The sequence below is a fragment of the Dysgonomonas hofstadii genome, assembly GCF_014196915.1.
Lineage (GTDB): Bacteria > Bacteroidota > Bacteroidia > Bacteroidales > Dysgonomonadaceae > Dysgonomonas > Dysgonomonas hofstadii.
The window spans coordinates 173015-213507 of record NZ_JACIEP010000009.1 but is presented as its reverse complement, the minus strand read 5'-3'; the positions used below and the strand labels follow the sequence as shown (position 1 = coordinate 213507).

Sequence of the window (40493 nt, the reverse complement as noted above, 5' to 3'; positions counted from 1 at the left end):
TTACCGCCGTTTTTTAAGAAAGTGAAGTCCGCATACTAAAATATGCGGACTTTCTTGTTTTTTAGGCTAATAGTTAATAACTCTTCTACACCTTTGGTTATGTCGAAATCATTTAAAGTATCACCTCTTTATTATTCTTATTGTTGAAGACATAAGTATCCTGTACACCTTTTGCAAATTTAATAATATCACTGGCTGTATATCCTGCATTAGGGTTATTCAGAATATATTGTACATAAAATCCCCGTATATAACCGTGCTTAAGCTCCTTGTACCCACTCGGTGGCGATTCCTTGATATCTAACTTCACTATATCTGTTTGCTCCTGATTGATATATAATTTGTATCCGAGTTCCAGATCTGTCAGTCTTCTGCACCATCTTACGTTAAGCATATGATATGATAGGTTTTCGTGTGTATCTACCAAATCGTGTATAGTGACAGTACCTATATATGCATTCTCAGTCTCTTTTACTACCGCCAGTCGTGCACTATAAAATAAATGGTATATGTCGCCTTTCTTTCCGTCGGTATAGCAACCGTTGCTTGGCCCCAGCCCATTACACCATTGGCCATCTCCGTTAAGTCTTGCACCTCCAGGCATCAGGTTGAATTTGTACATATTGGTATTATTGTCAAACCAATATGTTTTATATGTTCCACTACCTATATTGTAGGCCATCGCATTTTCTCCATTTTTTGCACTGAGAGCAAAACGTACATCGCGTTCATTCAGATCGGTGTGAGGTGAGTCGTATGTCGTATTGAACGGGCTCATGGCGAATAGCTGCCGGTAGTCTTCGCTGTAAGGTAATCGCCAACCGTCTAATGCCTCATCATCTTCATTTCGCATTTGCCCGTATTTATTCATCGATAAGATGCTTGGATAACTGTAATACCGTCCGTAGTATTTTTCAAAGTTGTTTATATTCTCCAGTTTGAATAGATCCGGATCTATAAGGATACGTTCCACATACTTGTCCAGTAATACTTGGGTTATGGGATAGCTGTTTTCGTAATCGCTTCCCCATGGAACTATATGTGTGAAATTTTGATCTATCCAGTAATATTCACCAATTCTTACAGCATTATATTCGCGCATTAGCTCGTTAGTGTCTGTCCTGTAGAATTTGAGTTTCAATGATTGAGGAATAGCCCTTGTCCTTTCATTTATATAATGAAATACTATATTTTCGCAATTGGAGGATGATAATTGCAATTCTTTTTGCGTTTTATCAGTAACATATCCTTTAGGAGGTGTTATTTCCTTGATCGTATATATACCTTCCTGAAAATCACTAATATTTATTTCCCCTGTTTCCAGTATATATATTCCCATACTTTTACCGTCAGGGTTTAGTATTTCGTATTTACCTCCATTTATTAATGAATTATCTGCAATATTCTTTGCAGAAATGGAGAAGCATCCTTCGGTAATATTGTCATTATTTGTATCATTGCGGCATCCATACCAAATAATGAATGTTGTTATTAATAATATGTTCTTTTTCATTTTTTTACGGGATTTGATAGCTAAAGCAACTTTAGCCTTTTGGTGGAAAAACGGTATTTACCGAACATACCAACAATTCAAAAATTGCAGGTTTATCTCAATTCTTGAAGCCTAGTCTTTAATAATAATTGCTTGATTTTGATTCCCTTTAAAGGATTGAATTATTTAGCTGCCGGGTATTACATAATACTGTTGTATAAATGGGAAAATATCAGCTTGTCTACCCTTCGCATTTTAATTTAGAACGACTTAGCTTTTAGCATTATAACAAAGCTACAAATAGAATGTTCATTGTTATGAAAAAGCCAACACCCTCTTATTCCTTTGCATGAATGATGGATTCATAATAGATTTTATATGTGGATAAATATTATCTTTGTATTTCAAAAAAAGAGCATATGCCGAAGATTTCAGTAATCACACCGACTTATAATTCAGAAACAACACTGCATGGGACTATAGAAGCCCTTTTAAGACAATCTTTTTCAGATTTTGAATATATTGTTATAGATGGGGTATCTAAAGACAATACTCTAAAGAAAATAGAAAGCTATATACCTCGCTTTGCAGATAAAGGGGTTACTGTGCGCATTGTGAGCGAGCCAGACAAGGGTGTTTATGATGCAATGAATAAAGGAATAGCTATGGCACGGGGCGAGTTGGTTGGTATTACCAATTCGGATGACTGGTACGAAGATAACGCTCTCGAAGTGATGTGGGATAAATTTACCAATGGAAAGGTCGATAGAGCGAACTCGATGATATATGGCATAGAGCGTGTATGGAAAGATGATAAGATCTTTAATTTGCAGCGACGTGGGGCTTCATTTATAGCTGAGAGTGTTCTGCCTCATTCTACGTTTTTTGTTGCTAACGAAGTGTATAAAAAGCATGGAGCATTCGACTTGTCGGTGAAGGTTTTGGCCGATTATGATTTTATTTGCCGGTGTGTGAGCCAAGGGGTAGACCTGGAAGAAGTAGATGTAGTAATATCTAATTTCTGTCTGGGAGGTATATCATCTTCTTACTTCGATTTTTATTCGGATTTTTATAAAATAAAGCATAAATATGGCTTTATCAGCGACAAGAAATATAAAGAATTGAAGAATGTACTGAAGCTGAAAAAACTTATTAATAAGGTTATAAAAAGATGGTAGAACACCATCTTTTTTTACTTGTTTTTCTCAGTAAAAATTAGTATATTTGTTAGATTTTTGATAGCAAACTAACAGGCTTTGAAAGGCCTATAAAACAGCGAAATATAAAATTATGACTGACAAACAAAAAATGGCGAGCGAGTCTTATTCGGCGCAGAATATTCAAGTGCTCGAAGGATTGGAAGCTGTAAGGAAAAGACCTGCGATGTATATCGGGGATATCAGCGAAAAGGGACTGCATCACCTTGTTTATGAAGTTGTAGACAACTCCATCGATGAAGCGCTTGCCGGATATTGTGATGATATCAAAGTATTTATACATGAAGATAATTCGATTTCAGTAAGAGATAATGGCCGTGGTATCCCTGTTGATATCATGCCAAAAGAGAATAAATCAGCATTGGAGGTTGTATTGACAGTTCTTCATGCCGGAGGTAAATTTGATAAAGGGACTTATAAAGTCTCGGGAGGACTTCACGGAGTAGGGGTTTCTTGTGTGAATGCTTTGTCTGTACACTTGAAAGCCGAAGTTCATAAAAACGGAAGTGTTTACGTTCAGGAATATTCGTGCGGTAAACCTTTGACCGGGGTAGAAAAAATTGGTGATGTTGCTGATACTGGTACTATTATTACTTTTAAGCCGGATGACACTATCTTTACTGTTACCGAATATAAATATGATACACTGGCTTCGCGCTTGCGTGAGTTGGCTTTCCTGAATGCAGGAGTGCGTCTTTCATTGACTGACGAAAGACAGAAAAAAGAAGATGGCACATTCCGTTCAGATCTGTTTTATTCAGAAAAAGGACTTGAAGAATTTGTTCGTTATATAGACGAATCAAAAGAGCCGTTAGTAGAAGATGTAATTCATATTGTTACTGAAAAGCAGGGCGTTCCTGTCGAAGTAGCAATGACCTACAATACTTCTTATAATGAGAATGTATATTCTTATGTAAATAATATACATACTATAGAAGGAGGTACACACTTAACCGGTTTTCGTCGCGGATTATCCCGTACTCTGAAAAAGTATGCCGATGATTCTAAAATGCTTGAAAAAGTAAAAGTGGAAATCAGTGGTGACGACTTCCGTGAAGGTCTTACAGCTGTAGTGTCTATTAAAGTTGCCGAACCGCAATTTGAAGGGCAGACAAAGACAAAACTGGGTAACAATGAAGTGATGGGGGCAGTGGACCAGGCTGTCGGTGAAGCTTTGAATATTTATCTTGAAGAGCATCCTAAAGAAGCAAGGATTATCGTGGAAAAAGTGATCCTTGCAGCTACAGCACGTGCTGCTGCACGTAAAGCCCGTGAAATGGTACAGCGCAAATCCCCGCTTACAGGAGGGGGGCTTCCCGGAAAACTAGCGGACTGTTCGAGCAAAGACGCTTCCAATTGTGAGATATTCCTTGTCGAAGGAGATTCTGCGGGTGGTACGGCTAAACAAGGACGTGACCGTATGTTCCAGGCTATTCTTCCATTAAGAGGGAAAATCCTCAATGTGGAAAAAGCGATGCCGCATAAAGTACTTGAAAGTGATGAAATAAAGAATATTTATACTGCGCTCGGTGTAACTATCGGTACAGAGGAAGATTCAAAGGAATTGAACCTTGAAAAGCTTCGTTACCACAAAGTGGTGATCATGACCGATGCCGATGTGGACGGTAGCCACATTGCAACACTAATCCTGACTTTCTTTTTCCGTCATATGAAAGCATTATTGGAAAAAGGATATGTATATATCGCCACACCTCCGCTTTATTTGTGTAAGAAAGGTAAGGTCGAAGAATATTGCTGGGACGATCGTCAGCGTCGTGCATTTATTGATAAATATGCCGATGGAGACGAAAATGCGATTCATACACAACGTTATAAAGGTCTGGGAGAGATGAACGCCGAACAGCTTTGGGATACAACCATGAATCCTGAACATCGTACACTTCGCCAGGTAACGATAGACAATGCTGCAGAAGCCGACCATATCTTCTCTATGTTGATGGGTGAAGAAGTGGCTCCACGTCGTGAGTTTATCGAAGAAAATGCAACCTATGCGAATATAGATGCATAAATGAAAATATTTAATTATAACTATAAAAGCCGTAAGTCATCTGATTTGCGGCTTTTATCTTTTATAGATTAATTTATCTATAGAATGAAAGGTAGTTGGAAAAAGTGATCTTTGAATTATTGAAAGTAAGATTGACGCGAAGTATAAATCGCCGGAGCCAAAATTTTTCTTTGCTGTTTAGTTTCTTTGTTAGAAAAATGTCATCTTTGTCAGTTTTTAGTTAATTAATACCTGTTGGCTGATTACCCTAGAAATCAACATCTAAACTATAAGTTCGCACTAAAATACTTATCATTGGCTCTGCGTATTTTCGACAAGAACAAGATTAAATACAAACTGGAATCAGAGATCGATACAGGTACAACGATAACTGTATATTTTGTGTAATAAGGTCAGAAAAACGAGAAAATGTGGAATTATAAAAACTCCACATTTTCCATTAGTAGTATAAGTATAATAGTTTGGATGAAGATTCCTTCTATTTCAGTCCCGACTCATTATCTATTCTCTTTCACAGTAAACACCAAACTCAGCAATAGATGGTGTTCCGTTGGATTTTAAAATAGTCATGCGTACGGCATCTCCCCATACTTTGTTAAAACGGTGGATTTTCACTCTTAATGATGTCGGAGCTTTTCCTTCATAAAGTGTTTTCCATTCATTATTCACACGATGTTCGAGACGGTATTCCTGTAACCTGTCATTGTTCCTGTCAGTAATAACAATCATATTAAATGGCTGTTCTCTCTCAAAAGAAACTGAATACCATGGTATTTTCACCTCAGGGTTTGAATTCCAGCAAGAACCAAAATTATCATCATTGGCAAAATCCATTATAGCATAATCGCTGCTCCAGGTTCCTTCTGCCGGCCTGTTTTTAGCTATATTAGATGATATTATTGGCTTCTCTACTTCGGGGATTTTAACTACCTGTCCATCATTCTTCCATAGTTTCCCGATTTCTTTCAATGCCGCTAATGCATTCGCATCAATAAGCCCCTCTCTGTTAGGAGATACATTTAGCATAAAGTTGCAATAGGCTTTTCCCATCGGAACGATATTGTCATTCACCATTTTTTCGGGAGCTTTTACGGGTGTAGTAGGGAAGCTTTCTTTCCAGAACCAGTTAGCTTGTAAGGGCAGACATGACATCGCAGGCAGGCGGTTCGATTCTTTTGAAATATGTTGCCCTGCACCTTGCTCATATGATTTAATGTCAGTATAGAATAGGGCCTCAGACGGATATTTAGCTGCATTCAGTTCCATCACTAAGCAATTAGGCTGGATAGACTTAACCAGGCGATAGATATCCTCAAATGGTATTTCATCATATGAAATACGTGACCACGGGGCATCCCATCCATCAATAATCAGGGCATCTATCTGTCCATAATTGGTCATTAATTCACGTAACTGTCCCTTAATCATTTCAATGTGTTCAGGGGTGATGCAGTGAGGACGCAGCCGGGCATGTGTATCCAGAATTGAATAATATAGCATCACTTTCAGGCCTTCGGCACGAAAGGCATCAGCGTATTCTTTTACTACGTCTCGTTTGAAGGGACCACTCATCACACTGTAATCGGTAGTTTTAGTATCCCAGATACAAAAACCGCTGTGGTGCTTTGTTGTCAGGCAACCATAGGTCATATTCGCCGATTTGGCAGCTTTTGCCCACTGCTTACAATCCATCTTAACCGGATTGAATAGTGTTGGAGAAGCATCGGGATCGGGCCAGTCTTCGTTGAAAAATGTAGGCATGTTAAAATGGATGAACATACCAAAACGTAGATCAACAAAATCTTGTTGTAACTGATGAAGGGATTTGTTTTGAGAGTTTACACATTGTATAGCTACAATGCTAAGGAACAAGAATAAAAATAGTTTTTTCATTACTTAGTTAAGTGTTTGTAAATTAGTTAATTGTATTATATCGTATTAAAGTATCAGAGGCTGAGCTCTGCTTGATTAGCTATTTTGCATCTTCATCCACATACCGGATGTAGGACTCAATAAATAAATATAGCCTTGCAGTTCAGCTACATATAATCCATCGCTATCGAACCAGAAACCTAATAAATTAGTGAATTTTGCATTGATGGCGACGATTTCTTCTGACGGAAAACTACCCCAGCCCGAAATTCCGGTAGAAGACATTTTAGTAAAGGCAATCCTGTCACTCTCCTCGTTCATCATAATACTGCCGCCTGGTGTACTTCCCGGAAAAGCAAGAGTTGAATAACCGGCAGCATTCATTATCCAGAAAACAAGAGGTCGTGATATTTTCATATTATCATCACCATAGCTGGCAAATACTTCGATAGATGCCAATGAGGCAGTTGTCACCCCTTCTATTTTAGAGGCTGTTTCATTCCATATTTCCTCACAGGCGGCGCCTTTTGTGCCATGAACAGACTCTTTTGCACATGCCCACTTTATTTGCGGATTATCGAATGTAGCCACTGCATTATCATTAGAAGTTACACTCATATTCGTGGCATTCTGACCACTGACCGTTGTCGAACCATTCAGAACTTTGAGCCCTGTGATAGTACATTTGTCTCCTGTTGTCATTGTCTTAAATTCAGAGACAGGTGTTTCCAATACAAAGTCATCACCTTCTTTATTCAATACCGATGTATAAACTTTAGTATGACCATACAAGTCACTATCACTGGTCTTTTCTATTGTAATTATTTTGATTCGTATATCGAAATTCTGATAATCAACATAAGTGGTATAATAAGCTACAAATTGATTGCCGCCGTAGCTGATAACTCCCGGTATGAGAGACGAATATTCGCGTACTTTTTCCAGAAAATCGGTTTTTAGTGCTGTATTAGCATCCATAGCAGCTTTGGTAGACGGTGTCAGAGTCAATACAGTTCCTGTATTCTCACCCTTACATAATATTTTCTCATTAGAGGCCTCTGATATAATTAATTTACTCTCTGATAACGCACTGCCTAAATAGGCGAAATGACCACCCCCTTCGATAGAAAGTTCGGTATCTTTGCCCTTTGTCATGAAAGACGCGGCAGACTCGGTAGGGTCTTTCATTTGTTCCGAATCCATAATCAAAGTTCCATCTTCCTTAAACTGGAAATAGAATTTATACCCTGCATATTCGGTTGTCCAGCACCCGTCAGGTGAGGCATATAATACAGCCTTTACTTCCGAAGGTTTCAGCCGTTCGCTGTCTCCATATCCTACATTATCCAAATCGAGTGAATCACAGCTGTGAAAGAGTGTGCACAGCATGATCAATATAAATAATACGTTTTTCATAATAGTATATTTTAATTATTAGGTTTATTGTATTGGTATCTCATTGTTTTTCCCGGTAAGGAAAGAGACGGAGCTACAGCATCGTCCGATACTGCGCGTTTATAGTTTGGTTTGTCACTCATTACAAAGCGCAATTTCACTCCATCACGAATGTCATTATAGTTCAGATATGATTTATCATACTTTTTCCCGTTAAGATAAAGTTCTTTCACATAGATATTCTTCGGTGACCAGTTATCTGCCACCATCTCAATAGTTTTTCCATTACTCATCCGGATAGTTATCGCTTCTACACAAGGTGAGCCTATGTTATAGATATTACTTGACGGTGCAATCGGGTAAAAGCCGATACAATTGAACATATACCAGGCCGACATCTGTCCACAATCGTCATTTCCACTCAGGGCATCCGGAGTATTTCCATAAAAACGGTCGGCAATAGTGCGTATCCATTTCTGGCATTTCCATGGCTCTTTCAGGTAGTTATACAGATAAGCGATATGATGACAAGGTTCGTTCCCATGCCAGTATGCTCCGATACGTCCCTGTATGTCGTGTGCGCCCGGAATATCGTCCGGCAGCTCAACAGTGAATAATTCATCCAGACGCTTGCGGAACAAATCTTTGCCCATCTCATTGATGTAACCTTGTACATCCTGAGGAATATACCATGTATACTGCAAGGTAAAACCTTCTGTTATATCGCCCCAACCATGTACCGATCCGGGGCCTTGATAAGCCACAGGAGTGAATGGTGTGCGCCAGTTGCCGTTGCTGTCTCTCCCCCGCATATATTTTGTCTCCGGATCGATCAATGTCTGATAAGAAAGAGCCCGGTTCAGAAAATAACGATAATCGTCATCTTTTCCCAATGCTTTAGCCGCTTGTGCAATACAGTAGTCATCATAAGCATACTCCAATGTTTTGGAAACTGATTCAGCTTCTTTGTCGAAGGGTACATATCCCATGGAACGATATTCCGGCAGGCAATCGTAGTTCGGATTCATAGCTGTAGTCTTCATTGCCTGATAGGCACGCTCATAGTCAAACCCTTTCACACCTTTTACAATCATATCAGCCAGTACTGAAACGCCATGATAACCGATCATACACCAAGTCTCATTTCCGTAAAATGACCAAATGGGAAGCATCTTTTCTACACTTTTGTCATAATGAGCCAACATCGAATTTGCAACATCTGCGTTCACTTCCTGTTGAACGAGGTTGAACCAGGGATGCAAAGCGCGGTAGGTATCCCAAAGTGAGAAGACTGTATAATTTGTAAAGCCTTCAGCCTTTTCTATGTTTTTATCCAATCCACGGAAACTACCGTCCGAATCCTGAAAGATAAACGGATGTAAAGCTGCATGATAGGCCGAAGTGTAAAATGTTTCTTTCGTTTTCTGGTCGGCAACCAATTCATATTTGCTGAGTTCCTTCTCCCAGAGGTTTTCGCCTTTAGCTTTCAGGGTATCGAAGGTCATATTGTCCAATTCCTGCATATTACGCATAGCACCATCGGTACTCACTGATGAAATGGCTGTTTTGACAATCACTTCTTCACCTTCCTGTGTATCGAAAGAAATACAGGCCATCAGATTCTTTCCCCATGCTTCGTAACTGCTTCTGAAACGCCGGGTATTATAAATAACAGGTTGTTTATCCTGCATGAAACGGAGTCCGGTCAGCTTTTTAGAGAAAGTCGCTGTAAAATATACATGGCGTTCGGGTCCCCAGCCTTTTACCAGTTTGTATCCTGTGATAGTAGAATCATTCAGCATCCGCAGGTTTGCCCATTCGCAGGACTGCCACAATGTATGATCCATATCTATCAGGATAAACGCATTATCGGATTTCGGGTAAGTGAAACGGAACATTCCACTGCGGACTCCTGAGGTCATTTCTGCCTTTACGCCATAATCAGCCAGTTCTACCGCATAATAGTTCGGCGAAGCCCATTCTTTTTCATGAGAATAACGGGAACGATATCCGTTGTCGGGATTTTCATGAGTTCCCGGATCGAGATGTATCTCGCCTGTACCCGGAATAAACAGAAAGTCTCCCAGATCGGGAATCCCGGTTCCGCTCAGATGTGTCAGGCTAAAACCCAATAAGGTCATGTGTGCGTATTTATAGCCCGAAGCTGCATCATAGAACTTCCTGTCTGTGTCAGGGCTGATCTGTATCCCTCCAAACGGAATCTGGGCTCCGGGATATACGTTTCCATAACCATCTGTTCCTACAAACGGGTTTACATAGTCTGCCAGCTTTTTGTTTTGTGCCATACCTGGTAATAAAACCAGATATGATAATGCCAGAACCAAACCTTTAAATATTCTCATAGTAAATTCTTTATACTTGTATATCACCTACGGCAATCTGATATTCGCGCCATAGTTCGTCTATATCGTATTCATTCCCCAAGATATGCTTAATCGCACCATCAAACGACCATGGAACGACCTCTAACGCACTCCGGTTAAATTTCCGTAAGAACTCAGGGTCTTTATTGTCGCGTAGCCATACAAAAAAGTATCCTCCTGTACGGTAGCCGTCCATATAATTTCCTCCTTTAGGTCGGGCATCCGGCCCGAAGCCGCCGTTTGCCACTCGCACAGCATCTGCCATTCCTTCGATGAATGCCCAGAATACCCGGTTGGTACCGTATGATCCGACTCCTTGCGGCTCCAACTGATAAGCATGAGTCAACTCGTGCAATAATACACCCCGGGTTTCGAAGAATAGTTTAGCAGTATCACCTTCAGCAAATGAATTCTCAATATGGCGGGTACTGTAAAATATGGAGATGTTCCCATGGTCACCGCCTTTTGCCGAAATTCCTTCGATGTCTTCCAATGTATAATGAATTTTATAGACCGGGACAATGCTGTCTTCCGGCGAATTATAAAGGGTGGCTAATACGGCATAGGCCTGCTCTTTGATATATGATTCGGCATCGGGAATAATACGGTGGTAAATATCCGATCCTTTTGTCCCGGGTGCTTTATCTTCGAAAATGATTGTTCCTACATTATAATTCTCCCATACATTGGATAAGTTATCCCCTTGTCCTTTCTTACTTGCAGAGCAAGCAATAATGCCCGTCAACAGACAAAGGGCATAAACTAAATGTCTCTTTTTCATGTTATTCCTGTTCTTATTTTATTCCGTTAGTTAATGAATAAGGTTTATCTTCAAGTGTTAGTCCTCTTCGTTTATTCGGAGCAGAACCCATTTTAAATTCTAGGGTTCCTCCTTTAAGAATATCTTCGTGTGTGATATACATTCTGTTATAATCTACTCCGTTCAGCTTCAAAGACTGTACATACCGATTCTTATCACTGACTTCCGGAGCTTTTATTTCTAATGTATTCCCATTCGGTAATTTAAGTTTTAAATATGGTAGATACGGGGCACCCAATACATATTGATCTGTTCCGGGGCAAACAGGATAGAAACCCATCACAGAAAACAGATACCATGCCGACATTTGTCCGCAGTCGTCATTCCCGCCTAACCCCTTAATATCATTGCGATACATCTTATTCAGAATTTCACGTAGCCAATATTGTGTCTTCCAAGGCTGGGTAGTCCAGGCATACAGGTAAGGTACATGATGACTCGGTTCGTTTCCGTGTACATATCCGCCAACAAGGCATTCATCCGTAATATCTTCATTGTGCTCGTAATACTTTTCGGGTAGGTGCATTGTAAACAGTTTGTCCAGTTTTTCTACAAATGATTTATCTCCTCCCATCAAATCGATCACCCCGAATACATCGTGAGGAACATGAAAAGAAAAGTTCCAGGAATTACCTTCAATAAAACCTTCCCCATGTGTTTGGAGTACGTCAAAATCTTTTTTGAACGAACCATCGGTATAGCGGGGACGGGCAAAACCGATACTAGGATCATAGATATTACGGTAATTCAATGCCCGTTTCCGGTAAGTTTCGGCAACATCTTTTTTACCTGCATTCAAAGCTGTTTGGTAAATAGTCCAGTCATCGTATGCATACTCCAATGTGGTAGAAGCTGCCGTCCCGCTTTTATCTAAAGGAACATAACCTAATTTCATATAGTCGGCAACACCTTCATAATAAGGAGTTGTTGCAGTGCTGACCATTGCGTCTAATGCTTCATCGGTATCACGGAATACACCTTTGGTTATGGCATCTGCCAGTACCGAAACGGCATGATAACCGCTCATACACCAATTCTCATTTCCCATGTGGCTCCAGACAGGTAGCATTCCATGTACACTTTGTTGCTTGTGTTTTATCATCGATTCCATCATATCCGCATTGCGATTCGGCTTTATCAGGTTCAGAAACGGATGTTCAGCCCGGTATGTATCCCAAAGGGAGAAAATCGTATAATTCGTGAATCCTTTTGCCTTATGGATATTGTGATCCAGTCCGCGGTAAGAACCATCTACGTCCATATATACCGACGGATTGATCATTGTATGGTATAAAGAAGTATAGAACATCGCTTTTTGATCGGGCGTACCTTCTATTTCAAAGTGATCCAGTTCATTGTTCCATGCATCGGACGCATCTTTTACCAGTTGTTCAAAGCTTTTGCCTGAAGCCTCGGCTCTGAGATTCTTAACTGCTCCTTCTGTACTGACAGCGGAAAGCCCGACTTTTACAACAAGCTCCGGTTGTTGCTTCGTATCAAAGTTGAAATAAGCGACTATACTGCGTCCTGTGATTTCCGGGAAATTCTGTTCTACCTTGAAACGTCGCCAAAAACCATTATACATTACTTTCGCTTTATCTTTATAGCCGTAACTGCTGATCGGTTGAGAAAAAGAGATAGCGAAATAAGTGTAATTGGTACGTGCCCATCCGTTGGTAATGCGATATCCCGTTAATAAAGTATCATTTTCGACTCGCAGATTTGCCCACAGGACTTTTCCTTCATAATTGTATATACCATGTGCCAGATCGAGAATCAGATGACCATCTTTACTTTCAGGAAAGGTGTACTTATGTATGCCAACCCGTTGTGTCGCTGTTAACTGAGCTTTAATACCATAATCATCCAACATCACTTCATAATATCCCGGTGTGGCTTTTTCCGTCACATGATTGAAACGGGAACGGTAGCCTTCTTCTGGATGTTCAGCTTGTCCGGGATTTAATTTAAGTTCTCCGGTAGCTGGCATCAACAAAATATCACCCAGGTCGGAATGCCCTGTACCGCTCAGATGTGTATGGCTAAAACCAACGATTGTTTTATCCCGGTACTGATAGCCCGCACAATATTCATAGGCGTTCTTTTGGTAAACACCATTTATATTATGTGGAATAGTATCCGTATCGGGACTTAGTTGTATTAGTCCGAACGGAGTGCAGGCGCCGGGAAAGGTATGCCCCATCCCGTCAGTCCCGATAATCGGATTAACGTAATCGACTGGCTGTTGGGGCAATACCGGCATAGTAAGTAGTGTACAAATCCCAATTAGAAATTGTTTCATAAATACATATTTAATTGTTTTGCAGGAATGCTTCAACTTCAGTTTTATATTCATTCCAAAGCTCTTCCATTGTTATATTCGGATAACTGTCTTTCAGAACGTATTTTACAGCATCTTCCAAACTCCATTTATCAGTCAGATCGTCCATCAGAACAGTCCAAGGCAGCATGCGTACGAAATCACCATTATAAAGACGCAGCCAGCTCATAAATGCACCTGAAGTGTTGTAGTCGATCTGCCATACAAAATATTTATCACTTTGCGGATCTCTATATGATTTTTGAATTGCCGATTGATATTCTGCTTTTTGCGTAGCCAGATTATATCCTTTGCTAGCAATTTTTACAGCATCGGGCCAACCTTCCTGATATCCCTGACGGTCGCAATCCTGTACACCTTCCTTAATGTATTTACCTGCCTTTGGCATCCATTCTACGCAGTGTCCCATTTCGTGCATCATCACATGCTGCATATCGGGCAATTTCCATAAATCGGAGCTTGGATTTCCAACACTGGCTTCGTAATTGATTCTTCTGCCCGCTTTATGGCTTGGCCAGTCTATTGCATTAGCGACTCCAACACCGTCGGCAATATGAATATCCAGCGTATTGTAAGGATCGAAAGCAAGATTATAGGGATCGAAAGACATTGCCGCACAATCCATATAGTACCATTTCTGAAACTCTTCTTTAGCTTTTGCTTCATCCCCTTGTCCTACCAGATCGGCAAGAGCGGAGATTGGTTTGGAAGATGCCGTGGAGAAAGTTACCTGAACAGGATTGACCACATTGGACTTGAAATACTGCCATGCCACATAGTTTTTATCGACTTCTACATCCTGATCGCTCAGTTTTACCCAGTCGCTCATTTGTAACGCTCCACTTTCATCTTTATAGATGGACCGGAAACGAAATTCGTCTACGCCATAGCGGTCTGTAACAACTACGGTACGGTATTTACTTAAATGCAATGTACTGGGTTCATTATCGTAGTCCCGTTTTTTTACAGTGAGATTTCCAAAATCCCCTACATTGGGGATTATTACCCTTTTGATCTTTTTCCCTGAAAGGAGTGAGTTAAATTCCACTTCAGCCCCCACATATTCGGATCTCTTTTCCCAAGTGGAATTGCTACCGTCCCATGTAATATATAACTCATTCAGAATTTCATCGTATTTTGCCTCTTTAACCGGGGCTACAGCATATCCCGCCAGACCTGAATCGTCTGTGTTGGTAAATTGATAATCCTTATAAATGGATGGAACAGCAAAACTATCTTCTTCTCCGTAGCAAGAGAAAAATGTAAGTGTAGCAAGTGCTCCTAGTATTAAATTTTTCCAGTAATTCATAATATCAAGTTTTAATCGTTATGTTATTTTTCATGAGAAAAAGAATATGGAAAATCTTCTGTATTCACTCCTCTTTTCTCAGCAGGCCGGCTATCCATATCGAATAGCAAGCGTCCTCCTTTCAGCAAATCGAAGTGATTCAGATAATTCTTCGTATAAGTTTTTCCATTATAATTCAGCGAACGGATGTAACGGTTTTCGTCACTGTTCTTCGGTGCCGATATCTCCAGTTTTTTCCCGTTTTCGAAAGTTATTGTAGCCTTTTTGAAGTAAGGTGCGCCCATAACATATTCATTGCTGCCGGGACATACCGGATAAAAGCCCAGTGCAGTAAATACATACCATGCCGATGTTTGTCCATTATCCTCATCGCCACAATAACCGTCAGGAGTAGCCATATAAAGGCGATTCATTACCTCACGCAGCCAGTATTGTGATTTCCATGGTTCGCCAGCATAGTTGTATAAGTATATCATGTGCTGTATAGGCTGATTGCCATGCGCATATTGCCCCATGTTCATAATTTCCATTTCACGGATTTCGTGAATAACACCTCCGTAGTAACTATCATCGAAAACAGGAGGGAGATTGAACACGGAATCAAGCATGTTTACAAACATTTTCCTATCACCCATCAGGTCTATTAATCCCTGAACATCGTGGAATACCGACCATGTATAGTGCCAGCTATTGCCTTCGGTAAAAGCATCTCCCCATTTAAACGGATTGAATGGCTTTTGGAATGTGCCGTCGGCATTTCTGCCACGCATCAATTTGGTTTCGGGATCAAGCAAATTACGGAAATTCTGGCTTCTCTTCTTATATATATCGAGTTCTTCCGTCGGGCGTCCCAGTTTTTTACCCATCTGATAAATACACCAGTCATCGTATGCATATTCCAGTGTACGCGCTGCATTTTCATTAATATTTACGTCATAAGGCACGTACCCCAGCTTATTATAATAGTCGTATCCCAAACGTCCTGTCGATGAAACACGAGGATGCACGCTGTTGGCTCCTTTGAGCAAACCTTCGTACATCTTAACGGCATCTGCTTCTGTTACATTCTTTAAATAGGCATCTGCTACAACTGATGCTGAATTGTTACCCACCATGCATCCACGATGTCCGGGGCTGGCCCATTCCGGGAAAAATCCACTTTCGAGATAAGTGTTTAACAATCCTTCCTGCATCTTTTCTCCCATCGAAGGATAAATAAGGTTGACAAAAGGCATCAGGCAGCGGAACGTATCCCAGAACCCTGTATCGGTAAACATATATCCGGGGCGGACTTCGCCATTATACGGACTGTAGTGCATCGCTTCGCCTTTGGCATTTATTTCATAGAACATGCGGGGAAATAATACTGAACGGTACAGGCAGGAGTAGAATGTGCGCAAACGGTCGGTATTATCGTCTTCGACAGTAATGCGTCCCAAGACTTCATTCCATGCATTTCGCCCGGCTTCTTTAGTTTGTTCGAAAGATTTATTCCCGATCTCTTTCAGGTTCAGTTCTGCCTGTTCGAGACTGATAAAGGAAGAGGCGACTTTTGCATGTACCTGTTCATTCTTTTTTGTAACAAACCCAATTGCTGCACCCACATGGTCTGATGTTATATCCAGATGTTCTTCCACCAGTTTATAGTTTGCCCAGACTTTATTAAAGGTAAACGGCTTATCGAATTCTATCACAAAATAATTCCTGAAATTCCGGGGTACCCCTCCGCTATTGCGGGTAGTATAGCCCACAATCTTATTCTGCTCAGGGATCACCTTTATGTATGAACCTCTGTCGAAAGCATCTATTACTACATATGCATCTTTTGTTTCGGGAAAGGTGAAGCGAAAATGAGCACAGCGTTCGGTCGGGGCTATCTCCGTTGTCATATTATATTCCGACAGGTAAACACTGTAATAATAAGGTCTGGCTGTTTCTGATTTATGCGAGAACCATGATGCGCGGCTATCCTGGTCTATTTTCAGTTTTCCTGTTACAGGCATAATGGAGAATTGTCCGTAATCGTTAATCCAGGGGCTGGGCTGATGAGTCTGCTTGAATCCCCTTATCTTGTCGGATGCATAAGTATATGCCCAGCCGTCACCCATTTTGCCCGTCTGTGGCATCCAGAAATTCATACCCCACGGTAGGGCTATGGCCGGATAGGTGTTACCGTTCGACAATGAAATATTGGAATCGGTTCCCATCAATGGATTAACATAATCTGCCAGGTCTTTTTTAGCAGATTGGGCGAAAATAAGGCCCGGCAGAACTAAAAAACAGAATACAGGTAACAGAATTTTCACTTTAGTCATAATATATAGTATTGTTTTATAAGTCCGGAGATTCCCCGGACTCCATTACAGGATAAGGGTTAATTCTTATTCTTCTTTCCATCCATAATTTTGTACTAATTTAGGTATACGGCGAATATCGTCATAAGGTATCGGCATAAAATAATATTTTTTAGCAAAAGATACGCGGTTTTCAAAGACTGTCCGTTCAAAGAACTTAGGATAATCTTCATCTGAATTCATACCATGTACTTTGCCGCCTTCGCCACCCTGATGGTATGCCGGGTAAATCCAGTGATCAGGATCATTCAGTCCTTCCGCCACTTTCCAGCGGCGTACATCGAAATAGCGGTTCCACTCAAATACCAGTTCTACCAGCCGTTCGCGACGAATACGGTTCAATACCTGAGCCTGAGTTTTCGGGCAGGCAATTTTACCGGCCTCACCACTAAATGTATATTCAGGAATACCTGCACGAACACGGATTTTATTCAGATAGACAAGCGCATTATCCAGATCGTTGGTCATGCACGATGCTTCTGCATATCCGAGATACATATCAGCAAGGCGGAAGACAGGCGAGAAATGTTTCCATCCATCGTTACTGGCAGATTTGGCACCCTTACGAATGAGATAGCCGGATACAGGATAATCACCCTGTGCTACTGATTTACCACAGTTCCCGCTGGCGCCATTCGTGAAATCCGATATCATCTTTTCATCGTATCGACCTTCGTTCAACCAGGTAGAACCGTTGTATGTGACGTTCACATAGAAACGAGGTTCACGGTCTTTCCATTGTTTCAGGACTTTAGATCGTTGCCCGTTAAATAATTGACGGTCATTGTTATAAGGGTCTGTATATATTTCATTCGTAAAATGTTCAGCGCCGGGAACACCTTCAAATGCTGTATAAGAAGGATCTTCATTGACAGGCAGTCCGTTTATTGTGAAGAACATATCTACAGTTTCCTGTGAAGTATAGAATCCTCCTCCTCCACGTACCTCTGTATCTATATTATCGGAGAATTTAGGAGTAGTCCAGTAAGTGTAGTCATACGCATTGTTCAACTTGACAAAGATCAGCTCATCTGCACCTTCCCATGTAGTAGTATAAAATTCAGTTGCAGCACGGTATGATGCGTGAGGATCAAGTTTCCCGTTTTTGTAAACTTCCGCTAATTTATAACCTTGTCCTGTGGCGAAAGAGATAAACTGATCGTAAGCCTCTTTTGCTTTTGTCCATTTCGAAGGATCTTCTGTCTGAGGAAATAGTTGGGTACCGTCTTCATTTTTCACGGAAGCAAAGTCTGTATTCCCATTGAACAAAGGACTTGCCCAATACAAATACAATTTAGCTTTTACAGCCATACAGGTAGCGATATCCATACGTCCCAGATTGGCTCTTCCTGCTCTTTCAGGCAGATCACCCGAATCAATAGCATTTTGTAGCTCTGTAGCTATAAATTCCACACACTGGTCTACCGTATTTCTTTCTTTGATCATGTCTTCTAAGGACGCATCAGCCGGGATCGGCTCTTCACCGATTAAAGGTACCGGCCCATAGATACGTAATAACTCAAAATAATAATATGCCCTTAGCGCACGCGCTTCGGCTTTCCACCTGCCACGTACCGAAGCTGCTGCTTCTGTACATTTATCTACATTCTGGATAAATGTACTGGCCTTGGCAATACCCTGATAATAAGAGGTGAAATGCCATTTTACAAAATCGGAAGCCGAGTTGACAGACCCTAATGTCCATTGCTCATATGTTTTATTCCATTTATTTCCTCCCTCTAATGATGCCTCTGTATAAATTCCACCAGAGAGATCCGGATGGATGGCATCAGCTACTTCTTTAACGTAACTGTATACATTATTCAGATATTCTTCTGTTCTGCCTTTCGACGAGAATGTTTCGTCCAGTCCAAATTGCTTTCCGGGAATCGGTTCAAAAAAATCACTGCATGACATCAGCCCGACACACAGGGCAGCAGCTAATATGTATTTTCTTGCTATATTCTTCATACGATTATTTCATCATTGGTTAAAAATTAAACTTTACACCGACTGAATAACTGGATACATTCGGGTACATGGCACCGTTGTTTGTATTCAATTCAGGGTCCCACAACTTAAATTTCGAGAAGGTCAACAGATTGGTTCCCATCAGATATATGCTCGCGCTGTTCAGGAAAGTTTTATCCAAAAACTTTTTAGGTAACTGGTAAGCGATATTCAATTGTTTCAGACGGATAAAACTCACATTCCTCTGCCACCATGTACTTTGCTGGAAGTTATTGGTGTTCATGCTGCTACCAACATATAGGCGTGGGTAGAATACATCCTGATTGGTCGGATTCTCGGGATTCCAACGGTCAGTGATATTAGCAAATGTATTGTCCCGGCCTTCATCGTCTTTGAATGGATTAATAGAGTTTCCCAACAGGCAACGGTCAGCTTCTGCTGTTCCTTGAAACAGGGCGCTGATAGAGAAGTCACCGATCTGTAAATCAGCACCGAACCCATAGTATATTTTAGGTACGTCTCCTTGTCCTATTACAGTTTTGTCGTAGTTATCAATCACGCCATCGCCGTTCAGGTCCCGGTATTTTACATCACCTACATTCAATGTGCCGAATTGTGTAGCATGGTCTTCGATTTCTTCCTGACTGGTGAATAATCCTTCCGCAATGAATCCCCAACGTGCATTCACATTCGTGCCGCGGGTTTCCATCCATGGATAGTCTACCGGTGGCTGGTCGTTTTCTATAATTTTATCTTTATTATATGTGAAGTTTCCACGTACGGTAAGGGATATTTTCTTCCCGAATCTTTGTGTATAATCCATAGCTACTTCAATCCCTTTATTCTGTACTATTCCTAAATTCGCATACGGAGATTCTATCCATCCTGCATAACTGGGAATAGTACTACGCTGTAAGAAAATATTGTCACGGCGCTCCTTGAAAAGATCGACAACAAAAGACAGATTATCATTCAGAAATTTAATGTCGATACCTAAATCCTGTTTTCTGGATTTTGACCAGGTTACATTCACTCCGTATTTTTCTTCTCCATAACCGCTGGCTCCATTGTAATTAGTTCCGAAATATGTCCCGGTTAGACTGGTGAATACCCCCTGGTACATAAAGCGACGGCCTGCAGCGGTATCGCTTCCTACCCATCCGTCAGTATAGCGGAATTTCAGGAAGGAAATATATTTACGGATAGGAGCCCAGAACGCTTCATTAGATGCAGCCCATCCCAGACCAAAAGCGGGAAATGTACCATAACGCTTGTCAGGAGTAAAGTTTTCGGATCCATTGATACCTAAGTTGAATTCAGCAAAATAACGGTCTTTCCATGAATAAGTCGCACGCCCGGCAAAGCCCCGTTGCTTGTATGGCATGGCAGCAATAACATCTCCGGCATTCAGATCCCAATAAACCTTCTGATTATAAAGGAACAGACCTCCGACACGATGATCGCCGAAGCTACGGTCGTAATTTAAGGAAGCCTCTGCATAAACAGTGCGATTGCTCCATTGTTCCGGATCCTGAAGTATTAACCGGCCATCGGCTTCTCTCAGTACGGTATACAGATAATCTCCGGTTTCCTGATCAAATAATGTGTCTTCTATATATATGCCATTCGCATCGGTCTTGCCTGCAAATGTATACATAGCTTCATTACGGTTATATCTCATCCTGCGTGAGTTATAAGTATCGAAAGCAATCATGGCAGACGCAGAAAGACCTTTGCTCCAACTCCAGAAGTCCAACTCCTGTGTAGCACGGACATTCGAATTCAATTGACTAGGGAATTCTTCATAAAATCCGCCTCTGGCTAATAGGCCGTAAGGATTAAATTTTTGTTGCGAATTGATACCGGAAACCGTTCCATTTGGCAACAATAAAGGATAGATCACAGGATTGATATCCATGCCCGCCGCATATAATGTGCTTGTACTCGATTGCGGATAATGTCCTTTTGCTACATAACCTGAGAATCCCAGATCGATAGTAGTCTTGGAAGTCGGTTTCAGATTAAGATTGGAAGTGAAATTGTAACGTTCGTACTTCATCTGCGTATTATAATCCTCCAATTTGAAATTGCGTGTCATCCCAGTCTCGTTATAATAGCTCAATGATGCATAATAATTCGCATTAGGTACACCACCACGAACACTTATATTTGCCCGGCGATTATGCCCCCAGTCATTGAACAGTTCGTCGGCCCAGTCAATAGCCGGATATAAGTACGGATTATATAATCTCGGGTTATCGTTCGGTAATAATCCATTCGCTTTCTTTGTCGCCTCAATATAAGCATCGGAATATTTAACGGTGCCATTTGTATTCATCTGTGCTTCGTTGCGTGCATCCATATAAGTATAGGCATCGGCCATTTCTACCTTTTTTGTAAGGCGGGTAAAGCTTTCATAGTAATCGACACTGAATTGAGGTTTTCCAACCTTACCCGGTTTAGTTTTTATAATGACAACACCATTAGCACCACGCACTCCATAAACAGCCGTAGCCGACGCATCTTTCAGTACAGTAAATGATTCAATGTCTTCGGGGTCGATATTATTGAAACTACGCTCTACTCCGTCTACCAATATTAAAGGATTGGAGCTCTGTCCAAGTAGGGTCGATAGACCGCGAATCCAGATATCCGATCCGTCATGTCCGGGTTCTCCATTACGCTGTACGGCAACTACTCCGGCAATGCGCCCTGAGATAGCAGATGATAAATTAGCCGTTGGCATTTTCAGATTTTCTACTTCCAGTGTTGACTGTGCACCTACTACAGAAACTTTACGCTGGTTACCATAACCAACTACAACAACTTCGTCGAATTCCGAGATATTTTCAACCAGAATAATATCTATTACTCTTTGCTTATTCACTTTTATTTCCTGGGGCTTATATCCTATATAAGAGATTAATAATACAGGGCTTTCGCTTGAGAGTTTAAGAGTGTATTGTCCGTCTATATCTGTGACGGTACCGTTCGATGTGCCTTTCTCTTGCACAGTCACACCAATAAGCATTTCGCCCTTTTCATCCGAAATACGTCCTGTGACCGAACCCTCCTGGGCATATGCAACAGAGCTAAATGTAAGGAATAAAGCCAGTAACCCTAATAGCCTGACCAGATGTTTTTTTATTTTAAACAAATTCATCTTACTTGTGTTTTTATTAATACTAAGGTTAGAAACATGGATAAATTTTGCTAGCAGATACAAAATAGAGAAATAAAAAAATGTTTTCATTCCTCCATAGCGCCAAAATATAGTCAAATATAAAATGTCCATCCGGAGTACTGCATGGTGAAATAGAGTACAATTTAATTATCTTATAATCAGTATTATGAATGGAGATTAAAATTGTGTGAGTGTAAATCAGCGCACAATCATTTGCCAGATTAAAAAAGGGAAAAATCAATTACTATTTATTGATATATAAAAAAGATGTGATGCAGATACCTTCCCTACATCTGATAATTTATATTTACATAAGTTATTAACTGTTAAGCATCGTCTCGTTTATATTGTTCGCGATAATCTTTCGGAGTCATACCAAACCTGCGGGTAAATTCTTTGTAAAAATAGGAACGGCTCGATATACCTACATCTGAAATAACATCCTGAATAGAAAGACTTTCGTCAGCAAGCAATCTTGCCGCCTTTTCCATTCTGTATTTTTTGATAAGATCACTTGGCGGCATTCCCGATATTTCCTTAAACTTGCGGTAAAACTGACGGGAACTCATTGCCATCTGCTCTGAAACCAAAGTTGAACCCAGATCTTCACGATCAAGATTTAACTCAATTACCTGCAGGAATTTTCTAATGAAATCGGCTTGCTCTGTTGTTGTGCAGACCAGGGAATCGGCCCAGTCGCTTAGTTCCTCTACATAGATCTGCTTGGGTACCTGTTTCCCATAGATTACTTTATAGATCACCTCTTTCAGAAACAAAATATCGTAAGGAAGTACAATATATGAATCGGCCCATAATATTAATTTTTGCTGAATAGATGAACTTGCTTTCCATGTCAACATAGGGACAAATGCCGTATTCGACAATAAAGAACGATACTTGTTCACATACTCGATAAATGTACTTTCTGCATCGGTGTACATTAGCATATCCACCAGGAATAATGTTGGGGCAGACTTGTGTATTTCCTCAAAAGCATCTTGTATGCTCTTCACCGGAATAATAGTGTACTCATCGGAGAGTAGCTCGCTGATCAGCCATATCATCTCGTCTTTGTCTTCGAGTAACAATACCGTTTTTTTATCATTTTCCTGTCTGGCAACTACAGCTGGCTCGAAGGTAATTACCAGGCAAGATGTTCCGTCTGAATCAGTATAATTGACAGCACAGGATTGTTGTTCTAATGCTGACAGTATAAAATGTTGCATTACTTCATTCAGGAATGAGGGGTCTGCCCCTTTTACGCCAGTGAAGGAGATATTTTTATGCGAAAATATCTCATATAACTTTCCTATTATATTATCTGAGGACTGGAAGGACAGTAGCATTTTACCATCCTTTTCTACGGCATTCACCTGGATGTCAGATGTACTTTTATCACTGATATACAAGTAACAGTAATACAGAATACAACGTAACAGATTTTTATACACCTGAAAACTAAAATTTTCTGAAATAAGCGAATGTATATGTGAAGTGTCTACTCCCTGTTTTTCCAATACCCGGAATACTTCGTCCGACAACTCGGAAAGGCTTAAACGTCCGGAAATGGAAAACCGGATTGATGATAATTGACCGATTTCTTCCTTTCCCGCATCAAAACTGAAAAGCAATGACATAATCGCTTCCCGTATTTGTTCTACTTTCTTACAACGATCTGCATAAGGAACATTTTCGGCTCGCAGCTGATCACATGCCTGATAGATGAGAGTGAAATTGTTGAGTAATTCCCGGTTCCTGTAATTATTGGCCGTTAACGAGGTGTTTTGATTCTCTGTTTTCAACAGTTTTTTCATCATCCGTTCATTACGTAAATATTTCCGGGCCAGAAAAATTATATAGACAATTATAGCAGATGCCAACAGTATGTATATAATATAGGCTAATGTTGTCTGATACCAAGGTGGAAGGATATGAATTAAAATGGAGAATGTCTTGTACTCCGTATCGAATACATCTTTTTTATAACGGACTTTAAAGATATAGTCGCCTGCCGGAACTCCGGCGTATGAAGCTTCATTAACACTGCTGAATGTTCCCCACTCTTTTTCATATCCTTCAAGCATATAGGAATATTCTACGTCGTTTCTGCTGACATAATCCGGTACTACAAAAGACAGCGAAAAGGACACTTTGGCTCCATGCAATCGTAAACCGCTTCCATCGGGAGTGTAATAATCGCCCAGATTGACTAGTGTCCTTCCGATCATTAACCTGCGCAGCAATATGTCCGGAGAATATTCAGGCATCACGGCAACTTCCTTGTCCAGATAAAGCAAACCGTCTATTCCTCCGAAAAAAAGACTTCCTGTGTAAGGGCAACGATAGTAGGCATCGTCGCTGAATTCTCCTATTTGTATTCCTCCACTATAATAATAGGCATGCGAAAACTGATTTTTAGGATTAAACTTGATAAGTCCACGGTTTGTGCCTAACCAAAGAAGTCCGTTATCATCTTCCAGAATGCTATGGATCATATCATTCAGCAAACCTTGCTCCCTGCCTATATAGCTTGCGTCCATTTTCTGCCCTTTAAAATTGAGACAGACCAGACCTGTAGTTGTTCCTACATATAGCTGTCCATCGCGGTATTTGTGCAAACTGAGAATATCATCTGCCGATTTATGTAGTTTTTCGTGCAGAGATATAACCTGATATTCTTCGGTTTTACGGTTGAAACGCACCAATCCTTTTTGCTGGCTGCCCAGCCAGAATAATGAATCACCGTCTGGCACCATGCTGAAAAACAATGTTATATCCTGTTGTTTATGATAAAAATGATAGCGTTTTTGTGATTTCACCCGGATATCATTATTGCTCCGGTCGAGCAGAATCTTATGAAATCCGGTTCCTGACGTTGCCACATACAATACACTGTCTCCGTCCTCATAAATGGAGTGTATTTCGGCAAAACGTTCAGTTAGATTTCCTGTTAATGGATGTAGTTTTTTATCATCAAAAGAATAATATAATAATCCTGAAGCACCGGTTCCTACCCAAAATCCATTCATATATCGACTTTGTGTCATGCTATACACCTGAAATTCAGTATTCCATTTGACATATGAGGTAGCATTCTGTTTGCCTGTAGCAGAATAAATCTCGGTTTTGGATGCCTGCATCCCTTTGCGATAATCCTCAACGTGCAATAATCCATCCCCTTTAGTGCCAAACCAGAGGCTGCCATATTTATCAGTAAATAGAGATCTTACCTGCCTGCTTAGATTAGGGGATAAACTGCTAAGCATCAAATTTGTGGCAATGGAATATTTTTTTGAATACATTAAAACACCTTGCCCGTCGGAACCAACCCATAATATTCCCTGATTGGGATCGTTGTGTATGCTGAAGATTCGGGCGTTCTGATTAACCATTTCCTCTTCATATTTCCTTGATGTACGTAAACGTATCAACCCGTTAGTTCTGAAGGCGATCATAATATCTTCATAGAAAGGAACGATCCCTCTGATATCTCCGTATTTTTGAACCATCTCGGCTATATTACGGATATAGATTTTGGATTTTCTCGATATATCATACAGATATAAGTCCTTATCCGAATCGTAGAAACAAAAAACACCGTTCTGATAAAAAATATATTCTATCGCTTTTGGGTGAAATGCAGTAGGGGTACTAGTTAATTGAGTGGTGAGTGTATCCTGATCAAAGGCATTTAAAGAAAAACGGTAATAATCACCACTGGCATAAGGGAACATATACAAATCGCCATCGTCCGTCGCAAAAGCCCGGTAATCGGCATTAAGCATTACAACATTGGGTTTAGGTACCTGGACAAACTGACGATGATAGGTATTGTAATAAGAAATCCAGTTATATCCCAAAGCCCAGGTATTGCCTTTTTTGTTGGAGTGTAGCACATAATCACCGTCAAATTCATAATTACATACAGCCTGACGCGAAGTTAAAGAGAAACGGGTAGCACCTATGTTTGTGGATACCCACAAGCAATTATTATCCGCCTGCTGAATATTAGTAATGACGTTGTTGATTAATGTTTTACTTTTAGACAGGTCGGACCGGTATACATCCATTCCTTTTCCATCATAACAATTCAAACCATCATATGTTCCAAACCACATCAACCCTGCATTATCCTGGAATAGGCAAAGTATAGCGCTATTGGACAGCCCTTGTTGATAATCAATCTTAGAAAATATATAGTCCTGTTCGTTTGCCAGCAAACAAGAATATATACTCATTGTTATTAATAAAGTAAGGATACATCGTGTTTTCATTATGAAGTATAAGATATCTTTTTATAAAATACAATAAGCTTAGGCTATACAAGTTTAGCTAAAAATATTGAAAATAATGACATTTTTCTTATAGATAAATTAAGAAAATAGTATGTCAGTCGGCTTATGCAATTAGTCCAAAAAATTAAATGAAGGAATGGAAAAACATTCTAAAAATAATAAATAAAAATATAACGGAAAAATTATAATAGCATGACAGGTATAATATACACTTAATGCCGAAGATTTGCTGTAAGAAGAAATAATATAAACAATAAAGGTTATTTTTGTTTTTACAGAAAATTAACATGGTGATGATTACCTAATTAACTTTGACAAATGTCTATACAATAGATACTAAACAAATATTATGGAAACACTCGTAATCACATGGTATGGCGCGCTAATAGGATTGTTTGTCGCCATTATACTAATCCTCAGAAAATTAAACCCTGTTTATTCCCTGTTTTTGGGAGCTGTCATTGGCTGTCTCGTTGGTGGAGCCGATCTGGTACAAACCACTTCTGTTATTATCAACGGCACACAAAGTATTATCGGCATCGTAGTGCGTGTGCTTGCGGCAGGTGTTTTAGCGGGCGTAATGATGGATTCGGGGGCAGCTGAGACTATTGCCCGTACAATAGTAAAAAAACTGGGAGGAAGTAAAGCTATTTTAGCCCTGGCTCTGGCAACAATGATTATTACAGCAGTTGGGGTATTTATTCCGGTTGCTGTGCTCATTGTTGCACCAATCGGCCTCTCTGTGGCAAAGTCGATGGGATTCTCTAAAATATCTTTATTACTGGCTTTGTCGGGTGGAGGGAAAGCCGGAAATGTCATTTCTCCCAATCCCAATTCGATAGCTGCGGCTAACGGCTTCGGCGTCGAACTTAGCGAGGTGATGATGTACGGATTTATTCCGGCACTGTTTGGCTTGATTGTCGCCGTTATAATTGCTTACATGATAAAGAACAAAGGAAGTAAAATAGAAGATAAGGATATTAAGAACTCATCCGATACGTCTTCATATCCTTCTTTCGGAAAGGCAATCATAGCTCCTGTTGTGGCAATTATTCTCCTGCTTATAAACCCTATCGGATCTTTACTCGGCGTATCTTTCCTGCAAAGTATAAAACTGGATGCTATGTATGTGCTGCCGATAGCCGGGATAGCCGGAATGCTGGCCATGGGTAAGGCAAATAAAATACTCGCATATACAGCAAGCGGAATAAACCGCATGACAGCGACTGTCCTTATACTTATTGGTGCAGGAGCAATAGCCGGACTTATTTCAGCATCGAATCTTTCGGAGGAGATTGTGAACATTATCAACTATTCTGGAATATCAGGGACATTTCTGGCACCTATCGCTGGTATATTGATGGCAGCAGCTACTGCGTCTACTTCCACAGGAGTTATATTGGCATCGGGTTCGTTCGGGACGGCAATTCTGAATATGGGAACTCCTCCTATCCCGGCAGCCGTAATGGTGCACACAGGGGCTACCGTTATCGACCAGTTGCCACAAGGAAATTACTTCCATGTGACTGCTGATTCTATGTATATGAATATAAAAGAAAGGATGAAAGTGGTTCCGTACGAAGCCATCGTTGGTGGAGTAATGACCATAGTATCTACACTCCTTTATGGATTTATCTTGTAGAATTAATACAATGAGCAGTATTTAATCCATTGTATATTTAATCTGATCAAATAAGAACGGCAGTATTTTTTCGTCCACACCATGACTTATCAAAGTCGTCTTATCCGTTTCGAAGAGAGATAGGAACAGATCAAAATCGGGATCCTTATACAGAATATTCTGGTATAGGGCAATGGCGCTTTTCCTGTTTCCGGCACATAATTCCACATGCCCGGCGTTCAGATAATCGTGTATGGTCGGCTTATTTTCCAGTATCTGTTTATAATACTTTTGTGCTACGTCATATTTTTTGAGCAGGAAGGCAGTCCATGCTATCGGTCGCCATGCTTTGGAGCCTTTACTGTCTAGCAATTCCACTTTAAAATATGTGTTTAAAGCCTGTTCATATTCCTCCATTTCCAGATAACAATGCCCGATGTTAAGCTCAGTATTTATGTTGTCGGGATTCAGCTTCGCGGCTTTTTTATAATAGTCGAGCGATAGATCAGGTTTTTTCTGTGTACGATAAAGCTGTGCGATCCTTTTTATGATCCACGAATTGTTTGGTTTCAGCAAATCGGCCTGCAGGTAGGCATCCAAAGCTCCGTCTATATTGTCAAGCATTTGTTTGCAATAACCTATTTTCTGCCAGATGTCTTCACATTGGTCATCTATGGCTATCAACCGGTTGAATATATTCAACGCCTCTTTGAAATTGTTTTTATCGAAACAATAAAGGGCAATCTTTTTCATACTGTCTATATCCGATATAAGCGGGGCTATCGATTTTTTATCGTAGAAGTTGAGGTTTAGCCTGAATATATCGAAGAAATTATTCCTGTACGGATTCAGTTTGAAGAACCGGTAAAGGTCTTGTATATATTGATTCGACAGAATCTCTTCGTCGATAGTCGGGTTCATCTCCTGTGCTTCTTTTTGCAGTTGCTTTATCTCTTCCGATTCTGCCCCCATGCGGCTCATCATCATTTCACGCTGTGCCTGTGGTATCTGAGCAAGACTCAGACAGAAAGAATATTTGTCGGAATTGCACATGTGACCTGAATCGAGAATCGCGGTCTTCAGTAAGCTATTCTTGCTTTCATCCGGGAAGAGGTTGGCAATTTCTGAATAAGACGGATCAAACGGTAAAAACCAGTTACCCAGTTCCGAGAAGAAAGGAAAACTTTTCAATCCGGAGAAAGTGGAGTGGAATACGTCTGCACCTTCCATCTGGAGGTTTGAGTATTCCTGTAGTTTTTTCCCCAGTCCCGATTCTTCCAGTTCTTTTTTCCATTCCGGGTTTTTTTCAGAGAAATCCGAATCACCGCCCATCAGTTCTTCCATATTCAGTTTGCGTCCGGCAAGATGGTTAAATTTCATCATTTCGGGAAGTATCTCTTCTTTGATCTTCTTGGTGATCTCTTCTGTTTCTCTGGCCCGTATCAATTGTATAATGACACGTAGTGCTGTTTTTTTGAAATTTGGATTTTCTGATAATATAGCCAGTTGATTCTGTAATTCCGGGTACAAGTTCCAGCGGACATCATACATCTGCATAACAATGACCAGGCCTACAATAGCTCTTGCCCTTAACTGCATGTCTTCAGATGCGGCAGCATACATCAGTATCTGGGTTTTACGCCCATCGAATCGATGGAAGAGTCCCAGCGTAAGTGCCGAAAGAAATAAGCATTTCTCACGTACAGGCAATTCGGGATTGTTGATAAGAGCAAGATAATTATTCATTTCTTCCTCGTCAGCCCGGGATGATACATATACTGAATTAAACATCTCCGAACCAATGCGTTCGCGCCTTATAGCCAGATCTTTCTTCCGGTTAATTTTTTCTTCTCCTTCCTCAAGAAGATCAACAAGAGAGAACGAGTCGGTAATTTCTTTTATCAGGTTTTGATAATTGACTACCGAGTTGTTTTTTAAGGCGCTGATTCTGGACTTTTCATAATAGATGCCCGATGATTCCACTTTCATCAGTTCATCGGTAGAGTCATCGGTCAGTTCGTATAAAGAACGGAGCAGGTTGCGGTATACATTTTCACGCTGAGTATCTTCCACACCCTCAAACAAATAATGAAGCATAAACTTGTAGTTTGTCTCCAGCTCACTCAATGTTTCCGTTATTTTCCAGTCCTGGGTGTTTTTCGTCAATTTCTTTAATGACCGAAAAGCATCCTTTAACTGCCTTTTTGACAGGTTGATTAAAATATCTTTCTTTATCGATACTATATCCCGACTATTCATTCGCTAATTTTCTTTTGTTGTTTCTGCCTTTACCACTAGTTTGTAAGTACCAGCATAGAAGGCGTATCTTTCAGTAATTTAGGATTCCTGTCATCGAGCTCTTTCCAACTGTTCAGACTGATAAGTATCAGGTCCTGTTTGTTCAGTATGTCGCTGTCGACAGGTATATTCCTGTTCCAAAGCTGGAACAGATAAGGGTTTATCCCTTTTATCGCCCTTACGGCTTTGGTAAATTCCATGGAACTGTCCATTAGTCCGATAGCGTCCCATAGAGTAATCCTTACGTATGAGTTTTCAGCCAGACGTTGCATGAACCTTCCTACAAATATATCATCTTCGCTAAGTATGGGAACGAAAATGTTTCGCATACCTATAGATCCTTTATCAATAAATATGCCAACCGGCATATCGCTTTTCGAAACAATAGTTCTTGTGCCTTCATCGAATGGTGCTGTCATCATTTTGCTCCATTTCTTCTGATTGCCAAACTTCGTCAGAAAAAAGTTTGGAATATGTATCAACCTGTTTGAGAAGCCTAATAAACGTCCCAGCATATTGTTCGAAAAAATGGAATCCTTATATCCTATCAGCAGGAAGTCATATTCCCCTTTGTTTGCAAACTTTGCTACATCTTTGCTGACATCACCTGCCACTTTAAATACTGAGATGATATTCTGATTGAGGCTGTATGCTTCTTCCTCTACAGGCTTAAACATTTCCTTTTCTTCCTCTTCCATCCCGTATTGATATAATAAGTTCCCCTCCGAGAGATACAGCATCGTCAGTTCAGATGAAGTCTGTTTCTTTCGTATAAAACAGTTTGCCAGATATAATAGTTTACGTCCCATCTCGGGATTATCGAAAGATACTAATACTTTATATTTTTTCTCTATTTTCAGCGGTGCAGCCTCTTTTTTCTTAAATATCCTGTCTATCAGATTTAACAGGGGGGAGGTCATAAATGTAGTGGTTAGTGCCATAACCACCATCATGGCAAAAACCTCAGATGTTAATATTCCGAGGTCGAGTCCTATATTCAGTACAACCAGTTCCATCAAGCCTCTTGTATTCATCAGAGCCCCGATGGTAAGGCTGTCTTTCCAGTTGTTGCCCACAAATCTGGCGGCAAGTGCACTACCCATTGTTTTACCTGCGATGGCGAGTACAATAATCCCGAGGCATACCAGCCACAAGCCGGGTTCGTTCAATAGACCTATTTGTGTGCGTAATCCGGTATAGACAAAAAATAAAGGGAGTAGCAAAACCAAAGCTACATCTTCTATTTTTTCGGTGAACAGGCTTCTGAAATTTATATTCGGAGGCATGATCACACCTGCCAGGAAAGCTCCAAACAGGGCATGTATTCCTATGACTTCGGTTGCATAGGATGAGAGAAACAGTACAAGGAAGAATATCCCGATAGTTGATTTTGTGATTATTCTGCTTGAGGGTTGCAGGTCGGCAATCCGTTTAAGGAACGGACGCACTATTTTAAACATGACTACAATGTAAAGTATCGCTGTTAATATAATGAATAGCGAACTGGTAAAAGATCCAGCTTTTACAATCGCGATCACAGCTGCAAGCAGACACCATGCGGTAATATCGTCAATGGCGGCGCAGGTAATGATAGTTGCCCCCAGTGGTGTTTTATTTATCCCTTTTTCGTGTATTATACGTGCCATTACAGGGAATGCCGCTATACTCATGGCAATACCCATAAATAAGGCAAACGGGAGGAATATCGTGCTTTCGTGTGTATAGTTCCCAAACAGATAGTATGCGACTATCACCCCGAATGTGAAAGCTACGATTATACTGGTATGGCTGATGATAAGCGCATCGTTGGCCTTGCTCTTTATTGTTTTCAGGTTAAGTTCCATGCCTACAATGAACATAAATAATATCAATCCTATATGGCTGAGAAACTTTATATTGTCTAAGGATGAATCGGGAAATAAAAATTCGGATGCCTGAGGGAAATATAAGCCCAGAAGCGATGGCCCTAATACCACTCCGGCAAGAATCTCACCGACAACGGTAGGCTGGCCTATTTTCTGGCATATCCATCCAAATAATCTTACAGCTAATAAAATAACAACAATTTGCAACAAGAGTATAGCCATAGGACCAGCAAGGTCGTCAGTGATGTGGCGTAAAAAATTACCCCAGGCAGTATTCTTTGGAGCAAGTCCGTAGACGTTTAATTGTGCTTCCAGATTTATTCTACCCAGCCGCAGCATTAGGTAGACCAAAGCTGAAAATATACTTATAACAGATGCGTAGAATATAAGATTTTTATATTTTTTCATGAATAAAAGTTCTGTTCATAAGCTTTGATTGGCTTTTTGGTGCAAAGATACAATTTTAATGTGACAATTAGGAATGCAGATGTACAGGTAAAATTACTATATTTGAGAAGAAAATTATTCCTCTTGAATAATAAAAAAGGTAATTATGATATTAAAATCTTTAAAATATACGCGTTACAAGGGTGAACCCCGCGAATGGAGCATTGTCGGCAGGGATGGCGGATATGCTTATTTCGAAAATATTAATTTACTGGTAGGTAAAAATGCATCGGGTAAAAGCCGCTCTTTGAATGTGATCAGGGAAATTGCAGGATTGTTTTCGGGACGCACCGATCTTAATGATGTGTTGAGCCCTTCCCAGTATTTCGAGTTGATTTTTAAAGATAATGATATAAGCTATAAATATGCCCTTGAATTTAAGGATCGGAAAATAATAGATGAAATATTGTCTGCCGGGGATAAATTGTTGATCCACCGTTCGAAGGATATATTTCTTAACGCCGATGGACAAAAAAAAGATATAAGTGTAGCGGATTATCAGTTACAGGTTTGTGCCCGCGATAATGATAACAGGCCATGCTTCGGTAATTTTGTGGAGTGGGGGAAGTCTCTGAAGAATTATCTTTTTGCCAATCAGTTCGAAAAAAATAAACAGGTGAAAGATTATACCCGTATGGATGGCGGTGACCCGGGAATTGAGGGGACAGAGGTGCTTATCTACACGTTCTACCGGGGGCATGAATTATATGGAGATGCTTTTGTCTCGGAGATCATTTCCGGTATGCAGGAGCTCGGTAATGCTGTTACCGGCATTGACATATTGGAGCGCGGTGGTACCTTTGGGCTGGCCATAGAAGAGGAAGGGCAGTATATGGTATTGCAGCGGGATATGTCGCAGGGTATGTTCCGTACTTTGGCTTTGTTGATAATGCTCACGTATGCCCGTATGAGTAATCTGTCGTTGTGTATGCTGATTGATGATATGGGTGAAGGACTCGATTTCGAAAGTTCGAAAAAAATGATGGATATTGTCATTAAACGGATAAATAATTCCAACCTGCAGTTTTTCATGACCACAAACGACCGTTATGTAATGAACCAGATACCATTGAAGTTCTGGACGGTGATAGACCGTGTGGAATCGCATAAATCGGTTTTTTATGATTATACCAATTCGAAAGAAAACTTCGATGACTTTAACTATACAGGGCTTAATAACTTTGATTTTCTAACTACAGATTTCTACCGCAACGGTTTTGCAGTGGAAGAAGACGATAACGATTGATGAGACGTATTGCTTTTTTTGTTGAGGGGCAAACCGAGCAGGTCTTTGTGAATCGCTTGGTAAAAGAAATCCTCGGAACACAACAAATAAATATTATCCAGAAACAATTTCGTGGAGGAACGAATATTCCTAAACAGGAAATTGTAAGGAATATGTCGTTTTCCCGCAATCCGAGATTTGAGGTGCTAATCTTTGATTGTGGTGCCGATAACAGGGTGAAATCGGAAATAATGGATAATATAATCAATCTGCGGGAGAAAGGTTATGAGAAGATAATCGGGCTACGCGATCTTTACCCCATTCCTGTTGACGATCTGGAAAGGCTGGAAAAAGGACTTCATTATTTACCTCATAAATTTAAAAAGGAAGCGCCATATTTTGATATTATAATAGCCATTCACGAAATAGAAGCGTGGTTTATGGCCGAAACACATCATTTTCAGAAAATAGATAAGCGTCTGGCTAACGGTAAATTTATACGCGACAGACTGGGCTTTGATCCGTATTTAGTCAATCCCGAACAACGGGTGCATCCGGCCAAGGATCTGGACAATATTTACAGGCTGGTCGGGAAATCATATACTAAGAAATACAATGCTACAGTCCGTGTAGTCAATAAATTAGATTATAACCACATTCGCAATCAGATAAGGTATGATATAGATTCTCTGGATAAATTAATGGGTATAATAGAGAATATTAGAAAATAACAAGAGGTAGCCGGAATAAGATTAATAACGAGTTATCTGTTACGTAATAAAATCTTTTTCTCCCTCACAAATGTTTTCACATCTGCCGGAATCTGGAAATATGAGAAGTTTACAAAAATAGAATCTGTATTTTCCTGAGGTATGTCACAATTGTCTACTGTGGAATATTCTTTTCCTATAATCTTCTTTTCTTTATTGTAAAAGGCTGTAACAGAATTGAACAATGTGTCTGTTTTTATTGCAGTCTTTACTTCAAAAGCAAATATATATTGATTCTTATCAAAATAGTAGACATAAGAGGTGTCGCTGGGGATACCGTCTCTCATCTTGGTTTCAGCAGCTTTTATCAGAAGATTCGATTCATCCTGAAATACCTGGTAAAAACAGTCTATCTCCTGGTTTTCATCCAGAGATGCTACAGAATAGGTTAATACATTCCCTTCAACAATTTCTGAATTTATTTCAGATTTCTGATCTTTCAGTCGGAGATGCATGTCCGGTTCGGGTAATGTAAATGAGCATGAATAGAAAATGCATCCTAAGGAAATGAATATAAGGTATTTCATGTCTGTCCTCTATAAGCATATTTGTTTTAACAAAGATAGTTTTTTATTTGCATATTAAGAAATATTAAGTATTGAAAATTATATTTGTATTCTAAATATTTTCAGGCTATGAAAAGAATATCTATTTTGTTTCTTCCGTTTTTTATTATGTGTAACACTATGGCTGATAAAGTACCTTTTACAGAGGAAAGAATATTAAATGAATTGGATTTGGCTTTTAATCACCACCCCGGAATGTATTTTCCTGTAGCCGATAAGTCTGTTATAAAATATAATTTCTTCCTCGATCTGGAACATGGCTATTGCGAAACGGCAGGAAGCAGGATTCATTTGTATGCAGATTCTTTAGATTGGGCTATAGTGTTCGAAAAGAGTGGCTATCAGAATAGAGGAGGATATGCTACAATAGCACTTGACTATATAGGAAATTGTGTAGACTATATAATTGAAAGATATGAAGAACATGTTCCAGTTCCATATACTTCAATTGCCAATACCAAATATATTTATCTTGTTACAGGAGAAGAATACGAACGTATAAGGAACAGACAGGGAAGCGAAATGGAACAATTTGAATTAATTAGTGATACAATTACTTCGGTAAAAGTGAGAAATCGCGTTGTTAATTTGAAGTATGATCCGGTATTATATGCTGAGATGGGTGTCGCAGGTGAATTTGAGAATCCGCGAAATCTGCTAAGTTATGGAGGTCTTATAAGATATATACATGACACACAGCCAGATGTTGTTCAGGCTACAGAAACAGATATCCGAACAAATATTCCCCGTAATCTCTCCAAGATAATGACTTTGAATAAATTTCATTTCTCTAGTTTTTATGATAAAAAAACATTGCCCAGCAAACAGGAATTATTTCAACTAATTGCTAAAATATTGGTAACGCAGGATTCTTCTTATTGGAAACCGACACAAGAACCAAATAATCATTGGAGAAATTGGAAATCAGGGAATTTATAATATTATGGACAAAGAAAAAATAGAATATATTATAAAGTATTATAGCGATTGTTTAGGAAAAGATAACCTCGCAATAAAATGCATGTATAGCTACCTTGAGAAAGGTGACTTAAATTCAGGAATGGTTCTTCAAACAAATGGTATCCTTAAAGAATCGGGATGGATTTCAGGTAATCAAACATTTGAGTATTTGGTAAAAGATGGAAGAGATGCTTTTGAATTTAGTATTACACAACGTATTCTTTCAAAATATGAGAATAAGGTTTTCTTTAACTACTGTCCTGAATGCGGAAAACGGGCTCGTACTCCTTATGCGAAACAATGTAGGTATTGTCTTTATGATTGGCATGATCGGGGATAGTATTGAGGTTAATGAATTTCTTGAATATTTATCTATAGTATTTTGAGTAGACAGTAGTCGGTAGGCAGCAGGCAGTAGAAGTGATCTTTGAAATAAATAAAGTTGACAAGTAAACGAGATACAAGTAAACAAGTTTTTCGTTTTTTGAGATTTAACTATGTTTCTCTCTGTTGACCGTTGGTTGTAATCCGATGATTTATATACATAGCGGATCTAAAATCCGCACTTAAAAACTTCCGGATTGCAAATCCGGAAGAACGGGAGATTATTGAAATAGTGGGAAAAGTGTACGGTTTGTACTGTTTTAGTTAAAATATCAATTGCCTCCTGCTTTAGTTGGAGGAATACAAAAGACATTTCTTTTATTATTTTCATCCTCCAGCTAAAGCAGGAGGCAATTGATTAAGAAGGGAGAAAAAAGATGTGTAAGTTTTGCCAGGTTTTAGTTAAAAAGCTATTAGCTATAAACTAATAGCTAAATGCTGCAAAAGTGTAATCTTTGTAACTTTTTTGTTAAAATAAAAGTGATACAGTAGGTTTGCCGGAGGCTGATTTATGAAGGTGGAATTTAAACAGACCCTTGATGTGTTTAAATATTAAATGATTTGTTTTGTTATGTGTTGGCCTAAATCTGTTACCTTTGTTTGTAATTAATGATGAAAATATATCTATATGAAATATAATATAGTCGAGAAATATAATCTTGATATAATTGGAGCACAAAAGCGCATAAAAGATGTCGTGAAAGAAACCCCGTTGCAATATATAAATACGCTGTCGCAATATTTCGAGTCGAATATATACCTCAAAAGGGAAGACTTACAGGTTGTACGTTCCTATAAATTAAGAGGCGCTTATAATATGATTTATAGTCTCGATAAAGAAATTCTGGCTAAAGGGGTGGTCTGCGCCAGTGCGGGCAATCATGCTCAGGGTTTTGCATATAGCTGCAATAAACTTGGAATAAAGGGTGTGGTTTTTATGCCGAAGATTACACCAAGGCAAAAAGTAAAGCAGACCAAAATGTTTGGTAACGGCTATATCGAGATTGTACTTACAGGCGATACATTCGATGATTGTGCACAAGCTGCAAAAGAATATACAGAGTCGAATGGGATGACGTTTATTCCTCCGTTCGATGATGTGCGGATAATTGAGGGGCAGGGTACTATCGGCATTGATATACTGAAACAGATGGGAGAAACCCGGATAGATTATGTTTTTATCCCGGTTGGCGGCGGCGGCTTATGTTCAGGGGTTGGGGCTTATATCAAAAAATATTCTCCCGATACAAAAATAATTGCCGTCGAACCTGAGGGTGCTCCCAGTTTGAAATCGGCATTTAAGGCCGGACATCCGGTAACTTTGGTGCATATCGATAAATTTGTGGACGGGGCAGCCGTGAAACGGGTAGGGAATATAACCTATGATATTTGCCGGGAGGTTGTCGACGATATTTGCTTGGTTCCTGAAGGAGAGGTCTGTTCTACTATCTTGAAATTATATAACGAGAATGCTGTTGTTGTAGAACCGGCTGGCGCATTGAGTATTGCAGCATTGAATCATTATGCACCGGAAATAAGAGGAAAAAATGTGGTTTGCATTGTTAGCGGGAGTAATAATGATATAGATCGTATGCAAGAAATAAAGGAGCGTTCGCTTATTTTTGAGCAGTTGAAACATTATTTCATAATCCGTTTTCCTCAGCGGGCAAATGCTTTAAAGGATTTTGTGAATAAAGTATTGGGTGAACGGGATGATATTGTCCGGTTCGAGTATATGAAAAAAAATGAAAAGGAGAATGGGCCTGCTCTTGTTGGCATTGAGCTGGAAACTATAGATGAATATAATAATCTGGTAGCCCGTATGGTAGAGTACGGATTGGATTTTACGGTGTTAGACCCGGATAGTGATCTGGGGCGTTATATAGTATGAATTATTAGGTCTTGAAAAATAGATCGTTATAAATTATATAAATAAAAGTTTCTGAATTTGTTTGGGGAAACAAAAAAAACTCCTACATTTGCATCGCTTTTGAAGGAAAGCTGCGTGCTTGAATGCACTGGAGAGATGGCAGAGTGGTCGATTGCGGCGGTCTTGAAAACCGTTGAACTGCGAGGTTCCGGGGGTTCGAATCCCTCTCTCTCCGCGGAAAGGCTAAGACAAAATAAGCCAAAAACAAGAAAAGTCCTACAAATCAGTGATTTGTGGGACTTTTTCGTTTATCCCCATTTCATATAGAAGCCATAAAAAAGCCATTTTTTGACATAGCTGCGTAACCTATTCGTAACCTATTGTCAAAAAATCAAAATAGGTTACGATTTGTCTGATTTAGGCAGTTTAAAGTCTATTTTTGGAAGTCTGTATTTATCTCATTATTTGATTGTTGAATGTATTTTTGAAATTAAATTTTGAGTTATGAAAAAGACGACATTCAGTATCCTTTTTTATGGAAAAAAGAATGGATTAAAAGCAAACGGCAAGATGCCGGTTATGGGACGAATTACCGTTAATGGAAAATCGATCCAGTTTGGAACAAAGGTTGATGTTGATCCTAAATTATGGAATGTAACGGCAGGTAAACTTGTCGGAAAAACACAGGAAGTCATTAACACAAACTCAGTGCTTGATAGTATCAAAGCAACGATGACTAAGATTTACAGAGAACTACTCGAAAGAGAAGTTTCTGTTACCCCTGAACGTATTAAGAATATCTTCTTTGGTGTTGAAATTCAACAGCAGATGCTGCTTGATCTTTTTAGGAAGCATAATGAAGATGTTGAGAAACTGATCGGCATAAATAAAAGTAAGGCTACTTACCAAAAATACGAAGTTACCAGAAAGCATCTGACTTCTTTCATCAAAGAAAAATACAACCGTTCGGATGTTGCCTTAAAAGAAATCGACTTTATTTTTATAACTGATTTTGAGGTTTACCTCTTGACCACAGCTGGATGTAATCCGAATACAACAGCCAAATTTATGCAGTTTTTCAAACGAATTGTTCTTATAGCTAGGAATAATGGCTGGTTAAAGAGTGATCCGTTTATAAATTATAAGATCAGGATTAAGAAAGTCGATCGGGGTTATTTAACACAAAAAGAAATTGAGTCTATCATCAACAAGAAGATAACGATAAAGCGCCTGGATCAGATTCGGGATATTTTTATTTTCTCATGTTTTTGCGGGTTGGCTTACATTGATGTAAAAAATCTGCGGAAAGAAAATATTCGTATATCATTTGATGACAAATTATGGTTAATAGGTAAAAGAGAAAAGACAGGGGTGGCTTTTACTATTCCTTTGCTTGATATTCCTCAAAAAATCCTGAATAAATATGAGGGAGCATTATCTGATGATCGTGTACTTCCGGTTCCAAGTAATCAAAAGGTAAATGCATATTTGAAGGAAATTGGCTCTTTATGTGGAATTGATAAGGAGTTGAGCTTCCACCTAGCCCGGCACACATTTGCCACTTTGACTCTTTCTAAGGGAGTATCGATTGAGAGTGTAAGTAAGATGCTGGGGCATACTAATATTCGAACAACTCAAATATATGCCCGTATCACAGATTCTAAGATAAGTAACGACATGGATGATTTTGCTTCAAAAGTAAAAGGACTTAGTGATAAATTTGCCGTAAATCAATAAAACTTAAATTATGGAAACAGGATATATAAAATTCAGAGACATAGACTCCAATAAGCCCATTGTTGAAGTAAAAATAGTAGATGGTAC

The 40493-nt window shown here is 39.7% G+C and carries 24 protein-coding genes and 1 tRNA gene (1 of these 25 cut by a window edge); 11 read left to right on the top strand and 14 right to left on the bottom strand.

The window, feature by feature from the left end; translation table 11 throughout:
• Window positions 1–112: 112 nt before the first annotated feature.
• Window positions 113–1513, bottom strand: a complete 1401-nt coding sequence (locus tag GGR21_RS13580) for an MSCRAMM family protein (RefSeq protein WP_183307774.1) — start codon at window positions 1511–1513, stop codon at window positions 113–115.
• A gap of 398 nt (window positions 1514–1911) precedes the next feature.
• Here GGR21_RS13580 and GGR21_RS13575 point away from each other — a divergent pair, with 398 nt between their 5' ends.
• A complete protein-coding gene (locus GGR21_RS13575) occupies window positions 1912–2670 on the top strand; it encodes a glycosyltransferase family 2 protein (protein ID WP_183307773.1) in 759 nt (252 codons plus the stop codon).
• Between the two features lie 112 nt (window positions 2671–2782).
• Window positions 2783–4738: a DNA topoisomerase (ATP-hydrolyzing) subunit B gene (gene gyrB, locus GGR21_RS13570; RefSeq protein WP_183307772.1), complete on the top strand. Its 1956-nt coding sequence runs from the start codon at window positions 2783–2785 to the stop codon at window positions 4736–4738.
• 501 nt (window positions 4739–5239) lie between these two features.
• On the opposite strand, the gene GGR21_RS13565 is transcribed toward gyrB, so the two are convergent.
• From GGR21_RS13565 to GGR21_RS13520, 10 genes are all read right to left on the bottom strand, one after another.
• Window positions 5240–6631 carry an alpha-L-fucosidase gene (locus GGR21_RS13565; protein ID WP_183307771.1) on the bottom strand — a complete coding sequence of 464 codons (1392 nt, stop codon included), beginning with the start codon at window positions 6629–6631 and terminating at the stop codon, window positions 5240–5242.
• 75 nt (window positions 6632–6706) lie between these two features.
• Window positions 6707–8026 carry a hypothetical protein gene (locus GGR21_RS13560; protein WP_183307770.1) on the bottom strand — a complete coding sequence of 440 codons (1320 nt, stop codon included), beginning with the start codon at window positions 8024–8026 and terminating at the stop codon, window positions 6707–6709.
• A gap of 11 nt (window positions 8027–8037) precedes the next feature.
• Window positions 8038–10368 (bottom strand): GH92 family glycosyl hydrolase, encoded by a 2331-nt coding sequence (locus GGR21_RS13555; protein WP_183307769.1) that lies wholly within the window; start codon window positions 10366–10368, stop codon window positions 8038–8040.
• Between the two features lie 10 nt (window positions 10369–10378).
• Window positions 10379–11170, bottom strand: a complete 792-nt coding sequence (locus tag GGR21_RS13550) for a basic secretory protein-like protein (protein WP_183307768.1) — start codon at window positions 11168–11170, stop codon at window positions 10379–10381.
• Between the two features lie 13 nt (window positions 11171–11183).
• Entirely contained in the window at window positions 11184–13472 is a 2289-nt protein-coding gene (locus GGR21_RS13545) for a GH92 family glycosyl hydrolase (protein ID WP_246348080.1), read from the bottom strand.
• A 49-nt stretch (window positions 13473–13521) separates the two neighbouring features.
• Complete coding sequence (locus GGR21_RS13540) at window positions 13522–14859, bottom strand: hypothetical protein (RefSeq protein ID WP_183307766.1); 1338 nt, start codon at window positions 14857–14859, stop codon at window positions 13522–13524.
• 23 nt (window positions 14860–14882) lie between these two features.
• Window positions 14883–17174: a GH92 family glycosyl hydrolase gene (locus GGR21_RS13535; protein ID WP_183307765.1), complete on the bottom strand. Its 2292-nt coding sequence runs from the start codon at window positions 17172–17174 to the stop codon at window positions 14883–14885.
• Between the two features lie 66 nt (window positions 17175–17240).
• On the bottom strand, window positions 17241–19184 hold the full coding sequence (locus GGR21_RS13530) for a RagB/SusD family nutrient uptake outer membrane protein (RefSeq protein WP_183307764.1): 1944 nt from the start codon (window positions 19182–19184) through the stop codon (window positions 17241–17243).
• A 19-nt stretch (window positions 19185–19203) separates the two neighbouring features.
• Window positions 19204–22347 (bottom strand): SusC/RagA family TonB-linked outer membrane protein, encoded by a 3144-nt coding sequence (locus tag GGR21_RS13525; RefSeq protein WP_183307763.1) that lies wholly within the window; start codon window positions 22345–22347, stop codon window positions 19204–19206.
• A 347-nt stretch (window positions 22348–22694) separates the two neighbouring features.
• Window positions 22695–26642 carry a two-component regulator propeller domain-containing protein gene (locus GGR21_RS13520; protein ID WP_183307762.1) on the bottom strand — a complete coding sequence of 1316 codons (3948 nt, stop codon included), beginning with the start codon at window positions 26640–26642 and terminating at the stop codon, window positions 22695–22697.
• 370 nt (window positions 26643–27012) lie between these two features.
• Between GGR21_RS13520 and GGR21_RS13515 the strand changes: the two genes are divergently transcribed.
• Entirely contained in the window at window positions 27013–28305 is a 1293-nt protein-coding gene (locus GGR21_RS13515) for a GntP family permease (RefSeq protein WP_183307761.1), read from the top strand.
• A 21-nt stretch (window positions 28306–28326) separates the two neighbouring features.
• Here GGR21_RS13515 and GGR21_RS13510 read toward each other — a convergent pair whose 3' ends face one another.
• Entirely contained in the window at window positions 28327–30543 is a 2217-nt protein-coding gene (locus tag GGR21_RS13510; protein WP_183307760.1) for a tetratricopeptide repeat protein, read from the bottom strand.
• Between the two features lie 35 nt (window positions 30544–30578).
• A complete protein-coding gene (locus GGR21_RS13505) occupies window positions 30579–32855 on the bottom strand; it encodes a cation:proton antiporter (RefSeq protein ID WP_183307759.1) in 2277 nt (758 codons plus the stop codon).
• 145 nt (window positions 32856–33000) lie between these two features.
• On the opposite strand from GGR21_RS13505, the gene GGR21_RS13500 reads away from it, so the two are divergent.
• Both GGR21_RS13500 and GGR21_RS13495 read left to right on the top strand, forming a co-directional pair.
• Complete coding sequence (locus GGR21_RS13500; RefSeq protein WP_183307758.1) at window positions 33001–34140, top strand: ATP-binding protein; 1140 nt, start codon at window positions 33001–33003, stop codon at window positions 34138–34140.
• Entirely contained in the window at window positions 34140–34850 is a 711-nt protein-coding gene (locus tag GGR21_RS13495; RefSeq protein WP_183307757.1) for a DUF4276 family protein, read from the top strand. The genes GGR21_RS13500 and GGR21_RS13495 overlap by 1 nt, the downstream gene beginning before the upstream one ends.
• Before the next feature lie 32 nt (window positions 34851–34882).
• On the opposite strand, the gene GGR21_RS13490 is transcribed toward GGR21_RS13495, so the two are convergent.
• On the bottom strand, window positions 34883–35416 hold the full coding sequence (locus GGR21_RS13490; protein ID WP_183307756.1) for a hypothetical protein: 534 nt from the start codon (window positions 35414–35416) through the stop codon (window positions 34883–34885).
• A gap of 108 nt (window positions 35417–35524) precedes the next feature.
• Between GGR21_RS13490 and GGR21_RS13485 the strand changes: the two genes are divergently transcribed.
• From GGR21_RS13485 to GGR21_RS13460, 6 genes are all read left to right on the top strand, one after another.
• Window positions 35525–36394 (top strand): DUF7003 family protein, encoded by an 870-nt coding sequence (locus GGR21_RS13485; protein WP_221233002.1) that lies wholly within the window; start codon window positions 35525–35527, stop codon window positions 36392–36394.
• Window positions 36395–36398: 4 nt separating this feature from the next.
• Complete coding sequence (locus GGR21_RS13480; protein WP_183307754.1) at window positions 36399–36755, top strand: hypothetical protein; 357 nt, start codon at window positions 36399–36401, stop codon at window positions 36753–36755.
• 672 nt (window positions 36756–37427) lie between these two features.
• Complete coding sequence (gene ilvA, locus GGR21_RS13475) at window positions 37428–38690, top strand: threonine ammonia-lyase IlvA (protein ID WP_183307753.1); 1263 nt, start codon at window positions 37428–37430, stop codon at window positions 38688–38690.
• A 129-nt stretch (window positions 38691–38819) separates the two neighbouring features.
• Window positions 38820–38904, top strand: a tRNA-Ser gene (locus GGR21_RS13470).
• A gap of 269 nt (window positions 38905–39173) precedes the next feature.
• Entirely contained in the window at window positions 39174–40406 is a 1233-nt protein-coding gene (locus GGR21_RS13465; protein ID WP_183307752.1) for a site-specific integrase, read from the top strand.
• A gap of 10 nt (window positions 40407–40416) precedes the next feature.
• Window positions 40417–40493, top strand: partial view of a hypothetical protein gene (locus GGR21_RS13460; protein WP_183307751.1) — the 5' end (the start) only. 343 nt of this gene lie beyond the right edge of the window; 77 of the gene's 420 nt are visible here — the first part of the coding sequence; the start codon lies at window positions 40417–40419; the stop codon falls past the right edge of the window.

Bases quoted from the DNA above. Each gene is read 5' to 3' on its own strand.
- GGR21_RS13575 (WP_183307773.1), top strand. From the start codon at position 1,912: ATGCCGAAGATTTCAGTAATCACACCGACTTATAATTCAGAAACAACA.
- GGR21_RS13520 (WP_183307762.1), bottom strand. From the start codon at position 26,642: ATGAAAACACGATGTATCCTTACTTTATTAATAACAATGAGTATATAT.
- GGR21_RS13525 (WP_183307763.1), bottom strand. From the start codon at position 22,347: ATGAATTTGTTTAAAATAAAAAAACATCTGGTCAGGCTATTAGGGTTA.
- ilvA (WP_183307753.1), top strand. From the start codon at position 37,428: ATGAAATATAATATAGTCGAGAAATATAATCTTGATATAATTGGAGCA.
- GGR21_RS13580 (WP_183307774.1), bottom strand. From the start codon at position 1,513: ATGAAAAAGAACATATTATTAATAACAACATTCATTATTTGGTATGGA.
- GGR21_RS13540 (WP_183307766.1), bottom strand. From the start codon at position 14,859: ATGAATTACTGGAAAAATTTAATACTAGGAGCACTTGCTACACTTACA.
- GGR21_RS13500 (WP_183307758.1), top strand. From the start codon at position 33,001: ATGATATTAAAATCTTTAAAATATACGCGTTACAAGGGTGAACCCCGC.
- GGR21_RS13485 (WP_221233002.1), top strand. From the start codon at position 35,525: ATGAAAAGAATATCTATTTTGTTTCTTCCGTTTTTTATTATGTGTAAC.
- GGR21_RS13490 (WP_183307756.1), bottom strand. From the start codon at position 35,416: ATGAAATACCTTATATTCATTTCCTTAGGATGCATTTTCTATTCATGC.
- GGR21_RS13495 (WP_183307757.1), top strand. From the start codon at position 34,140: ATGAGACGTATTGCTTTTTTTGTTGAGGGGCAAACCGAGCAGGTCTTT.
- GGR21_RS13505 (WP_183307759.1), bottom strand. From the start codon at position 32,855: ATGAAAAAATATAAAAATCTTATATTCTACGCATCTGTTATAAGTATA.
- GGR21_RS13565 (WP_183307771.1), bottom strand. From the start codon at position 6,631: ATGAAAAAACTATTTTTATTCTTGTTCCTTAGCATTGTAGCTATACAA.
- GGR21_RS13555 (WP_183307769.1), bottom strand. From the start codon at position 10,368: ATGAGAATATTTAAAGGTTTGGTTCTGGCATTATCATATCTGGTTTTA.
- GGR21_RS13530 (WP_183307764.1), bottom strand. From the start codon at position 19,184: ATGAAGAATATAGCAAGAAAATACATATTAGCTGCTGCCCTGTGTGTC.
- GGR21_RS13550 (WP_183307768.1), bottom strand. From the start codon at position 11,170: ATGAAAAAGAGACATTTAGTTTATGCCCTTTGTCTGTTGACGGGCATT.
- GGR21_RS13545 (WP_246348080.1), bottom strand. From the start codon at position 13,472: ATGCCGGTATTGCCCCAACAGCCAGTCGATTACGTTAATCCGATTATC.
- GGR21_RS13465 (WP_183307752.1), top strand. From the start codon at position 39,174: ATGAAAAAGACGACATTCAGTATCCTTTTTTATGGAAAAAAGAATGGA.
- GGR21_RS13480 (WP_183307754.1), top strand. From the start codon at position 36,399: ATGGACAAAGAAAAAATAGAATATATTATAAAGTATTATAGCGATTGT.
- GGR21_RS13535 (WP_183307765.1), bottom strand. From the start codon at position 17,174: ATGACTAAAGTGAAAATTCTGTTACCTGTATTCTGTTTTTTAGTTCTG.
- GGR21_RS13515 (WP_183307761.1), top strand. From the start codon at position 27,013: ATGGAAACACTCGTAATCACATGGTATGGCGCGCTAATAGGATTGTTT.
- gyrB (WP_183307772.1), top strand. From the start codon at position 2,783: ATGACTGACAAACAAAAAATGGCGAGCGAGTCTTATTCGGCGCAGAAT.
- GGR21_RS13560 (WP_183307770.1), bottom strand. From the start codon at position 8,026: ATGAAAAACGTATTATTTATATTGATCATGCTGTGCACACTCTTTCAC.
- GGR21_RS13510 (WP_183307760.1), bottom strand. From the start codon at position 30,543: ATGAATAGTCGGGATATAGTATCGATAAAGAAAGATATTTTAATCAAC.